Here is a 57025-nt window from a genome sequence, read left to right as displayed (position 1 = left end):
CCGTCATCACGGGTGATCTCAACGTCGGGCACACCGAACGCGACATCAAGAACTGGAAGGCCAATCAGAAGAAGGCCGGCTTCCTTCCCGAAGAGCGCGCATACTTCGACCGCTATTTCGGCGAGCTCGGCTGGGTCGACGTCCACCGTGCGCTCGCCGGCGACGTCGACGGCCCCTACACGTGGTGGTCGATGCGCGGGCAGGCCTTCGACACCGATACCGGATGGCGGATCGACTACCAGATGGCGACTCCTGAGCTCGCTGCAACAGCCAAGTCCGCTGTCGTCGACCGCGCGGTGAGCTGGGCCGAACGCTGGTCCGATCACGCGCCCCTGGTCATCGACTACGACCTCTGACGATGCCGGCTGCTCTCGATCGCCGACTGGGACTCGTTGGTTCCACCGCGGTCGGGATCAGCGCCATGGTGGGCGCCGGACTCTTTGTGGTCTTCGGACCGGCGGCTGCCGCTGCAGGCTCCGGGCTGTTCCTCGCGCTCGGCCTCGCCGCCGCGGTCGCGGCCTGCAATGCGGTCTCGTCGGCGCGCCTTGCCATGGTGCACGCGGTGGCCGGCGGCACCTATGTCTATGGTCGCGAGCGTCTCGGACCGTTCTGGGGCCATCTCGCAGGCTGGGCCTTCATCGTCGGCAAGACCGCGTCGTGCGCCGCGATGGCGCTCGCGCTCGGTGCCTATCTGTGGCCCGAGCAACATCGGCTCGTAGCGGTCCTGGTGATTGCCGCCGTCACCGGCGTGAACCTGCTCGGCGTCGAGAAGTCCGCTTTGATCAGCATCGCGATCGTGGCGGTGGTGCTGACCGTCACTGTCCTTGCCATCTTCACGATGGGCTCGGCCGACAGCGGGCCGACCAGGTCCACTTCGATCCGTGCCGACGGAGTGTTCCAAGCGGCCGGAATGCTGTTCTTCGCGTTCGCGGGCTACGCACGTCTCACGACGCTCGGTGAGGAGGTCCGCGAGCCGACCCGGACGATTCCGCGCGCTATCGCGGCGGCCATGGTCCTCGTGGCCGCCTTGTATGCCGCGGCAGCGCTGGCTCTCGTCCACGTCATGGGCACCGCGGCTCTCGCCGAATCGACCCGGCCGTTCGTCGACGGGCTCGACTCCGCAGGCGCCCATGCCTTGACACCGTGGTTGATCGGCACTGCCGCCCTGGCCGCAGGTGGTGCGGTCCTGTCGCTGACGCTCGGAGTCTCGCGCACCGTGCTGGCCATGGCACGCGACCGGCATCTGCCACATCGGCTCGCGGCGATCAGCCCCCGCCGCCGGGTCCCCCATCTGGCCGAGATCGCCGTCGGCGTGACGATCAGCGCGTTGGTGCTGGCCGGCAACCTGGCGACGTCGATCGCCTTCTCGTCGTTCTGTGTCCTGATCTACTACGCCATCGCCAATGCCTCGGCGTACGGATTACGTCCTTCCTGGACGCATCGGGCCATCCCGGTCGTGGGACTGCTCGGCTGCCTCCTGCTGGCCGTGACCTTGCCGGCCGCAACCGTGGTCACCGGCGCCGGCGTCCTCGTCCTCGGCATGTTGTCGTATGTCCTTCGCCGCCCAGGACGCGCCAAGGGGGCACACACCCCCTGATGTGTGCCCCCGCGCATGGGACGGCGCGCGCCCCCCAGACGCGCACCTCCCGATTCGGATGAAGGTCTAGTTGAACTTGACCTTCATACCGGTGCCCTTCTCCTGCAGGACCCGGATCTTGACACCCTTGGCCGGCAGCTTGACTCCGTGGTTGGGGAGCTCAGCGAACCAGTACTTCTTGGTGTCGTCGAACAACGGCTTGGCGCCCTGGCCACGGATGTAACTGGGCTTGCCGTTGGTGTGGAGTGTCATCGAATCGGCCTTGTGCAGCGAGAACGGAGCGTCATACATCTGGATCCGTGCTCGCCACGGTGCGCCCGTGACGATATTGGTGATCGGCGCCGGATTGGCATCGATGATCAGATTGCGTCCCGTGCCGGGGTGAACGTTGGTGTTGTTGTCGTTCACTGACGTGTCCCAGTACGAGATCAGCAGGCCGTGCCCGTACTTGTAGTGCTCGGCATAGTCCGGCTTGGTGTTGAGGAAGCCGAAGTTGTACGGGCCGGTCTTGAGGTACTTGTCGTACGAGACGTACGACCGGTGACCTGCGATGTAGTAGTTGTCGAACAGCTCGTCGGTGGTCGCGCCGACGATCGAGAATCCGTCGAACGTCCACGTCGGTCCACCGGCTTCGGCGCCGTCTGACAACACCGTCTCGCTACCGGCCTTGACCGTCACGTCATCGACGAACAGACCAGCTTCTGACACCCCGCCGTCGGTCTTGTAGAAGAAGCGCAGCTTGATCTTCTGACCGTCGTAGGCACCGAGCGGGACGTTGAGGTCTGCCCAGGTGGCCTGCTCACCGTCGATCGCCGGGTTACCGGACGGATCATCGGCGATCGGAGTGCCATTGATCGTGCCGTCGAGCGACTGCCACGTGGAGCCGCCGTCGGTCGAAGCCTGAACGTAGGCATAGTCGTAACCGGCCTCGATCGCATACCGGACCTTGGCCGCCAGGACGGATCCGGTCTTGCCGGTGAGATCGACATCGGTCGTCATCGAGTTGGACAGGTCATCGGCCGATCCGGAGAAGAACTGCTTGGTGCCCGACGCCGGAGCGCCGTTGTCCTTCGAGACCGGCTTCTTGGGCAGAACCACGACCGCGGCTTGCGGCTTCTTGGAGTTGTACTCCTGTGGGCCGAGCTGGAGCGTCTTCTTCTGCTTGGCCGTGACGACCTCATAGTCGAGCCAACCGAGCTGGAGCTTGTTCCAGGCACCGAGGTCACCCGGACGGGTGCCGAGTGCTTCACCCTTGGCATTGAGCCTGCTCTGGGCCATCAGCGTCCAGTACTCGCTGTTGTTGTCACCCAGGTTGCTGGTGTCGTAGTCATCGGGAAGGCCGAGATCGTGGCCGTACTCATGCACGAAGACCGACAGTCCGCCGTTCTCGGGCTGGATCGTGTAGTCGCCGACCCAGACGCCGGTGTCACCGATGGCTGTACCACCGAGCTTGTTCTGCGGCGGACCCGTGATTCCGGCATCCGTGTTGAACGCGTACCAGCGATGCGACCAGATGGCGTCCTCACCCTGCTGCGGATCGCCGTCGGCCTCGTCACCGCCGGCGTGGACGATCTGGAAGTGATCGATGTAGCCGTCCGGCTCGTTGAAATCGCCGTCGCCGTCGAAGTCGTAGCGGTCGTACTTGTCGTACGAGGCGATGGTGCTCTTGATCTGGGCGTCGGTCTTACCGGCCGCCTTCTGATCTGCGACCCAGGCGGTGAGTGCGTCCTGGATCAGGTTCCACACGGTGCGGTAGGACTCATCTCGTCCGTAGCGCGCCTCGTTGTAGGGCACCTTGACCCAGTCCTGCACCTGTCCGTCGACGGTGTACCGACCCGAGGACTGCGTCTCGTAGTAGGTCTTGACCGATTCCTTGCCCTTGCCACTGGCGAAGTACATGTCCTGATAGTGCTTGCGGTTGTAGTCCGCCTGCCAGATCGTCGAGTTGTCCTTAGAGCGGTCGGGCTCGGGGATCTGGTTGCGGAGGGGGCCCTCGAAGGTCGTCGGACCGGGGACTTCAGGGTCGGTGTCCTGATCGGGGAAGTCGGGATGGCGCTGATTGCCGAATTCGGCCAAGATCACGAAGACCTTGTCGGCGCGCTCCTGCGCGAGCTCGACGTACTGGTCCTTCTGCTTCTTGCCGCGGATCGCGTTGCGCTGCTTGGCAGTCGCCTTCCGGTTGGCCAGTGCCGCGGCGTCCGCCGGACTGTAGCCCTTGCCCACCTTGACCACGGTGCTGCCAGAACGTTCCTGAGCGGTCGCATCGCCGTTGATCACCGAGGTCACCGCGGCCTCGCGCAGCGCACGACGCTTGGATTCCAGCGGATTCGGCAGATCGTCCTTACCCGTCTTGGACGGGTGATCTGCCGCATTCGTCGGCGGTGCCGGCTCGGCACTGCCGGGTGACGCGTACGCCAGACCCAGCGCGGATACGAGTGTGAGGCCGATGAGCCCCGAGGACACACGTTTCACTGTTCCCCCTACTGATTGCTTCGGTTGACGGTGGGGTGATCACCTCACCGCGTCTTTCAATCCATCCCTCGTGGGGCGTAGATCACACAACGTTGCCAACTTAGGTAAATCTCAGTAAGAACAACAGTCTTGACTTTGGCCAGAAAGAACTATAGAGATCTAGTCACTTCGAACTAGGCGCCTAGACACATGACCTAGGTCCGGGACTATCATCTGTCTATGGTTTTTTTCCGGCAACGCTTCGCCCGGGCCTCGTTGGTCGCTGCCATCATGTGGTCCATGACGCTGGCTCCGGCCGCCGCCGTGTCGGAATCGACGTATGAGAAGCAGGTCGTCGACCGCACCAACACCCATCGCGTCAAGAACGACAAGGTCAAGGTCAAGGCCCACTCTTGCGTCGACCGGTGGGCCGAGGGCCAGGCCCGCTGGATGGCCAAGACCGGCAAGTTCAGGCACCAGAGCGGACGGCTCAAGAAGATCCTGAAGGACTGCAAGCTCACCGGCGTCTCGGAGAACATCGCCTACGGGTTCTCATCAGGCAACAAGACTGTCGACGCCTGGATGAAATCGTCTGGTCATCGCAAGAACATCCTGGCCGGCAAGATGCGCTACATCGGCGCCGGAGCGGTCAAGGATTCGGACGGCGTCTGGTGGTCGGCCCAGGTGTTCGGCACCAAGAAGTAGCCCAGCGACGCACGCAGGAGTTCATCCAGATTTAGCATTCCACGTGCTGTACACCTCCCCAAAATGCGTGGTTTTACCCTAGGGTTGCTTGCAGTTGCACGACGTTGGGCCGTACGAATGAATGAGTTTGCCTCTCGAGGTGTCTAGTTCTTCTCGAAGGTTGGATGTACGTCGCGACCGCCACTCGCGAAAGGCGTGGGTGGCATCTCGCCAATGAGGAGTAGGACATGGCAACAGGGACCGTCAAGTGGTTCAACGCTGACAAGGGCTTTGGATTCATCGCCCCTGACGACGGCAGCGAGGATGTGTTCGCGCACTTCTCCGCCATTCAGACGAGCGGCTACCGTTCGCTGAACGAGAACCAGAAGGTCGAGTTCGACGTTGAGCAGGGACAGAAGGGCCTCCAGGCCGCGAACATCCGTCCTGTCTGATCAAGCCCACTGCTTGAACTCACGAAAAGACCCTGGAGCCGATGCTCCAGGGTCTTTTTCATATCGTCACGCGAAGAATCCGATCATCGCCGTCCTTGATGTCGCCTCGACCGTCGGTATTGCTGGTCGCCACCCACAGTGCGCCATCTGGGGCCACCGCAACGCTGCGGATACGGCCGTACTCTCCGCCGAAGTGTGCCACCGGCTTGCCCGCACTCGCGGCGTCGAGTGGGACGGCGAACAGGCACTCGCCCTGCAACGCGCCGATGAAGGCCGTCGATCCGGCGATCGCGATTCCGGCCGGCGAGCACTCGTCGGTCGGCCATGTCACGAGCGGGTTGACGAAGTCACCGCCGCCTTTGCCCTCTACGGCCGGCCAGCCGTAGTTGCCGCCCCGCTTGATCAGGTTGAGCTCGTCGGCGGACCGGTCCCCGAACTCGGCAGCCCACAGACGACCGTCGGCATCGAACGCGAGACCTTCGATATTGCGGTGACCATATGACCAGGTGCGATTGCCGAACGGGTTGTCGGCCTTCGCCTTGCCATCGCGGTCGATACGCAAGACCTTGCCCGCGAGCGAATCGCGGTCCTGGGCGAGGTCGGCGTCGCCGGCATCGCCGGTAGAGACGTACAGCGCTCCGTCAGGGGCGAACAGCAGCCGGCCACCATGATGGCGTGACCCGACCGGAATGCCCGTCAGAATCGGCGTGGATTCGCCCAATGAACCGTCACCGAGGCTCATCCGTACGATGCGGTCGTCCTGGTCGGTCGTGACGTACGCGTACAGAGTGCTCGGGTCGTCGGGCGCCAGCGCGATCCCCAACAGACCTCCTTCGCCCCTTGGAGAACCGGTCGATCCCGAGACCGATCCCAGCTCGGTGATTCGACCGTCCGTCGCTATCTGGACGATGCTGCCGTCGTCCCGCTGTGAGATCAGAGCGCTCCCATCGGGCAGGAATGCGATACCCCAGGGAACGTTGAGCCCCGTCGCGATCGTGCCGGCCACTCGCGGTGTTCCGGCGCGTGCCGGGGGCGAGGACGACTGGTCGGTCGGCGTCGGCGCGTCCTTGGTCGGCGTCGGTGCGACCGGCGGCTCGTCACTGCCGGACCTGCAACCGAGCAGCGTCGCGGCACCGACTACGGCAAATCCCGTCAACAGCGTTCGACGTTCCATAGCTCGATCATGCCCGCTGAGGTCAACTTCTGCCCTGTCACGGCGGGGACCCTCGGCGTACGCCCGCCTCGTGCCGAGCGTGCGCCGAGGGGCGCCTTGGCACCCGCCGCGAGCCACCGAAGTGGCCAGGACTCCCTCCCTGCGATCGGGTGCGTCTCCAGTGTGACGCAGATCAGGCGAGTGCGCTGCGCATCTGGCTGAGCCGCAGCCGGTAGTCCGCGACGGGCAGGTCGTCGACATTGAGCGGCGGATTGATCTCAGCGATGACGAACTGTGCGAGGTCGCGAAGCTCGGTGACATCGTCGCTTGGCCAGACCGTCACGCTCAAATGCTCGGTCATCCACTCGGTGAGTCGGGGATCGTCCAATGACTTCATCTGCAGGTGTTGCTGCAAGATCGTCGCCAATGCCATGCGGAACGTCGATGCGCGTGCCCGGCCACGCAACTGCACCGTCTCGATCTGATCGCGAAGACTGCGGACCGGCTCGACACCGATACTCAGCCCAGAGGCACCAGCCTGACCGACAAACAACACGCCCGGACGTATCGGGAGACGCAGACAGCGATTCAACGTCCGTGCGCCGATCGGATCGACGCACCACCCATAGAGTCCAGCCGATTCCGGCGCCATATCGAGCTCGGAGAGCTGGAGCTGGTTTTCCGGGTCGGCCAGGTGTCGGGCAATCGCGACGGCCGGACGGATCGGCGTCACCTCTGCGATGTCGTGATGTGCTTGCGCCGACTCATGGCGGCGGACGACCGGAAGCTCCAGATTGCCGGACGACACCACTGCACCTGACTCTTGGAGATCGGCGAACAGCGGGCCGATGAACGCATCGGGCGCATCGACGCGAATCGACAGACCGTCCAGCGATCCGACCAGCGATTCCAGTCGAGCGACAACCCAGGTGGCCCACGCCACCCGGTACTCCGGCATCATGTCGGCGAGCGTGCGCACGTCGGGCGTGATCCACTCATTGGGTGCCACGAGCCCGTGTTCGGCCGACAGCACGAACCATTGGTTGCCGGTCTTCTCGGCATCGGCGCGACTCAGCTGGAACTCGAACTCGCGAAACACCTCCTTGGCCGGCGCTGGAACGCTGACCCGGTCACCGAGGCTCCCGAGCAAGATGACGTCGAAGACGTGCGGCTCGCGTTCGCTGCACATGCCAAGAGGGTTGTCGGGCTCGGCAATCGTGTCCGCCGATGAGGTGACGCTCTCCGCGTCGTCCCTCACCGGCTCACTGCCTTTTCCCGGGGCCTCCTCGGCGGGCCGGGTGACCGCCTTGCCGAACATCTTGAGGCGGCTCGACGACGCCTGCGGGCCGTCGGGGTCTTCACCGCGTTGGTCTTTGGCTATCGGTTCGTACTGGCCCCGTGTCACGCGCCGAAATACCGGCGCTCGATGGGCGAACTGCACATGTTTGGCCCGACCTCCCTCGGTCAGACCAATCAGATGTGCTCGTATCGTGGCTTCGTTCACGTCCGGATAGTTGGACAAGAACCAGTCTCGGACATCCTCGTAGCGGAACGTCTCGGGCATCGCATCAGCACACTCGTGCATGATTTTCCACACTGGTCGGTCGTACTTCACGTCTTTCTCCCTCCCCCACATCTCGCTGTCGCGTAGCCCAGCGACGTGGGCGTCTATAAGACAAGAGGGCGATGCCGTCCACTTATGACGACGTTCGGGTCATGAAATTACGAAGAAGTCGCACTATGGGGAATGGTCGGTTGCGGTCCGCCGTTAGCACCTGTGTAACGACTTCTTCACGAGAGGCAACCATGAGCACCGTGACCCTGACCAAAGAGACCATCGACGAGGCCCTCGGCGCCGAGGGAATCACACTGATCGACTGGTGGGCGTCCTGGTGCGGACCGTGCCGGCAGTTCGCGCCCGTCTTCGAAGCGGCCAGTGAGACCCACTCCGACATCGTCTTCGCCAAGATCGACACCGAGGATCAGCAAGAGCTCGCAGCCGGTGCCCAGATCACGTCGATCCCCACGCTGATGGCATTTCGCGATGGCGTGCTGGTGTTCTCCCAGCCGGGTGCTGTTCCTGCCGCCGGCCTGGAACAGATCATCACGGCCGTGCGCGATCTCGACATGGACGAAGTGCACCGCAAGGTCGCCGAAGCAGAGGCCGCCGACGCGAACTGAGTCGCGCTACCTCTTCTCGCAGGCGATGCCGTCCTTGTCGCGGTCGCGGCTCTTGTTCGTCTTGTAGAGCGCAGCGCTGCGCTTGAAGTTCGTGACCGGTTTGCCCGACGTCTTGTCGCGCGCCCCGGGCTTGCCGACACCGTGCGGATAGTCCTTGTTGAGCTTGGCGCAGTTCTTGTACTTCTTGGCCGGCGCGGCATCGGCCGATGTCGCGACGGCGGCCGGTCCGAGAGCCAGCGAGACGCCGGCGATGGTCATGATGAGCTTTCGCATCACGAGGGAGTTCCTTTCAGGAGTGAACGCTCAGCATGGAACATTTCAGCGCAGCGCACTGCCTGTTCAGAACAAGATGACTCGAAAGGACCAGTCCTCTCCGACCGGTCAGGCCGTGATGAACGACCGCATGCCGATCGCACCCATATCGATCGTGTCGTTGAAGAACCGAATGTCCTCACCGTCTTCGAGCAGGCTCAGCGCGGCGACCATAGGACGGTAGTGATCGTCGGTCGGCACCGCGATCCGCGCTTCGGACCATGAGCCGTAGGGATCAAGCAGTTTGCCGACTTCACGGTTGCGCAGCGCTGCTGCGGTATCGGCATCGAACTGCTGAGCCCAGTCCCAAGCACTCCCGCCGTCCCATTTGACCCGGCCCAGAGCATGCACGATATTGCCGCTGCCGATGAACACGACTCCACGGCGGCGCATCGCCCGCAGCCGCCCGTAGAGCTCGAACAGCTTCGGCAACGGCATCGAGTAGTCGATACTGATCTGCAGGACCGGTACGTCCGGCGCGGGAGCCAGGTGCTTGAGCACGCTCCACGTGCCGTGGTCGAGGCCCCATTGTTTGTCGAGTTCGGCTTCGTACTCGACCAGCTGCCTCGCCAGGATCTTGGCGACGTCCTCATCGCCGAACGACTCATAGGTGACCCGGTAGAGCTCGTCGGGGAAGCCGCCGAAGTCGTAGATGATCGGATTCTTCGGCGCGTCGGTGATATGGGTCTGGCCAGGAGTGAGCCAATGCGCGCTCACCACGACGATGGCCTGGGCGGCGGGAAGTTCGTGTCCGAGTGCCTGCCAGGTGCGGGTGTACACATTGTCGGAGATCGCATTCATCGGCGTTCCGTGGCCGACGAACATGGCCGGCATGAGCTCACTCGGCGTGAGCCTGTTGTCGAGGTCTGAGATCGAGTAGCTGGCCATGTCACGTCCTGGCATTAGTAGTTGATAGTTCAACTATACAGGATGATCCGGAATGTGTTCAGCGGCGGAGCGCAGCCAGCGTGCCCGCGGTGAACGAATCGAATGTCACCCGGTCCGGCGACGCCGGACGTCGGCCGAGTCGTACCGCGACCACTCCCTCGCTGGGCACCACCGCGATGTACTGGTTGCCATAGCCGAAAGCCCAGTACGCGTCGCCTGGAACGTTGGGGGCGATGCGACCCTCATAGGGTGCTTTGTCGGTGGCGAATCCGGCCTGCCGCAGAACCTCGACAACACGGCCTTTCGCATTCGTCCACCACAACAGTCCGAACGCCGAGTTCAATGTCGACGACGGTGCCGTGGCTTGACGGACGTAGTCGGCCGACAACAGTCGCTCCCCCTTCCACGAGCCCTTGCTGAGCATCAGGTGGCCGACCCGCGCGAGATCCTGGCACGTCGACTCGACCCCTGAGAAGGTCAGCGCATTGCCTGCGGCGTCCCGTCCCCAGGTCGTGTTCTGCATGCCCAGCGGTTCGAGCAGGTGGCGCTTCGCCAAGGCGACGACGTCTTGTGACTCGTCGAGGTCGTCGAGCACCGCCTCCAGCGCCTGGATCGCGGTGTTGTCGTAGATCCAGGACCGACCCGGTGCCCTGTCCTGTGCGACATCGACTGCGTACGCCGACTTGTCCGGCTCGGCTCGGATCATGCGGCGATCCATCGCCTCGTCCCAATGACGGCCCGACGTCATCGAGAGGAGCGAGCGCAGGGTGACGGTTTCAGGGCCGTCGAGGTCCAATGCTCCCCTGTCGACAGCCATGCCGATCAGCAGCGAAGTCATCGACTTGGTGATCGAGTAGACCTTCTGCGGCCGATCGGGCCCGCCGCCGTTCCAATACGCCTCATGCACCAGCACGCCGTCCTTGATCACCGCGAGGCAGGTCGAACCGTCCTGCGCCAATGTCGCGTCGAGATCTGACCAGTCGCCGGCTCGAGAACGCGACCACTCCGCGCCCGGAAACACGTGGGGCGGTGTCGGAATCGGCGTGGCGGTCGTCGTCCTCGGCGCCGGAGTGGGCGCTTGTCCCGCTTCCCGTTCGCCACTGCACGCCGTGATCGCGAGCAGCGACAACGAGAGGATGACTGCCCGCATGCGCATACGTCGAGCCTGCCACACCCCGTACCCGACCTCACCGCCCGAAGATTGGATCGATGCGCGACAATGGAGGGATGCCCACCGCCATGGATCTGCGCCTGTTGCTGCGCCATCCTGTCGAGTTCGTGGCCGGCGAGACACCAGAGGAATCACGCTTCGTGTTTCACACCCCCGAAGGCGATCAATCGGCGACCGCCAATGAGGCGATCGGGCCACTCAGCCTGGGCATCCGGGTCATGTCCGCCGACCGTTCCGTCCGGGCATGGGCGACGCCGGCGATCCTTGCGTTACGCATCATGGCCCGCGGTGCACTCGGCTCCCCCGACCCCGGCGAACTGGCGCAACTGCAGAATGCCGGAGCGGCGATAGGTCCCAATCCGGGCGCCGGACAAGCCGCCGTCAACGCGTTCATGAAGGCTCTGGCGGTCGACGCCCCGGCTGCCGCGTCCACACCGCAGCGCACGACCTACGTCTCGCCTCGGGCCGCGTCGCAGCGCTCGCGTGAGACGACGTTCTCGTGGTCGTTGATCGTGTCGTTCCTCGAACATCCCACTGCCGATCAGGCCGCCGTCGTGCGGCTGCGGGTGCATCCACGCTCGGGTTCGTTCGCCGCATTCGATGCGAACGATCTGTTCAACGGCTCGGCACACCCCATGGCGCAGGACGCCCGGGAGCCGACAGCAGCGATGCTGCAGCGGCTGGGGCACCTGTGGCCGGCGGCGGCGACCCTGCGCGATGAGCACTCGCGCGGCGCTGTCACGGTCGGACCCGACGAACTGGCTCGTCTGGGCGATCGCAGCCTCGCACCGACACTGATGGCCAACCGGATCGAAGTGCGTTGGCCGCCCGAGCTCGTGCGGGAGCTCTCTACCTCGGCAGTCGTCCGTCGCCGCGAGACGCCGGGCTCGGATCGGCCGTCGGCCTTCACGCACGGCCAGCTGTTCTCATTCGATTGGCAGATCGCGCTCGGCAACGACGTCCTGTCGGCCAGCGAGCTCGAGCAGCTCGCCCAGTCGCAAAGCGGGCTGCTCCGGTTGCGCGACAAATGGGTCTTCGTCGACAAGGCCCGCATCAGCCAGGCCCTGGAACAGCGCACCCGCGACATCTCGCCGCTGGAAGCTCTGCGAGCCGCCGTCACCGGCGAACTCGAGATCGACGGCCGCCGTACCGAGGTCGACACCGTCGGGTGGCTCGAGGACGTCCGCCGCCGACTCTCCGTGCAGGACCGCGATATCAGCCCCGCTGCACAGCCCGATGACCTCGACGGTCACTTGCGTGACTACCAGCTGCAGGGACTGCAGTGGATGACGCAGTTGGTCGATCTCGGTCTCGGCGGAGTTCTCGCCGACGACATGGGACTCGGCAAGACCGTCATGTTGATCGCCCTGCACTTGCAGCGTGCTGTCGAGTCGACGGCGCCGACGCTCGTGATCTGCCCGGCGTCGGTTCTCGGGAACTGGGAACGCGAGATCCAACGGTTCGCACCCGGCGTCAACGTGCAGCGCTATCACGGCGCACGCCGTAACCTCGATGATGTCAAAGACGGCTTCCTGGTCACGACGTACGCGACGATGCGGGCCGATGCGATGATCCTGGCCGAGCATGAGCCCGGGTGGGGTCTGGTCGTGGCCGACGAAGCACAGAACATCAAGAATCCCCACGCCCGCACAGCACAGGCGATCCGCGAGATCCCCGCCACGGCCCGTCTCGCGCTGACCGGTACGCCTGTGGAGAACAATCTCTCGGAGCTGTGGGCGATCCTCGACTGGACCACGCCCGGACTCCTCGGCACGTACGAGCAGTATCGACGCACCTGGTCGCGTGACATCGAATCGCGTCGAGACACCGAGAAGGCGGCCGGACTGTCACAGCTGATCCGGCCGTTCGTACTGCGCCGACGCAAGTCCGATCCGGGTATCGCGCCTGAGCTGCCGCCCAAGATCGAGACGGATCACCGCATCAATCTGAGCCGTGAACAGGTCGGCCTGTACGAGGCTGTCGTCCGCAGCACCATGGCGCAGATCGAACAGGCCCAAGGAATCCAACGGCGAGGACTTGTCGTCAAGCTGCTGACCCAGCTCAAGCAGATCTGCAATCACCCCGCACAGTTCCTGCGCGAACCGGACGGCCGTCTGAACGGCCGCTCGGGCAAGCTCGGCGTGTTCGACGAGCTGGTCGAGGAAATCGTCGCCGAAGACGGCGCGACGCTGGTGTTCACCCAGTACGCCCAGATGGGACGCTTGCTGACCCGCCATCTGAACGACAAGAAGATCGGCAATCAGTTCCTGCACGGCGGCACCACCGTGCGCGGGCGCGAGAAGATGGTGCACTCGTTCCAGAGCGGCCAGCTCCCGGTGTTCGTCCTGTCGCTCAAGGCAGCAGGTGTGGGACTCAACCTGACCCGCGCCGATCACGTCATCCATTTCGACCGCTGGTGGAACCCCGCCGTCGAGGACCAGGCCACCGATCGCGCCCACCGCATCGGCCAGACCAAGAACGTCCAGGTCCACCGGCTGATCAGCGAAGGCACGATCGAGGAGTCGATCGCCGAACTCATCCGCGCCAAACGATCGCTGGCCGATGCTGTCGTCAATGGCGGCGAAGGCGCCCTGACCGAATTGTCCGATGCGGCGCTGGCCGAGCTGGTGCGGTTGCGCAAGTAGTCAGCGCAGGCACCGCTTGAGCTGTGACACCCGATAGAAGTGCGTACCGGTCGCCGAAGGTTTGCATGCCGACGAGAGCTTCGCGGGTTGCTCGTTGTAGCGCATCGTGACGAGAATCTCGCCGTCGGCGTTGCGGTAGGCGGCCCATTCGATGCTGCCCGCGAGCCGGCCGGCCACATATCCGCGCCAGGGATTGCGACCGTACGAGTACGGCGCACTCTTGCTGGCTCGACGGGTGCTGCCCGGCGCTTTGATCAACGCCGCGAACGGCATCGTGACTTCTCCGTGGGCGTGCCGGAACACTGCGGCCGTCTTGCCTCCGGCGATGCGTTTGTCGAGCTGGGCGAAGAAGCTGTCGAGAATCGGCTTGGCTTGGCGGTAGGACTTGTTCTCCCCTGTGACTCCAGGACCGAAACGGTAGAAGTTTCGAGCGTCCATGACCTCGGCCATGACGCGTGCATATCTGACCGGCATGTAGTCGGCGAACGTCACCGATGCGTCACCGCGCATACCCGGTGCGGTGCTGTAGAGCCGATAGATGTCGAGCGCCTTGTCGACCTGGTGGTCGAGGGTTTTGACATATGAAGGGCGGTAGAGCCGCAGGAGGATTCTCCGGGCCGCGGCTTTGACGCTTGAGCGACGCTTGACGGTCTCGATCGCGGCCTTGCCCCGTTTGGATGAGCCTTCTTCGATGAGGAAATCGCGGTCGACCTTGTTCGGTGCGAACTTGAGACCTGGCGCGGCCGCGGTCAGACCCGATCGCATCGCGCTGGCACTCTGCTTGGTGCGGTGGACCGGTGAGGTCATCATCGCGATGGTGTCGCCGCCGGCTGCTGAACCAGTCAGGAAATCACGGTAGTTCTGGCCTGTGCGTCGACCGATGCCTTTCCACTCGGTCTTGCCCACCTTGCTGAGGCGCCCGTAACCGATTTTCCGCTCGGCCTTCTGGAACGCACGTAGATCGTTGTCGAACTTCTTGCCCCGCGTCGTGAGGGCGCCCCGGCGGGATGCGCCTTTCCACACCTTGAGCACGCGCCTCTCCGCCACGGTGTCGGTCATCGAGCGTGCCCCGTGACGCGCGACGGTCTCGACGAAGAACAGCTCGTAGCCCGCCGGCGGCTTGAGCACCGACGTGGTAGCCGGATCTCCGTAGGGCGTCTGATTGGCGTAGAAGCCGACGTTGCTCACCAGATCGGCCTGGGCCGTCGAGCCGACCAGCCCGAGTGAGACCACGGCCACTGTGAGACCGGCCCACGTCTTGGATCGTCGCATCTGTCCACTCTAAGGTCCGGCTGGGCGATTGACGATTCATGGTTCGGCGAGGCCACCACGGATCAACCTCAGGCGGGGCCTCGTCGGTTCGATCGACGTGACCTGGGCTCGCGCGTCGGGGTCGTGTAGAGCGAGCGGACGGGAGATATCGTCCTCATCGCAAATACGAAGTAGGTGTCGGCGCACTCGGCGGGATGGATGAGTCATACAAGTCACGCTAGGTGCAGACTCTTCCCCCGTCCGATGCTTGTAGCAGCCCCTGTGGACGCGCTGGCCTCACGACGTCGTCCTGTGGACGGCACGAGTGTCTGCCGCATGTGTCAGGGTGTTGCCATGTCCTCTCGTCGTGTCGCCTTCTGGACTGCCGTCGCCCTGCTCGCGCTCACCGTCGCTCAACTGGCTGTCGGCGCTTTCGGCGGCTTCGACCAATACGACGGCAAAGGTTTCGGCTATCGTCTCGCGGTCTACCCCGCACTGATGTTGCTGGTTCCGGCGATCTGGTGGTGGAAGCACCCCACAGACCCCCTCGACTCGCTCCCGTGGGGCGCCTTCGCCCTCATCATGGCCCCGTTCTTCATCGACATCACCGGCAATACCTTCAACCTCTACGACACGATCGATCCCTGGGACAACATCAACCATTTCGCCAACTGGTTGTTGCTGCTGTGGGGCTGCGGCCTGCTCATCGCCCGCGCCGACGTGCGTCCCCGGTGGTTGCTGGTGTTCGGCATCACGGGTCTCGGTGCGATTCTCGCCGTCGGCTGGGAGCTCGGCGAGTGGTACACGTTCATCCGTCGTGGCACCGAACTCGACGGTGCATACGAGGACACCTTGAGCGATGAGTTGCTCGGGACCCTGGGTGCCTTCGTTGCGGCGCTGATCGTCGAACGCACAACCAGGCTCAGCAGCCGTCGCGCATGAGTCCGGGCTCGGCGCCCTTCGTGACCTCGACGAAGGTGACGGGCGAATCGCCCTTGATCTTGTCGACGGTCGGGTTGAACAGGAAGCCCAGCCACCCGCCGTTGTCCCGGTCGAAGACTCGGAGCCCCGACTGACCGTAACCGGCCTCGACCAACTGCTCGTCGGGATAGGCGGCCTGCACTTCGTCGTAGGTACTGCCCTTCCCGATCCCCTCGGCAGTCGTGGTCCCGGCCGCGCGAATGCCGATCGAGGTGATCTCACCGTTGCCGAGCGTATAGACATCGAAAGAGTCTGCGAACTTGTCCTTCCAGACAAGCGGAATTCCTGGACAGCCCTCCACAGGCGGTGGAGCGTCCGCGATGAAATATCCGGTCGCGAGTGCTTCAGACTTCGACATACCGGCTTTGACCGGGCCCACGGCACCTGGCACCACAACGAACTGGTCGGGCGAACTGGGAGCGTCTGAAGTCGGTTTCGGTTTCGGTTTCGGTGTCGGTGTCGGTGTCGCGATCGGCGTCACTTTCGGGGACGGCTCCTTGTCGGAGGTCAGCGCATTCGCGAGCACTCCGGTGCCGGCTCCCCCGGCCACGCTGATCGCCAGTACGAGACCTGCAAGCTGCTTGTTCATCATGGCAATTCTCCTGTCGAAGTGGGGCGTTCACTCAGTCAGATGCGTCGACACGTCAAAAAGTTGTCGATTGATCCGCCAATCTTCTACGCAGGTAGTCCCTGGCTGTGTGGATCCTCGCCTTCACCGTTCCCACGGGCGCTCCGGTGAGCACGGCTATCTCCGCGTACGGCAGCGTGCCCAGGTCACGCAATACGAATGCTTCCACCGCAGCCGGATGGTCTCGCGCAAGCAGTTCGAGTGCGTCGAGCAGATCGAGCCGGGTGCCTGCGATGACGCTGGTCGTGCGGGGGTCGGGCGTTTCACCGATCGCATCGGTCGTGGTGTCGCCGAACCGCTTCTTCATCGACCGGTAGGTCTGCAGCGCCTGATTCGAGGCGATGACCGTGATCCACCCTTGGAACGATCCTTTGCCCGTGAAGTCGTCCAGCCGGGTCGCGATCGTCAACAACGTCTCCTGGGCCGCTTCTTCCGCGTCCTGCCGGTACGGCAGGAACTTGGCGCAGCGTCGCAGGACCAGCGGTCGCGCGGCGGCAAGCAGATCCTCCATCGCATGCGGTCGTTCGGCGCGCGCGAGCGCTACCAGTTCGTCCCAGTTGGTCGTGTCCATGCTTCATACTGTCTGCTCATGAGACAGATCGGTCGATACCGGCTCGACGCGGTGCACGGTTCGGGGGCATTCGCGACGGTCTGGCGTGGCTTCGACACCGAACTGGAGATACCTGTCGCGGTCAAAGTGCTGGCCGAGAACTGGTCGCATCACGCCGATGTGCGGGAACGGTTCCTGGCCGAGGCCCGCCTGTTGAGGCGGATCTCGAGCGATCGGGTCGTGCGTGTGCACGATGTCGGAACGCACGCGGATCAGCCATTCTTCGTGATGGACTTCATCGAGGGCGGAACCCTGGCCGAGCGCGCCGACGGTTCACTCGACCCCGTTCACGCACTCGAACTGGCCGAGGACGCCGCCCGTGCCGTCGGTGTGTTGCACTCCGAGGGAGTCATCCACCGCGACATCAAACCGAGCAATCTGCTCGTCGCAGTCGATCCTGATGGCACCGAGCGGGTCCTGGTCACCGACCTCGGCAGCGCGAAGCGTCTGGCCGAGGCAAGCGGTATCACCGTCACGACCGGCACGCCGTCGTACATGGCCCCCGAACAGGCACTGGGACGCGCAATCGATGAACGATGCGATGTGTACGCCCTCGGCGTCGTCACGTATGTCCTGCTGACCGGACGGCTGCCGTTCGATGTCAGCGATCCCATGACCCTGCTGACCAGGACGACCAGTGATCGGCCCACGCGGATCGCACCCACGCGTCCGCTGCCCGCATCACTCGACCAGACCTCGCTCGACGTCCTGCTCAGCGGAGCGATGGCGCTCGACCCGCAGAACCGTCCGGCATCGGCTGTCGACCTGGCCGATGCCTTGGCCCACGTCGCTGCCGGCGGGGTGACCGATCAGGCAGCGACGGGCATCCGGGCAAAGATCCTCGTCCCCCTGGCCGCAGCAGCGTTCGCCGCGAGCGCCGTGGCCACCTGGCTCTTCCTGCGCTGATCGGTCAGAGGGCGTAGGGATAGGCGACGAACAGCACCGCTGCCAGCATCGCCCCGGCGAGGTAGATCATCGCCATGAACATCGAGCCGAACCGCAGACGAACCCGCGTGACGCTGCGCAGCGCGAGAGCCAGCGCCGCCAGGGGCATCAGGACCCAGGCGGTCCCCCAACCTGTGCCGAACACATCGTCCGGCCACTGCAGACCGCCGACCTCGACAAGCGCAGACACCGAGGCGACGTAGGCCGGGAACAGGATCGGCACCGAACCACGGAGCGCGGCGCCGACCGCGGTACGCAGTCCCGAACGCATCGAGGCATCGATGCGTCCGGGCGGAAGCGGCTCTCCGACAGCAGGTCCAGACAGGGACGGCAGGAACGTTCGACGACGCAGCAGCAAGAAGACAACCGCGAAGCCGACCGCCAGCATCCACCACCCGCCGGCACCTGCATCGCGCATCGCAGGCGGATGGAAGTCATACGGAACCAAGTCCATCGACAGCCACACGAGTCCTGGCACCAAAGCCACGATGAAGGCACTCAGCGCCAGGCCGACCGAGAACGTCTGGAGCTTGGTCCAACGAGTGACCGAGGGTCCGTGGCCCTGCGGCACCACAACCGCTGCCGTCGCCGGGCCCGCTGATCTGGCCGGCTGGTTCAGATCAAGGCCATCACCGACCTCCGCGAGGGCAGCCAGCATCTCTTGGACCGATGGGAAACGTTCGGTCGGCTCGACCGCCATCGCCCGGTGCACGACCGCGACCAAGGATGCGCTGACCTGGGGCGTGATATCGCGGGGATCAGGCCGGGGTTCGTGGCGGTGCGCCATGAGCTGCGTCGCCATCGTGCCCTGGAACGGCGGCACACCGGTCAAGCACTCGTAGAGAAGACATCCCACCGAATAGATGTCGCTGCGCTCGTCGGCCCGGCCGTCGAATTGCTCGGGCGCCATGTAGTGCGGGGTACCGGCGACAGTCGCGGTGGCATCCGATGCGGCACGGGCGATGCCGAAGTCGACGATCTTGACTCCCCCATCGGACGTCACGAGGACATTGGCAGGCTTGATGTCGAGGTGCAGAATGCCGGCCTCGTGACACGCCACCAAGCCTTCCAGTACGCCGCGGACCACGATGACCGATCGGAGACTGGGCCCCTGACGGTTCAGCAGATCGCGTAGCGACGTGCCCTCGACCAGCTCCATGACCAAGTGCGGCGTGATCTCGCCGTCCCCGTCGGGCATGTGGACCAGATCGTGCACCGTGACGACGTTGCGATGTGACACCCGCGCCAGTGTCGCGACCTCACGGGTGATGCGACGCATCGCACGCGGATCGTCGGCCACGAAGTGCGAGAACCTCTTGATGGCGACTTCGCGCTGCAATTGGCTGTCGCGGGCCCGGAACACCACCCCGTGGTTGCCGGCGCCGATGCGGCCCAACATCTCGAAGCGCTGACCGACCGGGACCGTGGTCGGTGGGGCCGGACGGTTCGCGGTCGAGGCCACGGGCGTCGTCGACAGGGGATCTCGCATCAGGCTGATCCTCCCGCTTCTCATCGGCACCGCTCTCACCTCGAAGGTACGTCTTCAGGGTCCATTGAACCTAGTGAGTGGTGACGCCGCGCAGGTGGACCGTCCCAGCGGTGTCCGACGACGCAACCAACCGCACTCCCGCCAGGGCGAGCACCGATCCAGGGTGCACCGGTGTCCAGTCATCGATGCGGTGCCCGTCAACTGTCGTCCCATTCGTGCTGCCGAGGTCTTTGACCTCCCAGATCGCGCCCTGCCGACGGATCGCCGCGTGGCGGTAGGAGACTTCAGGATTCTCGAACGGGACGGCACTCTCCGGCAGACGCCCCAATACGGCACCGGCGTTGCCGACCGTGAACGTCCGACCATCACGCTCCAACCGCAAGCCGGCAGCCACGTTCATGGTCGGTGCCGAATCGGCCAGATCCGGCACGAGCGCCGGGAAGCCCATCGTCGCTTCAGGGTCTGGCACCTGCTGATCGCCGACGACGTCCCAGCCCACTGACAATCGCTTGGCCTCGCGTGGAGCAGCCTCTGCACGACCGCTTCCCCGCGCAGGCGGCACCCAGCCCGACCGCAGACCGGGATCGACTTCGACTTTCACCGTGACGACCGGCGGGACGGCCCAGCCTGCTCGTTCCGCATGCTCGGCGTACAGCTTCGCGCCGTCCTCGCCGAGGCGTTCGAGGTCACCTTCGGGATCGAGTCGGTCCAGGTCCTCGGGTGCCACCCGCACGACCAGTTCGGAGAACGCCAGACGCTCACCGCTCGGCATCACGACATGTTGGCCCGTCAAGGCGCGAACGAACCGACGTCGCAACACCGCGGACGATCCGGTGGGGTACGACACCAGCTTGGCCGCGACCTCGGTAGCCGCCGCACGCTTGGAGTTCGTCCCGAAGATGCTTTGCGCGATCCGCAGCGCCACGAACACGACGGCGACAAAGAGCACGACGATCAACAGGTTGAAGGTCAAGGTGGAGAGAGTTCCGGGCATGACATCATCGTCAGGGTCAGCCGTGGCAGAAGTCGAGCTGCGGCGGAACACATTCCACGAAGGAGAATTGGTGCTGCACGTCACCTGGTCGGCCGGTGAAGCGCACTCCGGTGAGGCGACGCTCGCGGCCGGAGCGGTGTTCATGCTCGCGCGGCGGATGAACCTGCCAGAACAACAGCCCGTCGTGGCTCAGCAGATCGATGGATCGACCTACGTCTTCGTGAGGCTGCCGTACGTCAGCGATCCCGCATTGGTCATCACCGCGACGGACTCGAGTCCCGTGGTCCACCGTGGCCAACGTGCCAACGGTGCGGTCGTCGAGATCACCACCCCCACTGGCACGTCGACGACGCCGGCTCCCGGCCAGAAGCTGTCGCTGCCCCGCAGCGGGAGCCGCATCGAGCTGCGATACCCCGACCTGACGTTCGGCGCCGTCGTCACGTTCGACGCGCCCCCGGCTGTGGTTCCCGACTCCGGGACAGTCCAACTCGGCGTCGATTCCCTGCAGCATGACGACGCGTGGCTGGTCGCGGCGATCGCGGTGGCGCTGTCCCCGGAGAACGGTGTTGTCGCCCATGGCGATCTCAAGAACGCGTTCGCGCGGTGGCGCGGCACCGAGGTCCACAGCGATGGCGCGTTCGATCGCAATATCCTGCGTCCGGCGCTGACCGCACGTGGGCTCGAGATGCCTGGTCCCCGCATGAACAAGATCGTCTATCTCGTGGATCGGTGTCGCCGGACCGCGGAATTCCCCCAGCGCGTCCTGGACGACATCCGCGTCCGACTGGATGCCCAGCCCGGTTGATCTGCGACACGAATCAGCTGGAATCACGGACACCTCACCAAATCCCGGGTAAAACTGACAGAATCAGCTCATGCACCTGGATGGAATCAGCGACGAACTCGACGAGATCAGCGGGGTCCCCGACCGCGAGTACCGCATCCGCGAGTACCGCCGCAAGATCGCGGAGTTCGGGACCGGCCATCCTGAACGGGCCGAATATCTGACCTATCTCGCCGACGATCTGACCGCCAGGGGCGACCTGAAAGAGGCTCGTCAGGCGTACGAGGATGCGATCGCCGATGGCGGGAAGACCATCTTGAATCCGCGGAGCGGGCTGCTGACTGTCGCACTCGCCTCCGGCGACGAAGGCCGGATCAATGAGATGCTCGAGCTGCTGATGCACATGAGCCGCGCTGATGTGCTGGTTGTCGGCGACTACGCATGGATCGCGGAATCACTCGAAGAAGCCGGGCGGCTTCGCGAGGCTCTGCGTTGGTTCACGATCCCGCTGCGCGATATGCAGCCCGGCGACGTCGACAAGCTGCCCGTGGTGTGTCTCAACGGGCGCTACCGGGTACGCCGCGAACTCGGTATGCCCGTCGACGCCTACGACGATGCGCACAATATGTGGGTTCGGCTCGACAGCAGCTTCAACTGACCCGGCAGATCAGCCCACTTCGATCACGATCTTGCCGCGAGTGTGGCCTTTCTGGCTCAGTTCCCAGGCCTGTTGCGTATCGGCCAAGGCGAATGTCTCGGCTATCTCGACGGAGACCCGACCCGTGTCGATCAGCTCGGCCAGCGCGTCGAGGTCGGCGACATCAGGATGCACGAAGACATAGTGCCCGCCGATCTGCTTGACCTGCGGGTCGATGACCGAGGCGATCCGCCCGAATGAGGTGTCGGACAAGAGGTCGGGGCTGACGTCGAGATCACCGCCATTGAGGTCGAGGACGGCATCGACGCCCTCAGGAAACTGCGCGCGGACCCGGTCGACCAGACCCTCGCCGTAAGTGAACGGGAAGGCATCGAGACCGCGCAGATAGTCGTGATTGGCTTCAGATGCGGTGCCGAGGACCCGGACGCCATGCGCGCGGGCGATCTGAACCGCGAAAGAGCCAACTCCCCCGGAGGCACCATGGATCAGCACGGTCTCGCCGGTCTCGATGCGCAAATGGTGGATGAGTGCCTGGTATGCCGTGAGTCCGGCGAGCGGGACTGCGGCGGCCTCCGCGAAGCTCAAGCCGGCAGGCTTCTTCGTGACGGTCCGAATCGGCGCCGACACCTTCTCGGCGTATGTTCCCCCGTGCACTGCGTCCTTGCGGACGTATCCGAAGACTTCGTCGCCCGGTACCAGCGACGTGACGGCAGCGCCGACCGACTCGACGACACCGGCGACATCCCATCCGGGAGTGGCCGGAAAGAACGTGTCGAGATAGGGGTCCAGCCCGCCGGCCGCAACCTTCCAGTCGACGGGATTGACCGACGTCGCCTTGACCGCGACCTTGACCCAGTCAGGACCGATCTTGGGCTCTTCGACCTCACTGATCTCCAGCGGTGCGCCATGCGCGGCGTACGTGATGGCCTTCATGAGTTGTCCCGGTGCTGGCCGATCAGCTGTTCGGCGTGGTCGACATCGGCGAGCTCATCGATCGTCTCCTCAATATCGGGGCCGGTGCTGTAGACGACCTCATCGTGGGTGTCGATGTGCTCGTCCTTCAGCAGCGGGTGCATGCCACGCGGCACAGGATCCTGCTTGATACCGGCCTCGCGCAACACATCTTCGGCGCGGGCCGCGGCGTCCTTGACCCGCGGATCTTCCTTGACCTGATCGACCACCTGCAGGATCTGCTCATATCGCGCCCGCCCTGCCTTGGCACCGAGCACATACCCGCCGGCGAAGGCCGCGGCGAGTGTCAGCTTCTTGATGGGATGGTTGAAGATACGCATAGGCCATGTGTACCCCGCAGGTGGTGAGACAAGCAGGCCGTTGGGTCAGGCGCCCAGCAGTCCACGGATATCGTCTTGGCTCAATGTTCCGGCCAGGGCTGCTCCATCGTCGATGACCGCGTCGAACAATGCCGATTTACGGGCCTTGAGTTCCATGACCTTGTGCTCGATCGTGTCGGTGGAGACGAGTCGATAGACCATGACCGGGCGGGTCTGACCGATGCGGTGAGCCCGGTCGACGGCTTGGGCCTCGGTGGCCGGGTTCCACCAGGGATCGAGGACGTAGCAGTAGTCGGCCTCAGTCAGGTTGAGGCCGAAACCGCCGGCCTTGAGACTGATGACGAAGACCGGCCGCTCCCCCGACGTGAACGACTCGATCGCGGCGGTTCGATCGTTGGTGCGACCATCGAGGTAGGCGTAACCGATGCCCGCGTCGTCGAGTCGTGCCCTGACCCGTTGGAGATATCTGGTGAACTGGCTGAAGACGAGGACGCGGTGTCCCTCCGCGGTCACCTCCTGCAGATGCTCCATCAAAACGTCGATCTTGGCCGATCCGACATCGTCGTACTCCTCGTCGACCAAACCCGGGTCGAGGCTCAGCAATCTGAGCTTGGTCAGCGAGCGCAGCACTTCGAAACGATGATCGGATGAGTCGTCGGCCAACAGCCCCATGACCTTCTGCCGCTCGCGCTGCAGATGCGTCTGGTAGATGCGGGCATGTTTGGGGCTCAACGCGACCTCCAGCACCTGTTCGGTCTTGGGCGGCAGATCTGACGCCACCTCTTCCTTGGTCCGGCGACGCATCAGAGGACGGACCCGGCGTTGCAGCAGAGCCAGTTTGTCCTTGCCGTGCCCGGCCTCGATGGGCCGCTGATAGCTCTCGGCGAACCGTTGCGGATCTGGATAGAGACCGGGCGCGACGATCGACAGCATCGCCCACAGGTCCATCAGTGAGTTCTCCAACGGCGTGCCGGTGATCGCGAGCTTGAACCGTGCGTCGAGACGACGAGCACACTGATACGTCTTGCCCTGATGGTTCTTGACGAACTGGGCCTCGTCGAGCAGGAGCCCTGCCCACGGCCGCTCGGCGTAGGCATCGTTTTCGAGGCGGAACAGGGCATACGAGGTGACGACGAGGTCGGCCCCTTCCACGACGTCGGCCAGCTCGGTACGCCGTCGAGCCTTGGTCTGTGAGATCGTCGCGACGTTGAGCCCGGGAGTGAACCTCTCGGCCTCACGTGCCCAGTTGCTGACCACACTGGTGGGAGCGACAACCAGGAACGGGCCACTGCCCTGCTCTACCTGTCGAGCGATCATCGCCAGCGCCTGGACGGTCTTGCCCAGGCCCATGTCGTCGGCAAGGATTCCACCGAGTCCATGGTCGGCAAGGAAGTTCAGCCAGGCATAGCCATCGCGCTGGTAGGGACGCAGTTCGGCCCGCAGTCCTGCTGGGAGATCGGGCACCGGAATCTCATCGATCGACGTGAGTGCGCCGATCGACTCCTTCCATGTGCTCGACTGACGCTCGACGACGCCGAGGGCCACGAGCTCCTCCCAGATGCCTGCGTGGAATCGATTGATCCGCAGTCGATCGCTGCGGCGATCGGTGAGCAGTCGCGCTTCGTGGATCAGCTCCCGAAGCTGGAGCAGTTCGGGGCGGTCGATCGACAGGTAGGTGCCGCTGAGCAGGACGAGATGGGTCTCGCCGGCTGCAAGTGCCGCGAACAGCGGCCCGAAGTGGACCTTCTCCCCCTCGATCGTGACAGTGACGGCAAGGTCGTACCAATCACTCTTCGGATCCTTGCCGTCTTCGAGCGAGATGTGGACAACCGGCGCGACATCGGCCAGACGGTAGCTGGGTCGTTCGCCGGTCACGATGACTTCGACACCGGCTGCTGTGAGCTGGGGAACGACATCCTCGCTGAACACCACAGCGGGATATCCCTCGAAGCGCGCGAACGGAGCCACCTGGACCGAACCCGCATCGCCCGTCGTGGTCGGCACCCCGGTCGGCGGAACGAAAGCGGTGACCAAGTCGAACTCGGCCATGGAATCACGGAAAGTGTCGCGACTCGGGCCCCATGGCGTATGGATCGTCTCACCGTCGATCTCGTACGCGAAGCCCCACTGCACCTCCAATGAGAGACCCACGTAGTTCACTGTGATCGACAAACGCGGAAGCGCGATCGTCGGCACTTCGACCCGCGGGTCGACACTCACCGAGCCGAGTGCCCGGTCAAGGCGGGGGTAGAACTCGCGCAGGAACTCCCCCGCGTCCGCCTCAGGCACCCGGACGCCATATCGGTGACGCACCAGCGCACTCAGGGACTGCTCGGGCGGCTCATCGAAGCGAGCCAGCCACACGTGTGTGGGGTGGTCGTCGTCCCAGCCGACGATCCCGTGGACAGGCTGCCCGATCAGCTTGATCCGATCGTGCGTCCGCGCCTCGGCGATCGCTTCGTCGGACAATTTCGCCGATACGAGAAGACCGCCATCGTCGTGGGGGCTGATGTCCAAGCCGACCACCACCGGGGAGCTGACGACGGTCACTTCGGCGCCGCTCGGGCCAAGCAGCGTCACACCGGCGTCGGCCAGCAGGGCGAAGACCCGCCATGCGTCGCGGGTGAGGCCACCGAGATCGATGGTGCCGTCGGAGCGTTTCGAGTGCGAATAGTGCGTGCGCACCGCGACCTCGAGCTCTGCCAGCGCATTGACCTGCGCAGACCCCCCGCCGAAGCCGCCCGCCGACGCTGCCACGTCGGACCAACTCGCGCCGGTCTTGATCCACCGCCCTTTGACCCCGCGTTTGAAGGGTCGGGCGGTGAGGAGCGCCTCATCGCGGTAATAGGCCGGCGTCAGGTCGATCTGAAGCGCCCACGCCGTCTGTTTCTGCACTCGGTTGCCGCCGACCAGCGGAGAGAGTGCCGAGCGCCAGGAAGGCTCGGACGGCTGCGCCTGCACGCGTTCCCATGACGGATGGGTCACGACATTCGACTCAGAAGTCTCATGGCGTCTGCGCATCGCAAAGATCAGCGCCACCGCATGTTTACAGTTGAAGCCGACTGGGCAGGTGCATGTGGCGACGATGTGCCAGCCTCCGGTGCGGGTCTCGATCAGCTGGACCGTCGTCGCGTAGGTCTGCTCGCCAGTACCCCGTACCGAGGCACTCGCGGCCGCCCGATCGGGGTCGTTACTGAGGACTGTGACTCGTCCGGCATTGGCGTATGCCTTGCCGCGGGTCATCGAGCCGGAGTCGAAGGCGCGACGCAGCTCCGCATCGGTGAGGGAACTGATTGATTGCGTCACCTTCGTGAGGTTAGTCGGCGGCTCGGACAAGCTTCGTTCAGGCGACTTCCGCCTGCTCGACGAACGCGATCTTCGGCGCCAGGGCGAGGGCGACCGCGGCCAGCAAGGCGGCACCCGCGCACACGCCCCACACCACGAGATAGCCCGACAAGGGGGCGTTGGTCGACTCCTCGCCGAGCTTGTCGATCGAACCGGTCGAGGCCAATGCGATCGCGAAGACCGACGACGCGATCGCGCCTCCGATGACCTTGGTTCCATTCGTCATCCCGGTCGCGATACCCGTGCGTTCCGGTGGCGCTGCCGCGGCGGCTGCCGCAGGTAGCGATGCCACAAGGGCTCCCGACCCGATACCGGCGATCGCCATGTTCACGACCGCCTGCAGAGTCGTGTCATGGAAAGGCAGCCAGAGGGCGTAGCCTCCGGCGACGAGCAGGCACGCCAGGATCAACGTTCGGCGGACACCCAGCAACCGGGTCGTCAAGGGCAGCGTGAACGCACCGATCGCAAGCGTGATGACATACACGCCGATCAGCGTCGAGACGAAACCGGAATCGGCACCGAGGCCGTACCCGCGCACGTCCGGATCTGCTTGCGCGAACGTCGACAGCGGGATCTGACCGCCGAGCACCGGGATGCCGAACAAGAACGCCGTCAGTTGGATCGGCCATTGGCGCGGGCTCGCGAGCAGGACCACGTCGACGATCGGATCGGCAACCGTCCTCTCGTAGCGGATGAACGGCACGAGGACCAGGACTCCGAGGAGCATCACGAGCCAGGCACGTACGCTGCCGGCGCCGTCGAGTCGCACCAGCACGAGACCGGCCATCACGAGACCGAGCGCCACGGTGATGAGCCCGAGGCCACCCCAGTCGATGCCGCCCGAGGACTCCCCCGGTGTGTCCTCGATCCCGAAACAGATCAGGACCAGCACGAGCGTCACGACAACTGCCGGAACCGCGAGCACGATCGTCATGTCGAGACCGTCGACGATCGCGCCGCTGGTCAGGGCTCCGGCGATGACTGCGAGCTCCAGGGCGCCCACCAACACCGCCGCACCACGACGGGTCAGCAGCGATTGGCGTCCCGAATCGCGGGTGCGCCGATGGATGATCGCGATCTCCAACGGCAACCAGATCACCGCCGCGCCCTGCAAGGCCCAGCCGATCAGAAATGTCGTGAACGAAGGGGCCACGACCGTGACCCACGAGCCGATCGCCGTGACAGCCGTGGCACCTACCAGCACCTTTTTGTGTCCGACCAGATCGCCGAGCCTGGCGAGCAACGGGATCGCGAGTGCTGAGACGATCAGCTGCGCTGCCTCGAACCAGTTGATATCCCCCTCGGAGATGTCGAGGTGTTCGGCGATCTGCGGGTAGATCGGCGTGTAGTAGCCCTGCAGGACCCCGCTGGCGATTTCCACCGCCACGAGAAATCCGACGATCGCCGCCAGGCTCTTGACCGCAGCCCCACCGGTTGAGCCTGTCGAAACCGTCATGCGGGCAGCCTCTCGATCAGCCGGCGGTACCAGCGGACGCCGTCGAGAAACGCGTCGACTCCCAGGTGCTCGTCGTAGGAATGGATCGACTCCCGCTGCGCCTTGGTCATCCGGAAGGGGGCGAATCGGTAGACGCGAGGACAGATCGCGGTGAAGAAGCGCGAATCCGTGGCGGCCATCATGACGTAGGGCGAGGGCACCGCGTCGGGGAAGATCTCGGTGATCGTGCTTTCGAGGAGTTCGAATGCCTCATCCATCGGCGAGATCGGACTGGGTTCGTTCTGCTCGACGACATCGATATGCACCTGATCGTCGTTGACCGCCTTGCGGACGTGTTCCAGAACCCCGGCAACGGTGTCGCCGACCATGATGCGGATGTTGACGCCGGCCTTGGCCGTCGAGGCGATGACGTTGAGCGCGGGTGAGCCCGACAGCGTAGTGATCGCGAACGTCGTGCGGGTCATGGCTGCTGGTTCTGGCCCCGCCGCGATCAACGCCCGGGTCAGCAGCGGCTTGACCCGATCGGCCTTGGCCATCAAGGGACGCAACGGCCGTGGGGCGTGCTTGCCCATGCGGCGCAGCAGCTCCATGGTCGGAGCCGGAATACTGGCCGACATCGGCGAACGGTCGATGCGGGTGATGGCCCGGGCGATACGGGCCGTAGGGCCCATTTTGGCCGGCGTCGAGGCGTGTCCGCCGCGTCCTTCGACCCGAAGTTCGATCGATGTCACGCCTTTCTCGGTCAGTCCGATCACGCCGATCGGAGCGGCCACGCCCGGGAAGGCTTCGCTCGCGATCGCGCCGCCCTCGTCGATCACGAACCACGGCTGGACGCTGCGGCGTCTGAGTTCCTCGACCGCCAAGGTCGCTGCGCTGCCTGAGACCTCCTCATTGCAGCCGAACGAGAGCCAGATGTCCTGGGCAGGGACGAAGCCGTCGTGGAGCAGCCTCTCGACCGCCGCACAGATGCCGACGAGGCTGCCCTTGTCGTCGAGCGTCCCGCGGCCCCACATGGTTCCGTCGACGATCTTGCCGCTGAACGGCGGGTACTGCCAGGTTCCCTCAACCGGTACGACGTCCAGATGCGCCATCAGCACGACTGGGCGCGCGGAACTTGTACCAACCCAATGGAACAGCAGTCCGTGGGTGTCGATCCGGGTCGATTCGAGGTGCTCGTGCAGCAGTGGGAAGCGTTTGTCCAATTCCTGGAGCGCTTGATCGAACACCGCGGTATCGATCTTGTCGGGGTCGCGATCGCTGACCGTCGGGATCCGTACCAGCGCCTGTAGGGCCTCGACAGCCGCATCGTCATCCATGCGCACGACATTACGTCCGCACGAGGTCAGAATGCGTTCACACCGCCACCGCCACACCGGGATATGCATCCAGGCCAGGCCGCCAACTTGGCGAATCGCCCCTCACGAATGATTTTTTCCCGCACACTGAGCGAATGCTGGCCGTCGGACGGCATGCACGCTCCCACTGACTCGAAGGAACCTTCGATGGCTGCCACGTCACTGCTCGGATTCGGATTCAATATCTTCGGACGCACCGATCTCGCCTCCGGAACGACACTGCCGATCGTCAAGACCAGCGTGAATCAAGATGACGACAACATCGTCACGAGTCCGGGCGACGAAGCCACGGCAATCACGAGCTCGACCTTCACCTCGCGCCAGCAGGTCACTGAGCACTTCGCTGCGGAAGCGTCCCTCTCGTATTCCGGGCTCGTCTTCTCCGGAGAGTTCTCTGCCAAGTACCAGTCCGAGAGCGCATCGGACGTACAGACGGCCTACGGAATGTACGAGGTTGTTCGCCCCACACAGATCACCAAGCTGGCCAACACTGACCGCAACGTGCTGTCGGAGTCATTCGGGTTGTCGACCGATGTGCTCAACCTGCCGACGAAGTTCGATCCGGCTGCTCCTGAGCAGTTCTTCCGCATCTTCCGCCGGTTCGGCACCCATATCGTCACCGAGGTCACGCTGGGCGGGAAACTCAATGCCTATACAACGGCTCAGCTTTCATCCACAATGACGTCGGTTTCGGCCGCGGCCGACATGAAAATGGAGTACGCCGGACTGTTCTCGGCCGAGGCGTCGGCCGCCTGGGGAAAGGTCACCGAGAACTGGGGATCGTCCCGCGAGATCACGTTCGAGGTTCTCGGTGGACAACCAGGTCCTCTTGCGGCCTTCGTGCCTGAGATCGGAGCCACCGCGAACACGCTCGTGTCGGACTGGATCGGGACGGTGGACGCCTCGCCGGCGATCGTCGGATATCAGCTTTCGCCACTGTCGGTCGTCTTCGACGGTGAAACTGCCGATGCGGTCGACCAAGCCATCGACGCTTATGTGATGTCGTTGCTGCTGTTGGAGGCTTGGGAGTACACGATGCCTCGCCCTGTGGGGCCGGCCGACCCGAACCTGCCCGGACAGTTCGCGTCCAGCATCGCGTTGCCGGGACAGGCCCCGCAGCGCCAGCCGCAGGCCGCCCAGTTCTGGGGCCAACCGACCACGCTCGACGCTCGAATGATGGGTTGGATGTGGCTGGTCATCCTGGACAGTGAGTCGCCGAACTTCTCGGCAACCGGCTCGCTGAGTAAGGGCTACTTCTTCTCCGATGGCTTCGCCGACCAAGTGGATGCCGACGTCGCTGCGGCTCGCGCGCTGTTCAGCAGTCCCCTCGTGATGCTGCTCGGAGAGTTCGGTCCGTACAACGTCTCCGGCGAAGTCACCACAGGAACGCTCATCCCGCAGGGCCTGCAGGACCTGCTTCTCGTTCTCGGATTTGACCTGCAGTCCGCCGTCGACGCTGCCGACGGCGATTGCATCATGGCGCTCGCGGCCACGTCGAGCAGTACACCTGTGGCGGTCATCAAGACGCTGTGGGACCTCGACGATCTGGCCATACCCACCCGCGCGGTCGCCCAGTACGTCGAGACGGATATGCAACTCGTCGACGCGTCGGGCACCATCGTGTCGCCGGTGACCGCGTGACGCTGCGCGTGATGTGCTGGAACAGCCAGGGTGACAAGGCCGATCAGCTGTGGAGCACATTGCTGAAGATGGGCAATCCGCAGTTGCGGCCCGCATCTCGGTGGCCCGGTTCGAGCATCCTGCCGGGCCTACCCGGCCCCACTGCGGACTTCCCTGGGAATGCGACGGCCAAGGACGATCTCTTGGTCTTCGTCTCGGAGGGCAGCACGCCACCCTGGATCAATCCGAAGGCCAAGGTGTCTCTCGGGCACGCCTATACGTTCCAGGCGGGCAGTGCCGGAGCAGGCACCGACTGGATCAACAAGACCCCCTCTCGGGGCGGCATCGCGCAAGCTCTGGCCGCGTGGGGCGGCAAAGGTCGCCGGGTGGCCGACGCGTTATGGGTGCCGTGGCAGACCGAACCGGGCAAACCGTCGTTGCGATGCTCAACTTCGTTGTACTGGTTCCCCGGCAGCGAATCCACGCTGACGCTGCAGCCCGGCGTACGTGCTCTGGTGGAGGACAGCCGACCTCTACTCACCGCGACGCTGCTGATCGGCGGCAACCTGCAGGCAACGATTCTCTTCGCGCATCTGCCTGCCAATCACTACAAGGCCGGTGTGGTGCTGCCTGAACTGGCGAAGCAGGCCGGCCAGGTCGTCATGCAGTCCGTACCGCTGATGGTCGCCGGAGACCTCAACTTCAACTTGCAGATCAAAAATGCGCTCAATGCCGTACCTGCCGGCTGGGGCGTTCTGCGGACCAATGCGCCGACGCAGAACAGCGGCGGAGAGCTCGACTGGGCGATGGTCAAGGGGATCAGCACCATGAACCCGACGAGGGTGTGGTCTCAGACGATTCCCACCGACGTCCCACCCAAGATGGGGTTCTCCGATCACGCGGCGTTGTTGTACGAGCTGTAGGTGCTAGCGCGATCCGCTGACGTACCCCAAGTGGACTGTCGCCCGCTTACAGGCGTCCTGGTTGCGGGAGGTGTTCTTCAGACCGATCGATGCGCCCGAGAACCGGACGGACGATAGTTCGGGCAGAGGACGGTTCACCGGCATTCGGGCGTCCAGAAGGACATAGTCGGAGGCAGTGCACTGTCCCGCACGTCGTCGCACATCTTGGGTGACCGAGGTGACACGGACCGTCACGTCGGTGACGTACGTCGAGTCGTGCGACGGGTTGATCACGACCCCTGTGATGGCGGCCGGAGCCACCGACGGCGCCAAACCGGTGATGACCGACGTCTGTTCGATCACCAAGGTGCAGTCCTCGGCTGCCTGGCCCGGCGACGGCTGAGCCACGAGGCAGGCAGCCGCGACGACGACCAGAACGACGCTGCTCAGACTGTGTCGCCGGGCAGTGCCACCTCGCCGTACCAACAACCACCCGCCGACCACGCACGCCAGACCCATGATGAGCCAGACCGCGGCCGGCCCGCCGGTGTCCGGAAGAGATACGCAGTTCATGCCAATCAGCTGGCGACGAAGTACAACGGGACGATCGCGCTCTTGCAACCGTCCTGGTCTGTCGCTGAGTTGACCATGCTCAGGGTCACTGTGCCCTCAGCAGTCGTCCCGGCGGCCATGTCGGCATACGTGATGGCCGCTGTGCCCACGGTGTAGTCAGCGGCAGAACATCCGACGACGCTCGTCCACGGAGTGCCGTCGGCGTTCGCGACCGTGACCGTGACGTTCGTCAGAGTCTGTGCGCTGTCGGACGGATTCGCCACCTCGAAGTCGATCGTCTGCTCCCCCACGCCCGGCTTGAGGGCAGGAGTTGTCTCCGGTGTGCTGGTGACGACGAAGACGGAACTCGTGCCGGTTGCTCCTGATCCGGAGCCCTCGCCCTCCGACGTCCAATAGGCGAAGGCAACAGCGCCCACAGCGACGATCGCAGCCGTCGTCAGCGCGATGAGCATGGTGCGATTCTTGCGTGCAGTGATCGTGAACATGAGACTCCCCATAGGTGTCTGCATCGACCTGCAGGTCCAAGGAAGATCCCCGGGAGCCGCCCTCGAGTGAGGTGGCAAATAACAGCTTCTTGCCCACAGTACGTCTAAAAGCTCGCAATTGTTGCAGCTTGTTCAATCTGCAATTGCACGGAAAAATCCAATGTGGGTCAAAAGTATCAATTTGTCCGGAACAGGCGTACGGTGGCGCCAACAGCACTCCGATTCGTCTCGGCTCGGAGGGTCAGGAGCCATGCCATGTTCGGCAGATCGGGCTCCGTATTGCCTCGTTCACGCTGGTGGTTGGCCTGTGTCCTGGCGGTCGTGGTTGCTTTCTCCGTGGAGGCAGCAGATGCGTTCTGGACAAGCACCGGGCGCGCGTCCGGGTCCGGGTCGACCGGCACGACATCGGTCCTCACGTTGAGCCCTGGGACCCCTTCGAAGATGCTTCGTCCCGGTGGCACGGCCGATGTCGCGCTGACGATCTCGAATCCGAATCCTGAACCTGTCCATCTGGCCTCGCTTGCGCTCGACTCGAGCCCAGGCAGCTCGGGTCTGACCGTGGATCCTGCCCACTCCGGGTGTGACACGAGCGCGCTGAGCTTCGTCACCCAGACTTCGGGATGGAGCGTGCCGGCCCGGACCAGCTCCGTCGACGGCAGCTTGGACGTCGCGCTGGCCGACGCGATCTCGATGGGATCCCACGCGGCCGATGCGTGCCAGGGCGCACAGTTCAGCGTCCAGCTCCGGGCAAGCTCATGATCGTGCGGCGGTCACTCGTCATCGTGCTCGCGATACTGCTCAGCGGTGGTGCCGCCTGGTCGTATTGGAACCTGGACGCTGATGGAACGGGCGCTGCAGCTGCGGCCTCCGTGAATCGCGGGGTCCAGCCGGCAGGCTTCGCGCTCGACGGCACAGTGACCATCAGTTGGGCCGCATCGACGTTGTCGGATGGCGATCCGGTCGACGGATACGTCGTCACCCGGTATGACTCGACAACTCTTGCACCCCAAGCCGTGCTCTCGTCGTGTGCAGGGCCAATTGTTGCCACGACGTGCACCGAGACCGGCGTGCCGAGCGGCAGTTGGGTGTATGCCGTGACTCCGCTGGTCGGCCAGCATTGGCGCGGCGAAGAGAGTGCGCGCAGCGATCCGATCGCCGTGGGGGCTTCAGTCATTCCTTTGGGAAGTGCCGGACCGTTCTCAGTGCTGGGCGCGATCGGCGTGACAAGTACGGGAACGACGTTGGTCAGCGGAGATCTAGGGGTCAGCCCGAGCAATTCGGTCGTCGGCTTCCCGCCAGGCGTCGTGGGCGGCGACATCCACGCGGCAGACCCTGTAGCGGCGCAGGCGCAGGCCGACCTGTTGACGGCGTACGAAGCGGCAGAGGATCTGCCGACTACGGGTCCCGACTTCGCCGGTGATCTGAACGGGCGAACCTTCCATCCCGGCGTCCGGCACTCCGCCGCCGCAATGGCGTTGACCGGAACCCTGACACTCGATGGTGACGGCGATCCCAACGCTGTGTTCGTCTTCCAGGTCGGCGCCGCACTCAATACCGCGGCCGCGAGCCATGTCGTACTCATCAACGGCGCGAAAGCGTCCAATGTCTACTGGCAGGTGCTGGGCGCTGCGGGTACCGGCGCGAATTCGACATTCGCCGGCACGATTCTGGCGCAGGGAGCCATCACACTGGGTGCCGACAGCGAGCTGATCGGACGCGCATTGTCGAGGGCGGCTGTCACGTTGGCCAGCAATACGGTGCGATTCACCGATGCGCTGGCGCCGACAGTTGCATTTGCCGGCGGCGCCACCCACCTGTCGAAGGATCCGACACCCACGATTTCCGGTACGACCAGCGCCTCTCCCGGACGGACCGTCACTGTCACGATCGACGGCCAGACACTGACGACGTCCGTGCTCGCCGACGGAACGTGGTCAGTCACGGCTGCGACCGTCGCTGCAGGGGTGTACACCGTCCTTGCGAAGGTGCGAGATGTTGCCGGAAATGCGGGCTTCGCCAGCCAACAGTTGACCGCGGAAATCAATCCCGCACCCGTCAACCTGGGCAGCGCTGCTCAGTACTCGGTGCTCGGCGGGACCGGCGTCGTGAGTACCGGCTCGACCGTGCTGAGCGGCAATCTGGGCGTAAGCCCGAGCCCCGTGATCACCGGATTCCCGCCTGGCATCGTGCACGGGACGGTTCACGCCGGCGACAGTGCAGCGGCCCAAGCGCAGCTCGACGCGGCCGCCGCCTACGCCGACACCTCCGGTCGGGCCGCCAGCCGCAGTTTCGCGGGCGACCAGAATGGTCAGGTCTTCAGACCCGGGGTACACCGGACGACCGCGGCTTTCGCCTTGACCGGCACGATGACCTTCGACGCTGACGGAGACCCCGATGCGGTCTTCATCGTCCAAGTCGGTGCGGCCCTCAACACCGCCGCCGCCAGCCAGATCGTGCTCGTCAACGGCGCGAAGGCGTCGAACATCCACTGGCAGGTGCTCGGTGCCGCTGGCCTCGGCGCAACATCTCACTTCGCCGGGACGATCCTCGCGCAGGGCGGCATCACGATCGGTGCCGGTGCGCAGGTCTCGGGACGCGCGTTGTCGGTGGGGACGGTGACGCTGGCGGGGAATAGCGTGAGTACGCCGTGACTGGCTCCGCCAGTAGTCACTCCCAGTCCCCGACCGGTAGCGGATCGGGGTGTTGTGTGTAGGTGTGCCCGGTAATTGTGGTCCATTCGAACGTGCCGGGCGAGGGTTGTCGAAGCTTGATCAGTCCCTCAGTCTTGAGGTTGTGGGCTCGCCGGTTGAGGGGGCCGGTGTTGGCGGCGCAAGTGTCGGCGGGCCACGGATCGCTGTGGTCGTGATCGCACATGCGAGCCGGGACGCTGCTGGTCGGGAAGACGGAGGTTCCGTCGCGGAACTCGAGTACTTGTTTGAGCCGAGTGGGAGCGAAGCGTCCGAGCCAGGTCACGGTCAGCAGATTGCCGATGTCGTCGGTGACCAGCCGGTAGAGCAAGCTGTGCTCATCCGCCATCGCCGCCCGAACGATATGGGCGGGGATCGTAGCGCTGCGGTCGGTCAATTCACCGGGGGCATCGCTGAAACCCATGAGCGATGACAGCGGGACGGTGATTCCAATGACGGCGCGGTAGCCCAGACCACCGTCGCGGCGTTCGAGGAGTCCATCGGCAAGGAGATCGGCACGGGCCTGGTCGATCGTGCGAGGGTCCTCGGCAGGCAGCTGGTGGGCTGCACCGGTGAGACGAGCCATGATCGCGGCCGCATCGACTGAATTGATGACCGCGGTAATGCGGCTCATGCCGTCACCAGCTGGTCGCAGTGCGACGTTGCGATCGGCGTTGGCGAGCTCATGACGCGCGGCCTGGGCTTCGGTGCGCTCCACCCAGCGGTCGAGCCAACGGACCGCCTGACCTGGAGTCAGGTTGCCTACGCGATCAACGGCAATGTCGTCGAGATGGGCCACCGATGCCGGTTCTTGAAGACGGCGGGCCGCCCGGTCAATCGACTCAACCGCGGCGGTGCTGATGCGTCCGTCGTGCCAGGCCTGCCACACCGTCGGCAACATGTTGCGAAGACGGTGAGCGCGGGCGACCCGACGTTCGACAGTGGGGACCGGGAGCCGCAACGCGAGCGATAGTTCATGCATCGCCGCATCAACCCGACGCCGACCCTGAGCCTGACCACCACGCGACTCGCCGACCACCCGAGCGCGATCGACATAGTCAAGCAGGTCAGCTGCTTCGGCCGCCTCAATCGAGGCAAGGGCCTGCCGGCGCACGACGATCTGATCGATCGTCTGATTGTCGTCCAGCATGAAAACCCCTCATATTGCAGCGTTTCCACCACACTATGACAAGGCTCAGACACCCGTTTCAGACCAATCGAAGTTGTCCACACCCATCCCAATTGCCCTGATAGGTTACGTTCGAGCAGCACCGTAGGGAACGGATCCGGAAGATGGCTGCTACGACCACGCACGCCGAGCTGACGACAGTCAGCTGGTCGCGTCGCTATTGGCCGTTCCTCGCTTTGTCCTGCGGCTCCAGCCTGTCCGCAGTCGCCATTGTGCTGGGGCAATACGTGAACGGACGCATCGTGCTGATCGGGCCGCTCGACGCCGCGAAAATCGTCGCGCTGCTGGGCTCCGCAGCGGTGTGGTGTCTCGCTGCCGCTGCCATCGGCGGCATCGCGAAAGTCGCTCGTGGCTGGGTCCTTGAGGCGCTAGCCGGTCTCGTGGCGGGGGCCATCGTCTTGGGGGCCTTTGGGTTGTCAGTGATCATCGGAATCGTCACTGCGATCGGGCTCTCAGTGGACCCACGCTACGAACTCGACGTGCCGGGATCGTCATCGGAGTACATCGTCTCGACGTTCACGTTCGGTGAAACTCGCGTCAGTCTGTACCGAGGCAATGGCACCGTCTACAAGCCAATCGATGTCGATATGCCGACCGCGGCTGACCATATCTCGTTCCAGGACGCCCACCGCGTGGAGACAGACGCCAGGGGAAACTCATTCCTCGTGTACCCGCAAGAGACAGGCGGAGACGCTCGAGTCCTTCTTCCATGAGGACGGATATATACCGCGCAAACTGACCCGGCCCGAACCCTCCACAAGGAGAGCTCGGGCCGGTATCAGTAGTTTGTCAATATCAAATGATCAGCTGCAGCCGCTGGTGCTGCCGCATCCTTCGCACACGTGGCAGGAGCCAGCAGGACGCATCTTGGTTCCGCAGGTCATGCACAGCGGGGAGTCGACCGCGGAGCCGGTGATGACTTCGAGGAGCTCGGCGCTGGTGTGGGCCTGCGTGGGGGCGGGCTTGGATGCTGCAGCCTCATGGCTGTCGCTTGAGACCGACGTGGTGCCGGAGGTTTCGAGACGGGTTCGTCCCTCGCCCTCCTCAACCACCGGGGCCGGAGGCGTCTCGATCAGCTCAGCGGCCGTCGAGCCACTCGAGATCGGCTGGTGAGAGCCGGTGTCGAGATAGCGCTGACGCTCGTCGGACGAGTAGATGCCGAGTGCCGAACGGGTGTCGAAGTCGAGGTAGTCCAGGGCCAGACGGCGGAACGTGTAGTCCATGATCGACTGGCTCATGCGGACGTCCGGGTCGTCGGTCAGACCGGCCGGCTCGAACTTCATGTTCGTGAACTTGCTGACGAACGTCTCCAGCGGCACGCCGTACTGCAGCGAGATGCTGATCGCGATCGAGAAGGCGTCCATCATGCCGGCCAGGGTCGAACCCTGCTTGCCGAGCTTGAGGAAGATCTCGCCGAGCGAACCGTCCTCGTGAGCACCCGAGGTCATGTAACCCTCGGCGCCGCCCACGGAGAACGAGGTTGTGATCGCCTGACGCGACTTCGGGAGCCGACGACGGATCGGCTTCTCGACGATGACTTCCTTGATCTCGACCTTGGTCGAACCCGAATCCTTGGCTTCCTTGCCGTCCGAGAGCGGCTGGCCGACCTTGCAGTTGTCGCGGTAGACCGCGAGCGCCTTCAGGCCGAGCTTCCACCCCTGGAAGTAGACGTCTTCGATCTCTTCGACCGAAGCAGACTCCGGCAGGTTGACCGTCTTGGAGATGGCACCCGACAGGAACGGCTGGCAGGCGGCCATCATATGCACGTGGCCCATGGGCTTGATCGAACGCTGGCCCATCGCGGTGTCGAAGATCTCGTAGTGCTCGGTCTTGAGACCGGGCGCGTCGACGACGTGACCATTCTCGGAGATGTATTCGACGATGGCCTCGATGGTCTCGCCGGTGTAGCCGAGCTTCTTGAGCGCGAACGGGATCGTCTGGTTGACGATCTGCATCGAACCGCCACCGACGAGCTTCTTGAACTTGACCAGCGAGAAGTCCGGCTCGATGCCGGTCGTGTCGCAGTCCATCATGAAGCCGATCGTGCCGGTCGGCGCGAGGACGGAGGCCTGGCTGTTTCGCCAGCCGTTCTTCTTGCCGATCACGAGGTTCTCGGCCCACTCCTTGGCCGCAGCGCGGTGCACCGCAATGTCCATGCCGTGCACGGTGCGGATCTCATCGTTGGCGGCCTGGTGCTTGCGCATGACGCGCTCGTGCGCCGAAGCGTTCTGGGCGAATCCGTCGTATGGGCCGACAACACCGGCGAGCTCGGCGGAGCGGCGGTACGACGCACCCGTCATGAGCGAGGTGATCGAGCCGGCGAGGGCCCGTCCACCGTCGGAGTCATACGCCAGACCCGACGCCATGAGCAGCGCGCCGAGGTTGGCGAAGCCGATACCGAGCTGGCGGTAGGCACGCGTCGTGTCACCGATGGCCTCGGTCGGGAAGTCGGCGAAGCAGATCGAGATGTCCATCGCGGTGATGATGAACTCGACGGCCTTGGTGAACGTCGCGGTGTCGAACGAGCCGTCGTCCTTGAGGAACTTCAGCAGGTTGAGCGAAGCGAGGTTGCAGCTCGAGTTGTCGAGGTGCATGTATTCCGAGCACGGGTTCGACGCCGTGATGCGGCCGGCCTCCGGCGAGGTGTGCCAGTCGTTGATCGTGCCGTCGTACTGGATGCCGGGATCGGCGCACGCCCAGGCGGCCTGTGCGATGTCTTCCCACAGCTTCTTGGCGTCGACGGTCTCGATGATCTCGCCGTTGGTACGGGCGCGCAGGCCGAACTCGCCACCGGACTCGACAGCGCGCATGAACTCGTCGTTGACGCGGATCGAGTTGTTGGCGTTCTGGTACTGCACCGACGTGATGTCGGCGCCGCCGAGGTCCATGTCGTAACCGGCGTCGCGCAGGACGCGGATCTTGTCTTCTTCCTTGGCCTTCGTGGCGACGAACTCGGCGATGTCAGGGTGGTCGACGTCGAGGACGACCATCTTGGCCGCACGACGGGTCGCGCCACCGGACTTGATCGTGCCGGCAGAGGCATCGGCGCCGCGCATGAAGGACACCGGGCCGGAAGCCGTGCCACCCGAGGAGCGGAGCAGCTCCTTGCTCGAACGGATACGGCTCAGGTTCAGACCAGCACCCGATCCGCCCTTGAAGATCAGGCCCTCTTCCTTGTACCAGTTGAGGATCGAGTCCATGGAGTCATCCACCGCAAGGATGAAGCAGGCGCTGACCTGCTGGGGGCTGGACGTACCGACGTTGAACCACACCGGGCTGTTGAAGCTGAAGACCTGGTGCAGGAGCATGTGGGTCAGCTCGTGCTCGAAGATCGTCGCATCGTCTTCGGAGGCGAAGTAGCCGTGCTCCTTGCCGGCCGCAGTGTAGGTCAGGACGACCCGATCGAGCAGCTGGCGCAAGCTCTGCTCGCGGTCAGGCGCACCGACGGCACCGCGGAAGTACTTGGTCGTGACGATCGTGGAGGCATTGACGCTCCAGAAATCGGGGAATTCGACACCGCGCTGCTCGAAGACGTTCTCGCCGGTCTTCCAGTTGGTCTGGACGACATCGCGACGTTCCCACGTGACGGCGTCGTACGGGTGCACGCCCTCGGTCGTGTAGACGCGCTCGATCTTGAGCTTGGCGCCGTTCTTAGCGGCGGCCTTGCCCGTGGCCTTACGCGGTGAGCCCGTGGGCCCGTTGACCGTCTCCGTCATGTACTGCTCCTTGTGGTGTACGTCGTGCGCGGTGAATGTAGATGCGTTACGAATACCCGGATTCCCCTGGGAATCGGGTACGGGAGTTTAAGAACTCTTGTGGTGCTGCTGACTGGCCTGCTGCTCGGCCAGCTCTCCGTCGGCACCAGCAGCCATCAGGCTGGCGATCTCGGCGGCAAAATCATCTGCCGAATCGAACGCCTTATAGACGCTCGCGAACCGCAGATAAGCAACTTCGTCAAGCAATTTCAACGGCTCCAGGATTGCGAGACCGACCTCATTGGCCGGCACCTCTGCACACCCGGATTCGCGGAGCGTGTCTTCGACCTGCTGGCCGAGACGCGCCAGATCATCGTCGGAGACCGGTCGACCCTTACAGGCCTTACGGACACCGGAGATGGCCTTGTCGCGCAAGAAAGGCTCCGTCGCGCCAGACCGCTTGACCACAGTGAGCTGCATCTGCTCGATCGTGGTGAAGCGCTTCTCGCACGCCAAACAGGAGCGACGCCGGCGGATTGCTCCGCCTTCATCGGCGAGACGACTGTCGAGCACCTTGGTGTCGGTGTTCTTGCAGAACGGGCAGTACATCGCGCAACTCCTTTCGAAGCCTTCGTGAAAATGAAAAATGTGGATGAAGCTGTGGAAACCATGTGGATCAGTCGCTATTTCGGTGCGTAACCCCGGTCAAGCTGTGCAACTAGATGTGGAGAACTACAGCGATGTAACTACTAGATCTAGTGTCACTGTACGCCGGTCAAACGCCTCGTGCAACATCCTGACGGGTCGTGGTGACACTTTTTTGCAGCGCGGGTATTTGCGCAGGTCAGAGCGTATTTTGACCTGCAATGACGGCGTGTCGCACACCGCTCAAGCGGCTCCGGAACGGTCCCGTGGCGAGCTAGCGTCCCTGCGCCCACAGCAAGAAATGAGCAGCGTGATGCTGGTCATGAAAATCGTCGCCGAGCAGCTCGACCAACAGGTCGTTGGTCCATACTGCGAGGCGTCCCACGGTCCAAGCACCCACGTCGGCAGAGGGCAGATCCAGGCCATACACACCGTGGGCAAGTTCACGCTTCTGGGCGTACGTCAGGATCGGCAGGAAGCGGTCCGACTCGGCCACCGAGAGCGTCTTGGTGAGCAGTTCTTCACCAAACCCGGGCATCGACATCGAGTACGTGCCATCGACAAGCTCGGTCAGCCGGTCCTCGATGGGACCGTTTCCGCGCAGCAGGTACTCGACGCTGGCGCGAATGCGCCGTGCGCCCTCGAACTCCCCCATGACGCTCCACGCCTTGTCGAACACCGCAGTGCTGCCCTGATCGGCCCCGATGGGGTCGTGGACGAACTGTTCGAGGTCGAAGATCACCGCCTTGTCGAGTCCGGCCGGCGAGAATGCCCACGCGAACTTCCGCCAGTGGCTCTCGACACCTGGATGCGGTGTGTAGGCCACGCTCGACAGGAACTCCTGCTTGAGCGCGAAGACGTGCTCCAGCCTGTCCGCTGAGACTTGCACTGAAGTCTGGAACTGTTTCAGCGCGAATTGGATCGAGGGCACCGATGCTTTCGCGGGAGACTTCGGACGCGCCACAGAGGCCTTGGCTTTGGCCTTCGGGCGGGGTTTCGGCGCTGACCTCGATGGTTCTTCGGCGGCTTTGCCGTACGTGAACACGAAGTCGCAGTCGTCACACCTGGCTTCCTTCCTGCCGTCCGGTAGCGCACGGATCAAGAAGACGTCATCTTCACGGACGCACAAGGGGCAGACGATCAAAGCCATGGCTCAAACTTATGCCCCGGACCCCACGAGAAAAACAGCCTCCCCACGACACTTCGCGACATGCCTTGCTGTAGTCCCTCCCCCGAGATCCACGATTGAGCGCGAGCAGAGGGGGTACGAAAAGAACATGGCTAACTCAACCCCGAAATTCACGATTCCTGGCCTCACCAACGCCGACGGCGAGAAGCTCGCCGGCCTCCTGCAGGACAGGCTCAACGCCCTCAACGATCTGCACCTGACTCTCAAGCACGTGCACTGGAACGTCGTCGGCCCGCACTTCATCGCGGTCCACGAAATGATCGACCCGCACGTCGACGAAGTCATCGCGATGGTCGACGAGACCGCCGAACGTATCGCGACGCTCGGCGTCTCCCCCAAGGGAACCCCAGGCGCAATCGTCGCCGGACGTACCTGGGAGGACTACTCTCTCGGTCGGGCCACGACCAATGAGCACCTCGGGGCGCTCGATGAGGTGTACGTCGGCCTCCTGGAGGACCACCGCAAGGCGCAGGCGGCCGTCTCAGAGCTGGATCCGGTCACCGAAGACATGATCATCGGTCAGCAGAGGCAGCTTGAGCTGTTCCACTGGTTCATCCGGGCTCACTTGGAGAGCACCGGTGGACGCCTGTCTACCGCCGACGCCACGTCGGAGAAGCAGGCAGCTGCGGACGCACATGCCGCAGCAGACGTCACCGACTAACGCTTGCGGGGCGGCTTCTTGGCGGGGGCCGTGGTACCTCGGGTCACGACCCTCGCCATGAGAAGCTGCTGATCGCCGTGCTCGGCGTCACGGACGAACTGGTGAGCGGTCGGACCTCGTAGCACCGCTCCCACGACTCCGTGGTGGGTGATCACGACCTCCTTGCCGCGCACGCTCCACTCGTAGCCGCTGGGCCGCCCTTTCATGCGACGCCCAGGTAGGTCAGTGCCGCGTCGGTCAACGCGGTGGCGCGGATACGCGACTGGATCGCGTTCTGATGCGCCTGCCGGATCAACGCCGCGGTGTCGACGCCGAGGTCACCGAAGTAACCCTCATGCACCCAGCGTTCATATGTGTCGGGCTTGACCTCGGGATGGAACTGCCACGCGATCGCGCGAGTGCCCATCGAGTCGTCGATGATGCACTGCGGCCCACGCCACGACGTGCCGAGGATCCGCGATGTCGGACCCGGCGCGAACACATCGCTGTGTATCTGCCCCCAGGGGCCTTCGGGACATAACACCGGATCGATCGTGTCGACTCGTCCCCAGCCCAATTCGGCTTGGTCCGAGCGCCACGATGTGCCGCCCAGCGCTCTGGCGAGGAGCTGCGCTCCATAACAGATGCCCATGATCGGCGTGCCCGTCTGCAGCGCGGATCGGATCAGACGTGTCTCAGCCGTGACAGCCGACTTCCATTGGGGATCATGAGCCGACTTGTCCGATCCGAGCAACAAGATCAGATCGGATCGGCCGAGTTGGTCATACGTCGTGAGGTCGTCGCGGTCGAGCTCGATGATCTCGCCGCCGCGTTCGATGAGCCGGTCGACGACGTAACCGCCGTCCTTGTCAGTCGCATCGGCGACCACGTGAATCCGCATGGACTCATTGTGGCTCACAGGGGTCATGACGAAGCCCGCCGAGGTCACCTTCCCTTGTGACCCCGACGGGCTGCGTCGTCGTGCGCGGTGACTACTTGGAGTAGACCGGCACCGCAATCTCCGAGCCGACCTGCAGGGCAGATGCATTCGGCATGGAGTTGAGCTTGATGATCTCGTCGACGGTCTTGCGGATGTCGCCGTTGGGGTTGGCCTTGACGGCGATATCCCACAGTGTGGTGCCGGGCATGATGCGCACCGCGCTGGTCTCGGACGGTGTGCCCGCCTGGTCTGTCGCAGTCGACGACGGGCCGAACATGACGGCGAGGACCGCGATCGCGGCGATCGCGGACGCCAGCACGACACTCTTGCCGCGGCGGGTCAACCGGACCGGGGCCGTCTCGCGCTGCACCGGGACGACGCGCACGTCGCGGAATGAACGGGTATCGAACTGATTGATGGTCATGGTGCTCATGCGTGCCTCCGTGGGGGAAGTGAGACGGTTTGGAACTCGGTTGCCAGAGATGTGGTGCGTTCGACCGAGCGGCGGTTCTCGATGTCATTCGATGATGCGAACAGGCGTTCGATCGAACACATGTACGACAATAGGGGCCACCTCCGACAAAAGGAAGTCTTAATCGAACAGAAATTCGAGTGGCGTCATTCAACCACTGCAATTGCAGTGCCAAATTGCGCAGAATTTGTTCGAACAGTCTCCCCGCCCGCCGCCAAAACAGGCGAGAGCAGCCGTCGCGCACTACCGTCGAGACATGGCTGTAGCTCACATCGTTCGAACGTCCTGGAAGCAGGCATCGGCGCAACAAGCACCGTTACTCGCGGCCGGCGTGGCGTTCTACGCGTTCTTGTCGCTCTTCCCGGCACTCATCGCCGGGGTGCTGACGTACGGCCTGGTCGCCTCCCCCGAAACCGTCCAACGACAGTCCGAGGAACTTACTGATGCGCTGCCGGCTGACGCCGCCTCATTGGTCACTGGGCAACTTGAGAACCTGACGTCGACGTCGAGCGGTTCCCTCGGCGTGGGACTGGTCCTGGCGGTCTCGCTGGCGCTCTACAGCGCCTCAGGCGGCGTCGGGAATCTGGTGACCGCGATCAACGTCATGTTCGGCATCAAGGACTCGCGCGGTTTCGTCCAGCGCAAACTCCTGGCACTGGGCCTGACGTTGGGCGCGATCGTCTTCGTGCTCGTGGTGATCACTCTCGTGGCAGCGGCACCGGCGATCTTCGACGCCTTCGAGATCGTGCCCGGCGTCCGTGTCCTGCTCGAACTCGCACGCTGGGCGATTCTGCTCGGAGCACTCGTGATCGCGATCGGCGTGTTGTTCCGGGTGGCGCCGGACCGTCCGAAGTCGCCCAAGCTCGTGACCAAGGGAGTGCTGGTCGCCAGCGCACTTTGGGTCATCGTGTCGGTCGGCTTCTCGGTCTATGTCGACAACTTCGGCAGCTACGGCAAGACGTACGGCGCACTGGCCGGCGTCGTCATCTTGCTGCTGTGGCTCTGGATCGGCCTGTACGCGATCTTGTTCGGGGCCACGATCGAGGCCGTCAACGAAGACATCGTCACGACCGAGACCATCGAAGAGGACGCCCCCCGCGAGCTCTAGGACGCTGCCCGTTGTCTGCGCAGCCGCCGTGCACCCACACGTTTGATCAACGGATCGACCCGGGCCGCCGCGCCCGGCGCCAACGTGGCGCTCCTGCCGAGCACCCCACGCCACATCGGCACAGTCCTGACCGACCGCCGGGTGCCGAACATCTCGACCAGTGCATGAGCTGTCTGCTGCGGTGTCAACAGGACTCCTGCCGCCAAGATCGCCCTCGCCCCGCCATCTGGCGCCATCGAACCGACCATCGCAGTGTCGACCCCGTCAGGGCACAGGGCGTGGACGCGGATCTTGTCCTTGCGCAACTCGGCCACCAGCGATGTCGCGAGCGAGAGCACCGCAGCCTTCGACGCGGCGTAGACGCTGAGACCCGCTACGGGGGCATGTGCGCTCAAAGAGGCCAGGATGCCGATCTCTCCCCCGGTCACCCCGGTGCTGACCTGCTCGCGGAATGCATCGGCAGCCGCACGTACTCCCCACACGACGCCCAAGACATTGACCTCGACCGTCGTGCGGATCTGCTGCTCGGTCAGGGCCGTCGTGTCGCCTTCGAACAAGACACCCGCATTGCAGACCCAGGCGCCCAAAGGCGCGATCTCACGGGCGCGCACCGCGACGATGCGGTTCGCGCCTCGGGATCGGTGACATCGAGGCCGTAGCCCGCCGACGCGCCGATCTCGCTCGCGGTCCGTATCGCCGCCGGCTCGTCGATATCGGTCACGATCACGCTGTATCCGCGCCGGATCAGCTCGACCGCCACGGCACGTCCGATACCTTGGCCGGCGCCGGTGACGACAGCGGTTCTCGGTTGACCGGGCTTCACGAGTGTCTTGGGCATCGCCCCAACTTAGAGTTACAGGGCACGACACGCCATCGAACATATGTTTGAATCTGGGCCTCGATCCGGGTTAGTGTTCACACATGAGCGACGAACGCAAAGCCGACGTCACCGAGCTCCCCGACGGGCCGGCGGACTCCACTGGATTGACCGTCCGCCAGCGCAAGGTGCTGGAGTTCTTGCGCGATGAGATCGAGAAGCGCGGCTACCCACCGAGCATGCGCGAGATCGGTGCTGCCGTCGGCCTGACCAGTACGTCCTCGGTCGCTCACCAGCTGCGCACTCTCGAGGGTCTCGGCTACGTCAAGCGCGATCCCAACCGTCCTCGCGCGCTCGAGATCTTCTTGCCGGACGTGCTCGCGGCGAGGCGCTCGATGGCCACTGTGCCGCACGACGAGGCGCCCTTCGACGAGACCGGCATCAACGACGCGGCGCCCACCGCGACCAATATCCCGCTGGTGGGGCGCATCGCGGCCGGCGGACCGATCCTGGCCGAGGAGCGCGTCGAGGAGATCTTCCCGATGCCCAAATCCCTGGTCGGCGACGGGACGTTGTTCATGCTCGAAGTCTCCGGCGATTCGATGATTGACGCCGCGATCTGCAATGGCGACTATGTCGTGATCCGCCAGCAGCCCAATGCCGAGAACGGCGAGATCGTCGCTGCGATGCTCGACGGCGAAGCGACCGTCAAGACCTTCCAGCGCAAAGACGGCCAGGTCTGGCTACTGCCGCACAATCGGGACTACTCCCCCATCGACGGCACCCATGCCACGATCCTCGGCAAGGTCACCGCGGTCCTTCGGCGGGTGTGAGACGACGGGCCGCCCAGGCGCTTTCGACCATCTGGGCGACCGAATACCGCATCGTCCAGTCAAGATCTCGCGCGGCCAGCTCGCCCGAGGCGACGATCCGTGCCGGGTCGCCCGGACGCCGGTCGGTGATCTCGGGATCGAAGTCGATCCCGGTCGCTTGTGCCACGGCGGTCATGATTTCGCGCACCGAGACGCCATCGCCGCTACCGAGGTTGTAGACGGACTCCAACGAGACACCGGCCAGCAGCTTCCGGGCGGCGACCACATGCGCGTCCGCCAGATCGGCGACGTGGATGTAGTCCCGCACACATGTACCGTCCGGCGTCGGGTAGTCCGCGCCGTTGATCCGTGGCGTACGCCCCTCGAGCAGCGCCTCGATCACGAGCGGGAACAGATTGTGCGGGCTCGTGTCGTACAGCTGAGGCACGGCCGAGCCGACGACATTGAAGTAGCGCAGCGACGTGTGGTGCAGGGCGTGCGCCCTCGCGGTGTCACGCAGCAGCCACTCGCCGATCAGCTTGCTCTCACCGTACGGTGACTCCGGCGCCGTCTCGGTTGTCTCGGTGACCAGGTCCACGTCAGGCGTTCCGTAGACCGCAGCGCTCGACGAGAACACGATCTTGTCGACTCCGGCCTCGTTCATGGCCCGCAGCAGGCTGACAGTCCCCTGCACGTTCTGTTCGTACGTGTGCAGGGGACGGTGTACCGAGACCCCGGCGTACTTGAACCCTGCCAGGTGAACGACGGCCTCCACCTCGTGCTCGACCATCGCCTTGGCGACGATCGTCGTGTCGAGGATCGTGGCGTCGATCAGTTCGACGTCATCGGGCACGAAGCCGCGGTGCCCACTGGAGAAGTCGTCGACCACGACGCAGTCGAGTCCTGCGAGGCGGAAAGCCCTGACAATGTGAGAGCCGATGTAGCCGGCACCGCCGGTGACGAGAACAGTCATGACTCCACCTTCTCAGGTGGGACCATTACCCGTTGAAGCGCAGCGTGCCGACGTTGTAGCCCCGGCCCGCCTTGACCTTGACCGACTTCTTGCCGCTGAACTTTCGTCCGATACCGCGCCAGGAGTCGGAGTTGACCGAAATGGTCCAATAGCCCGAGGCCAGGCCCGCGATGTAGAACGTGCCCTTGCTGTCGGTGATGTCGGTGCGAATGACCCGAGTTCCCGCCGAGGACGACAGGCGCACCATGATCTCCTTGTTGGTGCGCTTCTTCGTGCGGGTGACCCGCCCCTTGACGACAGCACCCTGCCTGTTGGTGCTCGTGGTTTTGGTGATTCGCTGGCCGGTGTTCGAGATATTCAAGGTGTTGATGGTTCCCGCGCCATGAGCCTTGCAGTAGCCGCGGTACATCCAGCCGGCGTAGCCACGCTTGATGCTGTTCTGCGCGTTCGTGGCCGGATTGGGATCCGCCCGACGCGCCTTGGCTTCGAGGCCACTGTTCTTGTTTCCGGAGAGGCTCTTCAGCCGTTTGAACGACTTCCACGCCTCGTTTCCACGATCCGCGCCCTTGAAATAGGCACGGTTATTGGTGAACTTACTGGGATACCAGTCAGAACAACCAGTACGTCGCCCGACTTCGACCCAGTAGCTTCCCGGCCGCATATTGTTGAATACCCGGGTTCCCGAGCTGCTGGCGATGCCTTCGGCCACGACCGGGGCGTCGAGCACCTTCGCTCCTGGCACCTTTTCGCGGATCCGGATCCAACGGTCACCCTGACTCGTCGGCTTATAGGCTCGTGAGTAGCGGGCCTTGACCGTCACGCGGTTATTGCTTGAGCTGGCGTTGAGTGACTTGACCAGTGGGCTGGTCAGAGTGATGAGGTTGGTCTTCTTGTAGCTGTAGTTCGTGATGTCGTAGCAGCTGCCGTATCGGGTGCTCGTCCGCCCGTACCACGCCTGCACCGAGCCACGCTTGACTCCCACCATGTAGCGGTTTGACGACGAGCTTGTCAGCGGCAGGAAGCCCACCCGATACGCGCCAGAGCTATTCGCAATGGTCTGGCCGAAGACGTTGGCGCAGCGCATGATGTCGAGCTCACGCAGTTTCGACGATCCCCCGCTGTACGAAGGCGGCGGCGACGCCACCGTGATCTCGGTACCCGCTGAAGTTGTTCCGGAGATGTTTCCGTAGGTGAAGTTGGCGATGAAATCGCTGATACGGGTAGCTCGAATGACACTGCCGTCACTCAGGTGCGCACCCCCGCCGGCCGGCTTGTTGCTGGTGCCGCGCCAATACCACGACCGGGTGACGTCGTTTTGATCCTTGCCTCTGATCCGCAGGCGATAGGGAGTACTCGAGGCATTGTTGGCACCCAAGCTCACGCTGAGGCGGAATCGTCCGCCATTCACGGTGATGTCCTGACCCTTGACGACCTGGACGTTTCCGCCCTTGATCGTACGAACTAGATCGACCCGGATGTCACGGGCCAACGACCCACCGACGCCAGACACCACGCCAGTGATGTCTTGACGGGTCAGACGTGTCTCAGTGGTCATCGAGTTGTAGTGGTGAGTAACCCGCTTGGGTGAGGTCTCTGCGACCGTCAGGCGTACGTTCTTGACTGTCTTGATGTCGCGACCGGCAACTGCCGGAGCGCGGTGCGGATTGTCTGGAGCGCCCGTGTTGATCGCCACCGACACGTAGGCCGTCTTGCGGGCCTTGACGGAGTAGCTTCGCGATCGCGGCTTACCGATGTCGTCGCGGAACCAGATCTTGCCCTTGCAAGTCTTCGACTTGCGTGAGCAGCGAACCGGGATCTTCCCGGTGCCGTCCGAGCTCAAAGCGACGCGAGTCGTCTTGACAGATGAGTAGTAGCTGGCCGCTTCAGCGGGCAACGCCGACAACAGCGAGACCACCAACGCCATCAGCGCAAGAGCAATGGCAGGCGTACGCAGTCTCATGAACATCCCCCGAGAACTTCGATGACAGGCAGCGGCCAACATAACAAATCTTGGCGACTCCTGCCCAACCTCACCCGTTGAACCTCAGAGTTCCGACCGAATAGCTCCTACCGGCGTTGACCCGGATGCTGTGCCGACCCTTGAACGCCCGGCCGATTCCACGCCACGAGTCGCTGTTGACCGCAACCGACCAGTTGCCGCTCGGCAGGCCCGAAACCGTGAACCGTCCGGAACCATCGGTCATGGCGGTGCGAAGCACACGGACACCGTCGGTCGACGACAGCCGCACCATGATCTCCTTGTTGGTACGGCCCTTGCTACGGACGACGCGACCGCTGACCGACGCACCCTTCGCAGCCCTCACCGAGACGCTCTTGGTGTAGGACGAGCCGGTGTCGCGAACGCTGACGGCGACGTACTTGCCAGCGCCAACAGCCCGGCAGTGCGATCGGTACATCCAGCCGCGCGATCCGGCCTTGACCTTGTTCTGCGCATCTGTTGCGGGATTGGGACGCACGCTGCGTGCCTTGGCACGCAGGCCGCTGTTCAGATCAGAGAGCTTGCGGAACGCCTTCCAGCGCTCGGCGCCCCGGTCCTGCCCCTTGAAGTATGCGGCGTTGTTCGGGAAACGGCTGGGGTACCAGTCCGAGCAGCCTGTACGTCGACCCAGCTCGACCCAATAGTTGCCCGGCGGCACATCGCTGAACCGGACGTTTCCGCTGGCATTGCCCAATCGTTCGGCGACCACGGGAGCGTCGAGAATCGGCGCGCCTGGTACCCGCTCGCGCAACCGGATCCAGCGATCACCCTGGGTGGTCGGACTGAACCCCGAGAATGAACCGTTGACCGCGATGTCGATTCCGCTGGCCGACACGTCGACATTCCGGGTCACGGGCGTCGTGCCGTCGAGGTCGATCAGATTGGCTGTCGAGTACGCGTATCTGCCCACGTCGAAACAGCTACCGAACCGCTCGGCGGACCGCCCGTACCACGCGTCGACCGAGCCCCTGCGTGCAGAAACCATGTACCTGCGCTCGCCTGCACGGTAGGGCAGGAAGTCGATTCGGTAGGTGCCGTTGGATGCGGCCCGGGTCTCGCCGAAAGCATTTCCGCAGCCCACGAAATCGAGTTCGCGGGTGACGGTGCTTCCGCCCTTATATGACCTCGGCGGCGCGACTACAGTCACTGTGGTTCCCGCAGGCGCTGTCCCACGGATCGAGGAGTAGCGGAAGTCCGCGTTGAAATCGCTGGTCTTCGTCGCCTGGATGACGCTGGCTTCGTTCAAGTACCGGCCGCCGCCGGTCGGAACACTATTTCTGCCTCGCCAGTACCAAGTGCGGCTGATACCGTCCTGATCTTTGGCGCTGATCCGCAACCGGAAGGCACCCGACGGCGAGTTGTTCGCACCCAGCGGAACACTGAGCGTGTAACGGTCGCCGGCGCTCAGATCGTTGACGAAACGGACAACGCTGGTGTTGCCCCCGCGGACCAGACGTAGGAGCTCTACTCGAACACCACTGACGTCGCTACCGTTGACGGCCGCGATGACTCCGGTGATCTGTTGCCGCCACACCGGGGTCTCTGTGGTCACGGCGTAGGTCGTGGTCGCCTTCTTGGGCGAGGTCTCGACGATTCGGAGCTTCTGGCCGGTCTTGTAGAAGTACTGCCCGTTCCTGGACGTGCCGCCACGGTGGGGGTTGGCCGAGTCGCCAGATCGCAGCGCGACGGCACGATAGACGGTCTTCTTGGCCGGAACGCTGTACTTGGTGGTCTTGGTCGACCCGACGAATCGGAGCGTGCCCTTGCACGTGCTCGACGACTTGCAGGCAATCGCGACCTTGCCCTTGCCCGTCGAAGAGATCGCGATGCTCTTGGACTTCAGGTACGACTTGTGACTCGCCGCTTCCGCGGGAGAGGCCACCAGCAATCCGGCGACGACTGCCCCCAAGGTGGGCAGCAACAGGAGACCGCGGTACTTCATGAATTCCCCAAACGTGGTGGCGGACAGCCGCCTCACGATATCAGTCGGAAGAGCCTGTCGCGGCCATTGCTGCCGAGTCGAGCCGCCGCAGCGCCCCCAGCGCGATCTCGCGATCCGTGGTGCGCCACATATCTGGCAATGACGCCGCCAGGAAAGAGCCGTAGCGTGCGGTGGCGATCCGCGGATCGAGAATCGCGACAACGCCTTTGTCGCTTGAACGACGGATCAGACGTCCGGTTCCTTGCGCCAGCAGCAGCGCCGCATGATTGGCTGCCACCGCCATGAACCCGTTGCCGCCCCGCTTCTCGACGAGGCGCTGTCGGGCGCTCATGAGCGGATCATCAGGGCGCGGGAACGGGATGCGGTCGATGATGACCAGCTGGCACGTCTCACCCGGCAGATCGACACCTTGCCACAGGCTCAAGGTGCCGAACAGGCATGTGGTCGGCGTCTCGGCGAACCGTCGGGCCAGCTCGGGTAGTTGCGCATCGCCCTGACACCAGATATCGATGTCGGGCAGCCGAGCACGTACCTCCTCAGCCGCCTTCTCGGCGCCGCGGCGTGATGAGAACAGCCCGAGCGTCCGTCCGCCGGCCGCCTCGATCAACGCCGTGATCTCGGCGAGCTGCGCTTCCTCGAGGCCATCGCGGCCCGGCGCCGGCAGGTCTCGGGCAACATAGAGCATGCCCTGCTTCTTGTAGTCGAATGGCGAGCCGACGTCGAGCGAACTCCACGGCGGGTCATCGTCCCACAGGCCCAAGGAGCGGGCGACGGGGTCGAATCCGCCACCCAGTTTGAGTGTCGCGCTGGTCAGTACCACGGTCTTACTGCCGAAGAGTTTGTCGCGCAACGCCGCCGACACATCGATCGGCGCAATGTGCAGTTGCTTATTGCCTCGCAGATCGCTCAGCCAGAGCACTTCTGTCTCGGCCTTGGCAGCCATTCGTTCGGCGACCTTGCGCACCTCGTCGACCATGCCCTTGGCCTGCAGCTTGGCAGCGTCGGGCTCGCCCTTGTCCTTCTCCTTCGGAAAGGCCGAGAGACAGTTGCGTGCGGTATCGCGGACGAAGGCCAGCACTTCCTGCAATGGCTGGGACGGCTCGTCGATACGTCCCTCCTGCGTCCGCGCGAGGACGTCGGCGAGATTGTCGGATGCGTCGGACAGATCATCGGCCTCCTTGCCCTCCACGTGCGCCCTCGCACGTCTGGCTGCGCGTTCGACGATGACCGGATCGAGCTCGTCGGTCGAGGCCTGAGTCACTCTGGCGGCGAGCTCATGTGCCTCATCGACGATCACGGCGTCGTACTCGGGCAGCATCGGCACGCCGTCGATCGCGTCGATGGCCAGCAGGGCGTGATTGGTCACGACGACCTGTGCGGTCTGGGCGTCCTCACGGGCCAGTTCGGCGAAGCACTCCAGGGCATGGGCACAGCGCGACGCTCCGAGGCATTCACGGTGGTTGACGCTGACCTGCCGCCAGGCACGGTCGTTGTGCGACGGCGCGGAGTCACGGTCGCCGGTGTGGCCGCCAGCTGCCTGTTCCTCGGCCCACTCGCGCAGTTCGACGACCTCGGCGCCCAATGACCCTTCGGGGATCTCGATCAACGTGCCCTGGTCATCGGGGGCACCTTCTCGGACCCGGTGCAAACACGCGTAATTGCCGCGGCCTTTGACGACGGCGTGATGCGGCACCTTGTCGAGAGTCGCCTTGGCGGCTGCCTTCAGCGCCGGGATGTCACGCTCGACCAGCTGATGCTGCAGGTTGAGCGTCGCGGTGGCTACCACGACTCGTTTGCCGTGCAGCAGACTCGGCACGAGATAGCCCAGCGACTTTCCCGTTCCGGTGCCTGCCTGCACCAGCAGGTGCTCGCCGGTGTCGAGTGCGCGCTTGACGGCCTCGGCCATCTCGATCTGACCCGGGCGGTCCGTGCCGCCGACAGCTTCGACCGCGGCATGGAGGACGTCGCGGATATCGGGCACATCCTGAAGGTTATCTGGACCCGCTCACGCCCATGCGATGCCGTCCACAGGTCACTGGCCGGCGAGCCCCAGCAACTCCCGTACTGGCCCGGACGGCGGGATATCGCTGCCTGCCCACACGGCACGGAACGTGCGTCGCAGGTCGAGCCCACTGGTAGTGACGACGACCAGGTGCCCGGCCGCGACGTCATGCTCGACCACCAGCGAGCTGAGGAATGCCGGCGCTCCTCCGGCCCTGACCGATGCGCGTACCGCAGTGGAGGTCGTCAGCTCCACAGCAGGCGTGGCCATCGTGAGATCGTGCGCTGCGAGTGCCCGTTCGAGAACCTCCCGAGTGCCCGAACCGACCTCACGGCATGTCAGCGACAACTCGGCCACCTGCCTTGGCGTCAGCGCCTTCCGCGTGCCCGACAGCGGCCCGCCTGCAGCCACGACAAGCAGAAGTTCATCCGATCCCACGGCCTGCGTGCCCAGCTCGTCGGGGACGTCGGTGCCCTCGACGAATCCGAGATCAGCCGTGCCGTCCTGAACCGCCGCGAGGACCTGACGGCTGTTGGCGGCCTGGAGACTGACAGCGGTCGGCTCCACGCCTTCGCGAGTCTGCCGCTCGCGCAACTGGACCATCCATCGCGGGACGAGGTGCTCGGCGACCGTCATGCTGGCAGCGATGTGCAATTCACGGCGACGATCGGTGCGAAAAGACGCGATCGCACCGTCGACCTCTTCGGCGAGGTCAAGCAGTTGCGCGGCCCAGCCGACCAAAACAGTGCCCGACGTCGTCAGGGTCGAGCCGCGGGCACTGCGATGCAAGACCGTGAAGCCCACCTGTGACTCCAGGACCCGCAACCGCTCGGAGGCAGCCTGTTGAGTCATGCCCTGGACCCTCGCAGCGGCGCCGATACTGCCGAATCTGGCGACGTCGACGAGCAGTGACATCGCGGTCAGGTCAGGTAGGCGGGGGCTGAGGGGCACCTCGACAGCCTACTCCGGTCACAGGGGTTGCCTGTGGACCCACAGGCAACTGACCGCTACTCGATGAGTCACGAACCGCCCACGCTGGAACTATGACCACGATGACCCGCTCCCCCGCAGTCAGGGCCAGACGAGCAGCACTCGGACCCAATTGGTTCGCCGCTGTCATGGGCACCGGGATCGTGGCCACCGCAGCTGTCGGCCTGCCCGTTCACCACGCCGCCATCGACGTGTTCGCGCGCTTCATATGGCTGCTGGCAGCCAGCCTGCTCCTGATTCTGATCACCGTGAACGTCCGCCAATGGATCCGGCGTCCATCCACTGCCCGCGCTCACTTGAACGATCCGGTGCTATCGCACTTCTACGGTGCCCCGGCCATGGCGCTCATGACCGTCGGAGCCGGCGCCCTGCTGGTAGGTCGAGATCTGATCGGCACACCCGCGGCCACGGCGGTAAGCATGACGCTGTGGATTGCCGGGACAGCCCTGGGGCTGTGGACGACCGTCGCGGTGCCCCGCCGGATGCACCACACCTATCGGGGTCCGGCATTCGGCGGCTGGCTCATGCCGGTCGTCCCCCCGATGGTGAGCGCCGCGGCAGGAGGGGTCCTCGTGCCCTATCTTCCGGCTTCGCTGCACACGCCCGTGCGCCTCACCTGCTGGGCGCTGTTCGCGATCGCCCTGGCGGCGAGCCTTCCGCTCATCGCGCAGATCGTCCGGAATGTCGCAACCGGCCGGCTCGGTACGGCCGCCACGATCCCGACGCTGTTCATCGTTGTCGGACCTTTGGGCCAGTCGGCGACCGCCGCGCACACGCTGGCTCCGCACGGAACGTTCGCGGTGGCCTACGGCGTGCCGGTTCTGACGGCGGCAGCGGTGTGGCTCATCGTCGCCGCGACGTTGACGGCCAGGACGGCGCGTCAGGGTATGCCGTTCGCGTTGACGTGGTGGTCGTTCACTTTCCCGGTGGGCACCGTCGTCACGGGAACCTCCGGGCTCGCCGCCGCGACCGGCAGCCCTGTGCTCGAGGTCGCGGCGGTCGCGCTGTTCCTGATCTTGCTGACCGCTTGGGTCGTCGTGGCCATACGGACCGTGAGCGGCCTGCGATCGGGCCGTCTGCTCCCGCTGGATCAGCTCGCGTAACGTTCCAGCTCGGCCGCCAGCGCACCATGCACCCGGGCGACCACGTGGGTTCCTTCGGCTTCATGGTCGAGGGACTCGATCTCGCCTTGGGTGTGGATCAGATTGAGCAGATCGCCGCGCGAGTACGGGAGCACGACATCGACTCGACTGGCCGGTTGCGGCAGATCGGCCTCGATCGCACTCAGCAGTTCATCGATGCCCTCCCCGGTCAGCGCACTGACGACGATCGCGTGCGGCTCTCGGGACAGCAACTGCTGCAACACGATCGGGTCGGCGGCATCGGCCTTGTTGATCACGATGATCTCGGGCACTTCGGTCGCGTTGACATCGGCGAAGACCTCGCGCACCGCAGCGATCTGTCCCTCGGGATCGGGGTGGGAGCCGTCGACGACGTGCAGGATCAGATCGGACTCGGCGACCTCCTCCAGCGTCGAACGGAACGCTTCGACCAGCTGGTGCGGCAGATTGCGGACAAAGCCGACGGTGTCAGACATCGTGTAGACGCGGCCGTCGGCGGTCTGGGTGCGCCGGGTCGTCGGATCGAGGGTCGCGAACAGTGCGTTCTCGACCAGCACACCGGCATCGGTCAGTCGGTTGAGCAGACTCGATTTGCCTGAGTTGGTGTAGCCCGCGATCGCGACGGAGGCGATGTCATGACGTTTGCGGTTGGCCTTCTTCGTCTCACGGGCCTTGCCGAGGTCGATCAGTTCGCGTCGCAGTTTGGTCATCTTCATCTCGATGCGGCGGCGATCGGTCTCCAGCTTGGTCTCACCGGGGCCACGACCACCGATGCCCTCACCGCCCGCGGCCTGTCCACCGGCCTGGCGCGACAGATTGCCACCCCAACCGCGCAGTCGCTGCTTCTGATACTTCAACTGGGCCAGCTCGACCTGGGCCTTACCCTCTTTGGACTTGGCGTG

50 protein-coding genes and 1 pseudogene (2 of these 51 running past the window's edge) are annotated in these 57025 nt (G+C 64.4%); 19 read left to right on the top strand and 32 right to left on the bottom strand.

Annotated features, from left to right (window positions below; translation table 11 throughout):
* On the top strand, positions 1 to 356 hold the end of the coding sequence (locus tag ACXJKC_RS14485; protein WP_456697440.1) for an exodeoxyribonuclease III. Its footprint begins 460 nt before the window's first position; 356 of the gene's 816 nt are visible here — the last part of the coding sequence; its start codon lies beyond the left edge, outside the window; the stop codon is at positions 354 to 356.
* Positions 357 to 358: 2 nt separating this feature from the next.
* Positions 359 to 1597 carry an APC family permease gene (locus ACXJKC_RS14480; protein WP_456697439.1) on the top strand — a complete coding sequence of 413 codons (1239 nt, stop codon included), beginning with the start codon at positions 359 to 361 and terminating at the stop codon, positions 1595 to 1597.
* A 66-nt stretch (positions 1598 to 1663) separates the two neighbouring features.
* Here ACXJKC_RS14480 and ACXJKC_RS14475 read toward each other — a convergent pair whose 3' ends face one another.
* Positions 1664 to 4069: an immune inhibitor A domain-containing protein gene (locus ACXJKC_RS14475; protein WP_456697438.1), complete on the bottom strand. Its 2406-nt coding sequence runs from the start codon at positions 4067 to 4069 to the stop codon at positions 1664 to 1666.
* Positions 4070 to 4288: 219 nt separating this feature from the next.
* Between ACXJKC_RS14475 and ACXJKC_RS14470 the strand changes: the two genes are divergently transcribed.
* Both ACXJKC_RS14470 and cspE read left to right on the top strand, forming a co-directional pair.
* A complete protein-coding gene (locus tag ACXJKC_RS14470) occupies positions 4289 to 4753 on the top strand; it encodes a CAP domain-containing protein (protein ID WP_456697437.1) in 465 nt (154 codons plus the stop codon).
* A gap of 227 nt (positions 4754 to 4980) precedes the next feature.
* Entirely contained in the window at positions 4981 to 5184 is a 204-nt protein-coding gene (gene cspE / locus ACXJKC_RS14465; protein WP_232399831.1) for a transcription antiterminator/RNA stability regulator CspE, read from the top strand.
* A gap of 58 nt (positions 5185 to 5242) precedes the next feature.
* On the opposite strand, the gene ACXJKC_RS14460 is transcribed toward cspE, so the two are convergent.
* Together ACXJKC_RS14460 and ACXJKC_RS14455 are read right to left on the bottom strand one after the other, a co-directional pair.
* On the bottom strand, positions 5243 to 6358 hold the full coding sequence (locus ACXJKC_RS14460; RefSeq protein WP_456697436.1) for a PQQ-dependent sugar dehydrogenase: 1116 nt from the start codon (positions 6356 to 6358) through the stop codon (positions 5243 to 5245).
* A gap of 172 nt (positions 6359 to 6530) precedes the next feature.
* Positions 6531 to 7952 (bottom strand): DUF7669 domain-containing protein, encoded by a 1422-nt coding sequence (locus ACXJKC_RS14455; protein WP_456697435.1) that lies wholly within the window; start codon positions 7950 to 7952, stop codon positions 6531 to 6533.
* 191 nt (positions 7953 to 8143) lie between these two features.
* Between ACXJKC_RS14455 and ACXJKC_RS14450 the strand changes: the two genes are divergently transcribed.
* Complete coding sequence (locus tag ACXJKC_RS14450) at positions 8144 to 8518, top strand: thioredoxin family protein (protein ID WP_456697434.1); 375 nt, start codon at positions 8144 to 8146, stop codon at positions 8516 to 8518.
* Between the two features lie 6 nt (positions 8519 to 8524).
* On the opposite strand, the gene ACXJKC_RS14445 is transcribed toward ACXJKC_RS14450, so the two are convergent.
* The 3 genes from ACXJKC_RS14445 to ACXJKC_RS14435 form a co-directional block, all read right to left on the bottom strand.
* Complete coding sequence (locus ACXJKC_RS14445; RefSeq protein WP_456697501.1) at positions 8525 to 8791, bottom strand: excalibur calcium-binding domain-containing protein; 267 nt, start codon at positions 8789 to 8791, stop codon at positions 8525 to 8527.
* 108 nt (positions 8792 to 8899) lie between these two features.
* On the bottom strand, positions 8900 to 9718 hold the full coding sequence (locus tag ACXJKC_RS14440) for a dioxygenase family protein (protein WP_456697433.1): 819 nt from the start codon (positions 9716 to 9718) through the stop codon (positions 8900 to 8902).
* A gap of 58 nt (positions 9719 to 9776) precedes the next feature.
* A complete protein-coding gene (locus ACXJKC_RS14435; protein ID WP_456697432.1) occupies positions 9777 to 10874 on the bottom strand; it encodes a serine hydrolase domain-containing protein in 1098 nt (365 codons plus the stop codon).
* A gap of 71 nt (positions 10875 to 10945) precedes the next feature.
* On the opposite strand from ACXJKC_RS14435, the gene ACXJKC_RS14430 reads away from it, so the two are divergent.
* Positions 10946 to 13534 (top strand): DEAD/DEAH box helicase, encoded by a 2589-nt coding sequence (locus ACXJKC_RS14430; RefSeq protein ID WP_456697431.1) that lies wholly within the window; start codon positions 10946 to 10948, stop codon positions 13532 to 13534.
* On the opposite strand, the gene ACXJKC_RS14425 is transcribed toward ACXJKC_RS14430, so the two are convergent.
* Complete coding sequence (locus tag ACXJKC_RS14425) at positions 13535 to 14806, bottom strand: histidine-type phosphatase (protein WP_456697430.1); 1272 nt, start codon at positions 14804 to 14806, stop codon at positions 13535 to 13537. It abuts the gene before it with no gap.
* Positions 14807 to 15139: 333 nt separating this feature from the next.
* Here ACXJKC_RS14425 and ACXJKC_RS14420 point away from each other — a divergent pair, with 333 nt between their 5' ends.
* Positions 15140 to 15727, top strand: a complete 588-nt coding sequence (locus ACXJKC_RS14420; protein ID WP_456697429.1) for a hypothetical protein — start codon at positions 15140 to 15142, stop codon at positions 15725 to 15727.
* Here the strand turns inward: ACXJKC_RS14420 and ACXJKC_RS14415 are convergent.
* Together ACXJKC_RS14415 and ACXJKC_RS14410 are read right to left on the bottom strand one after the other, a co-directional pair.
* Positions 15708 to 16358: a hypothetical protein gene (locus tag ACXJKC_RS14415; protein ID WP_456697428.1), complete on the bottom strand. Its 651-nt coding sequence runs from the start codon at positions 16356 to 16358 to the stop codon at positions 15708 to 15710. The two genes, ACXJKC_RS14420 and ACXJKC_RS14415, sit on opposite strands and share 20 nt — an antisense overlap.
* A 52-nt stretch (positions 16359 to 16410) precedes the next feature.
* On the bottom strand, positions 16411 to 16965 hold the full coding sequence (locus tag ACXJKC_RS14410; RefSeq protein ID WP_456697427.1) for an RNA polymerase sigma factor: 555 nt from the start codon (positions 16963 to 16965) through the stop codon (positions 16411 to 16413).
* A gap of 18 nt (positions 16966 to 16983) precedes the next feature.
* On the opposite strand from ACXJKC_RS14410, the gene ACXJKC_RS14405 reads away from it, so the two are divergent.
* Entirely contained in the window at positions 16984 to 17910 is a 927-nt protein-coding gene (locus ACXJKC_RS14405; RefSeq protein ID WP_456697426.1) for a serine/threonine-protein kinase, read from the top strand.
* 4 nt (positions 17911 to 17914) lie between these two features.
* Here the strand turns inward: ACXJKC_RS14405 and ACXJKC_RS14400 are convergent, their stop codons facing one another.
* Together ACXJKC_RS14400 and ACXJKC_RS14395 are read right to left on the bottom strand one after the other, a co-directional pair.
* A complete protein-coding gene (locus ACXJKC_RS14400) occupies positions 17915 to 19438 on the bottom strand; it encodes a serine/threonine-protein kinase (RefSeq protein WP_456697425.1) in 1524 nt (507 codons plus the stop codon).
* Positions 19439 to 19508: 70 nt separating this feature from the next.
* Complete coding sequence (locus tag ACXJKC_RS14395) at positions 19509 to 20432, bottom strand: FhaA domain-containing protein (RefSeq protein ID WP_456697424.1); 924 nt, start codon at positions 20430 to 20432, stop codon at positions 19509 to 19511.
* On the opposite strand from ACXJKC_RS14395, the gene ACXJKC_RS14390 reads away from it, so the two are divergent.
* Both ACXJKC_RS14390 and ACXJKC_RS14385 read left to right on the top strand, forming a co-directional pair.
* The gene (locus ACXJKC_RS14390; protein ID WP_456697423.1) at positions 20431 to 21237 is read left to right on the top strand and encodes a hypothetical protein; all 807 of its coding nucleotides are present in this window, start codon (positions 20431 to 20433) and stop codon (positions 21235 to 21237) included. The genes ACXJKC_RS14395 and ACXJKC_RS14390 overlap by 2 nt on opposite strands.
* Before the next feature lie 70 nt (positions 21238 to 21307).
* The gene (locus ACXJKC_RS14385; protein ID WP_456697422.1) at positions 21308 to 21874 is read left to right on the top strand and encodes a hypothetical protein; all 567 of its coding nucleotides are present in this window, start codon (positions 21308 to 21310) and stop codon (positions 21872 to 21874) included.
* A gap of 9 nt (positions 21875 to 21883) precedes the next feature.
* Here ACXJKC_RS14385 and ACXJKC_RS14380 read toward each other — a convergent pair whose 3' ends face one another.
* Genes ACXJKC_RS14380 through ACXJKC_RS14360 form a run of 5 tightly spaced genes read right to left on the bottom strand, consistent with a single transcriptional unit; the run spans position 21884 to position 29283 of the window.
* Entirely contained in the window at positions 21884 to 22807 is a 924-nt protein-coding gene (locus ACXJKC_RS14380; RefSeq protein ID WP_456697421.1) for an NADP-dependent oxidoreductase, read from the bottom strand.
* Entirely contained in the window at positions 22804 to 23166 is a 363-nt protein-coding gene (locus ACXJKC_RS14375) for a hypothetical protein (RefSeq protein WP_456697420.1), read from the bottom strand. Before ACXJKC_RS14375 ends, ACXJKC_RS14380 begins: the two co-directional genes overlap by 4 nt.
* Positions 23167 to 23211: 45 nt before the next feature.
* Positions 23212 to 26472, bottom strand: coding sequence for a DEAD/DEAH box helicase (locus tag ACXJKC_RS14370; RefSeq protein ID WP_456697419.1), 3261 nt, complete (start codon positions 26470 to 26472; stop codon positions 23212 to 23214).
* A 37-nt stretch (positions 26473 to 26509) separates the two neighbouring features.
* The gene (locus ACXJKC_RS14365; RefSeq protein WP_456697418.1) at positions 26510 to 27967 is read right to left on the bottom strand and encodes an MFS transporter; all 1458 of its coding nucleotides are present in this window, start codon (positions 27965 to 27967) and stop codon (positions 26510 to 26512) included.
* Positions 27964 to 29283, bottom strand: coding sequence for a M20/M25/M40 family metallo-hydrolase (locus ACXJKC_RS14360; RefSeq protein ID WP_456697417.1), 1320 nt, complete (start codon positions 29281 to 29283; stop codon positions 27964 to 27966). The genes ACXJKC_RS14365 and ACXJKC_RS14360 overlap by 4 nt, the downstream gene beginning before the upstream one ends.
* A 186-nt stretch (positions 29284 to 29469) precedes the next feature.
* On the opposite strand from ACXJKC_RS14360, the gene ACXJKC_RS14355 reads away from it, so the two are divergent.
* Positions 29470 to 30963 (top strand): MAC/perforin domain-containing protein, encoded by a 1494-nt coding sequence (locus ACXJKC_RS14355; protein WP_456697416.1) that lies wholly within the window; start codon positions 29470 to 29472, stop codon positions 30961 to 30963.
* Positions 30960 to 31865: a hypothetical protein gene (locus ACXJKC_RS14350; RefSeq protein ID WP_456697415.1), complete on the top strand. Its 906-nt coding sequence runs from the start codon at positions 30960 to 30962 to the stop codon at positions 31863 to 31865. Before ACXJKC_RS14355 ends, ACXJKC_RS14350 begins: the two co-directional genes overlap by 4 nt.
* Positions 31866 to 31868: 3 nt before the next feature.
* Here ACXJKC_RS14350 and ACXJKC_RS14345 read toward each other — a convergent pair whose 3' ends face one another.
* Positions 31869 to 32417 carry a hypothetical protein gene (locus tag ACXJKC_RS14345; RefSeq protein ID WP_456697414.1) on the bottom strand — a complete coding sequence of 183 codons (549 nt, stop codon included), beginning with the start codon at positions 32415 to 32417 and terminating at the stop codon, positions 31869 to 31871.
* 5 nt (positions 32418 to 32422) lie between these two features.
* Positions 32423 to 32902: a hypothetical protein gene (locus ACXJKC_RS14340; protein WP_456697413.1), complete on the bottom strand. Its 480-nt coding sequence runs from the start codon at positions 32900 to 32902 to the stop codon at positions 32423 to 32425.
* A 255-nt stretch (positions 32903 to 33157) separates the two neighbouring features.
* On the opposite strand from ACXJKC_RS14340, the gene ACXJKC_RS14335 reads away from it, so the two are divergent.
* On the top strand, positions 33158 to 33661 hold the full coding sequence (locus ACXJKC_RS14335; protein ID WP_456697412.1) for a hypothetical protein: 504 nt from the start codon (positions 33158 to 33160) through the stop codon (positions 33659 to 33661).
* Between the two features lie 2 nt (positions 33662 to 33663).
* On the top strand, positions 33664 to 35553 hold the full coding sequence (locus ACXJKC_RS14330; protein ID WP_456697411.1) for an ice-binding family protein: 1890 nt from the start codon (positions 33664 to 33666) through the stop codon (positions 35551 to 35553).
* Between the two features lie 16 nt (positions 35554 to 35569).
* On the opposite strand, the gene ACXJKC_RS14325 is transcribed toward ACXJKC_RS14330, so the two are convergent.
* Entirely contained in the window at positions 35570 to 36739 is a 1170-nt protein-coding gene (locus tag ACXJKC_RS14325; RefSeq protein ID WP_456697410.1) for a DUF222 domain-containing protein, read from the bottom strand.
* Positions 36740 to 36882: 143 nt separating this feature from the next.
* Between ACXJKC_RS14325 and ACXJKC_RS14320 the strand changes: the two genes are divergently transcribed.
* Positions 36883 to 37491 (top strand): hypothetical protein, encoded by a 609-nt coding sequence (locus ACXJKC_RS14320; protein ID WP_456697409.1) that lies wholly within the window; start codon positions 36883 to 36885, stop codon positions 37489 to 37491.
* Positions 37492 to 37581: 90 nt separating this feature from the next.
* Here ACXJKC_RS14320 and ACXJKC_RS14315 read toward each other — a convergent pair whose 3' ends face one another.
* From ACXJKC_RS14315 to ACXJKC_RS14305, 3 genes are all read right to left on the bottom strand, one after another.
* On the bottom strand, positions 37582 to 40494 hold the full coding sequence (locus ACXJKC_RS14315; protein ID WP_456697408.1) for a vitamin B12-dependent ribonucleotide reductase: 2913 nt from the start codon (positions 40492 to 40494) through the stop codon (positions 37582 to 37584).
* A gap of 87 nt (positions 40495 to 40581) precedes the next feature.
* On the bottom strand, positions 40582 to 41082 hold the full coding sequence (nrdR, locus tag ACXJKC_RS14310) for a transcriptional regulator NrdR (protein WP_456697407.1): 501 nt from the start codon (positions 41080 to 41082) through the stop codon (positions 40582 to 40584).
* Positions 41083 to 41392: 310 nt separating this feature from the next.
* Positions 41393 to 42268, bottom strand: a complete 876-nt coding sequence (locus tag ACXJKC_RS14305) for a hypothetical protein (RefSeq protein ID WP_456697406.1) — start codon at positions 42266 to 42268, stop codon at positions 41393 to 41395.
* A 127-nt stretch (positions 42269 to 42395) separates the two neighbouring features.
* Between ACXJKC_RS14305 and ACXJKC_RS14300 the strand changes: the two genes are divergently transcribed.
* Positions 42396 to 42968, top strand: coding sequence for a Dps family protein (locus ACXJKC_RS14300; protein WP_456697405.1), 573 nt, complete (start codon positions 42396 to 42398; stop codon positions 42966 to 42968).
* On the opposite strand, the gene ACXJKC_RS14295 is transcribed toward ACXJKC_RS14300, so the two are convergent.
* The 3 genes from ACXJKC_RS14295 to ACXJKC_RS14285 form a co-directional block, all read right to left on the bottom strand.
* Positions 42965 to 43174, bottom strand: coding sequence for a hypothetical protein (locus ACXJKC_RS14295; RefSeq protein WP_456697404.1), 210 nt, complete (start codon positions 43172 to 43174; stop codon positions 42965 to 42967). The two genes, ACXJKC_RS14300 and ACXJKC_RS14295, sit on opposite strands and share 4 nt — an antisense overlap.
* Complete coding sequence (locus tag ACXJKC_RS14290) at positions 43171 to 43848, bottom strand: type 1 glutamine amidotransferase (protein WP_456697403.1); 678 nt, start codon at positions 43846 to 43848, stop codon at positions 43171 to 43173. The genes ACXJKC_RS14295 and ACXJKC_RS14290 overlap by 4 nt, the downstream gene beginning before the upstream one ends.
* A gap of 91 nt (positions 43849 to 43939) precedes the next feature.
* Positions 43940 to 44320, bottom strand: a complete 381-nt coding sequence (locus ACXJKC_RS14285) for a LysM peptidoglycan-binding domain-containing protein (protein WP_456697402.1) — start codon at positions 44318 to 44320, stop codon at positions 43940 to 43942.
* Between the two features lie 295 nt (positions 44321 to 44615).
* Between ACXJKC_RS14285 and ACXJKC_RS14280 the strand changes: the two genes are divergently transcribed.
* Positions 44616 to 45467, top strand: a complete 852-nt coding sequence (locus ACXJKC_RS14280) for a YihY/virulence factor BrkB family protein (protein ID WP_456697401.1) — start codon at positions 44616 to 44618, stop codon at positions 45465 to 45467.
* On the opposite strand, the pseudogene ACXJKC_RS14275 reads toward ACXJKC_RS14280, so the two are convergent.
* Positions 45464 to 46305, bottom strand: a pseudogene (locus ACXJKC_RS14275) (SDR family NAD(P)-dependent oxidoreductase). The gene ACXJKC_RS14280 and the pseudogene ACXJKC_RS14275 sit on opposite strands and share 4 nt — an antisense overlap.
* Before the next feature lie 83 nt (positions 46306 to 46388).
* On the opposite strand from ACXJKC_RS14275, the gene lexA reads away from it, so the two are divergent.
* Positions 46389 to 47117 (top strand): transcriptional repressor LexA, encoded by a 729-nt coding sequence (gene lexA / locus ACXJKC_RS14270; RefSeq protein ID WP_456697400.1) that lies wholly within the window; start codon positions 46389 to 46391, stop codon positions 47115 to 47117.
* Here the strand turns inward: lexA and galE are convergent.
* The 5 genes from galE to ACXJKC_RS14245 all read right to left on the bottom strand — a co-directional run bounded on the left by galE (position 47092) and on the right by ACXJKC_RS14245 (position 54963).
* Complete coding sequence (gene galE, locus ACXJKC_RS14265) at positions 47092 to 48069, bottom strand: UDP-glucose 4-epimerase GalE (protein ID WP_456697399.1); 978 nt, start codon at positions 48067 to 48069, stop codon at positions 47092 to 47094. The genes lexA and galE overlap by 26 nt on opposite strands.
* 25 nt (positions 48070 to 48094) lie before the next feature.
* The gene (locus tag ACXJKC_RS14260; protein WP_456697398.1) at positions 48095 to 50029 is read right to left on the bottom strand and encodes a hypothetical protein; all 1935 of its coding nucleotides are present in this window, start codon (positions 50027 to 50029) and stop codon (positions 48095 to 48097) included.
* A gap of 70 nt (positions 50030 to 50099) precedes the next feature.
* On the bottom strand, positions 50100 to 52010 hold the full coding sequence (locus ACXJKC_RS14255; protein ID WP_456697397.1) for a carboxypeptidase-like regulatory domain-containing protein: 1911 nt from the start codon (positions 52008 to 52010) through the stop codon (positions 50100 to 50102).
* A 40-nt stretch (positions 52011 to 52050) separates the two neighbouring features.
* On the bottom strand, positions 52051 to 53916 hold the full coding sequence (locus ACXJKC_RS14250) for an ATP-dependent DNA helicase (protein WP_456697500.1): 1866 nt from the start codon (positions 53914 to 53916) through the stop codon (positions 52051 to 52053).
* Between the two features lie 126 nt (positions 53917 to 54042).
* A complete protein-coding gene (locus ACXJKC_RS14245) occupies positions 54043 to 54963 on the bottom strand; it encodes a LysR family transcriptional regulator (RefSeq protein WP_456697396.1) in 921 nt (306 codons plus the stop codon).
* Positions 54964 to 55055: 92 nt separating this feature from the next.
* Between ACXJKC_RS14245 and ACXJKC_RS14240 the strand changes: the two genes are divergently transcribed.
* Positions 55056 to 56105 carry a TDT family transporter gene (locus ACXJKC_RS14240; protein ID WP_456697395.1) on the top strand — a complete coding sequence of 350 codons (1050 nt, stop codon included), beginning with the start codon at positions 55056 to 55058 and terminating at the stop codon, positions 56103 to 56105.
* Here the strand turns inward: ACXJKC_RS14240 and hflX are convergent.
* Positions 56093 to 57025, bottom strand: the 3' portion of a protein-coding gene (gene hflX, locus ACXJKC_RS14235) for a GTPase HflX (protein ID WP_456697394.1). 465 nt of this gene lie beyond the right edge of the window; the window shows 933 of its 1398 coding nt (coding positions 466-1398); its start codon lies beyond the right edge, outside the window — the gene reads right to left on this strand; it ends in the stop codon at positions 56093 to 56095. The two genes, ACXJKC_RS14240 and hflX, sit on opposite strands and share 13 nt — an antisense overlap.

The sequence above is a fragment of the Aeromicrobium sp. P5_D10 genome, from assembly GCF_054049535.1.
The sequence above is the reverse complement of the archived record's forward strand: the minus strand, read 5'-3'. Positions and strand labels throughout refer to the sequence as shown.

Excerpts from the sequence above, each read along its gene's own strand:
- ACXJKC_RS14480 (WP_456697439.1), top strand. The coding sequence starts at position 359 with ATGCCGGCTGCTCTCGATCGCCGACTGGGACTCGTTGGTTCCACCGCG.
- ACXJKC_RS14470 (WP_456697437.1), top strand. The coding sequence starts at position 4,289 with ATGGTTTTTTTCCGGCAACGCTTCGCCCGGGCCTCGTTGGTCGCTGCC.
- cspE (WP_232399831.1), top strand. The coding sequence starts at position 4,981 with ATGGCAACAGGGACCGTCAAGTGGTTCAACGCTGACAAGGGCTTTGGA.
- ACXJKC_RS14460 (WP_456697436.1), bottom strand. The coding sequence starts at position 6,358 with ATGGAACGTCGAACGCTGTTGACGGGATTTGCCGTAGTCGGTGCCGCG.
- ACXJKC_RS14450 (WP_456697434.1), top strand. The coding sequence starts at position 8,144 with ATGAGCACCGTGACCCTGACCAAAGAGACCATCGACGAGGCCCTCGGC.
- ACXJKC_RS14445 (WP_456697501.1), bottom strand. The coding sequence starts at position 8,791 with ATGCGAAAGCTCATCATGACCATCGCCGGCGTCTCGCTGGCTCTCGGA.
- ACXJKC_RS14440 (WP_456697433.1), bottom strand. The coding sequence starts at position 9,718 with ATGGCCAGCTACTCGATCTCAGACCTCGACAACAGGCTCACGCCGAGT.
- ACXJKC_RS14435 (WP_456697432.1), bottom strand. The coding sequence starts at position 10,874 with ATGCGCATGCGGGCAGTCATCCTCTCGTTGTCGCTGCTCGCGATCACG.
- ACXJKC_RS14430 (WP_456697431.1), top strand. The coding sequence starts at position 10,946 with ATGCCCACCGCCATGGATCTGCGCCTGTTGCTGCGCCATCCTGTCGAG.
- ACXJKC_RS14425 (WP_456697430.1), bottom strand. The coding sequence starts at position 14,806 with ATGCGACGATCCAAGACGTGGGCCGGTCTCACAGTGGCCGTGGTCTCA.
- ACXJKC_RS14420 (WP_456697429.1), top strand. The coding sequence starts at position 15,140 with ATGTCCTCTCGTCGTGTCGCCTTCTGGACTGCCGTCGCCCTGCTCGCG.
- ACXJKC_RS14415 (WP_456697428.1), bottom strand. The coding sequence starts at position 16,358 with ATGATGAACAAGCAGCTTGCAGGTCTCGTACTGGCGATCAGCGTGGCC.
- ACXJKC_RS14410 (WP_456697427.1), bottom strand. The coding sequence starts at position 16,965 with ATGGACACGACCAACTGGGACGAACTGGTAGCGCTCGCGCGCGCCGAA.
- ACXJKC_RS14405 (WP_456697426.1), top strand. The coding sequence starts at position 16,984 with ATGAGACAGATCGGTCGATACCGGCTCGACGCGGTGCACGGTTCGGGG.
- ACXJKC_RS14400 (WP_456697425.1), bottom strand. The coding sequence starts at position 19,438 with ATGCGAGATCCCCTGTCGACGACGCCCGTGGCCTCGACCGCGAACCGT.
- ACXJKC_RS14390 (WP_456697423.1), top strand. The coding sequence starts at position 20,431 with ATGACATCATCGTCAGGGTCAGCCGTGGCAGAAGTCGAGCTGCGGCGG.
- ACXJKC_RS14395 (WP_456697424.1), bottom strand. The coding sequence starts at position 20,432 with ATGCCCGGAACTCTCTCCACCTTGACCTTCAACCTGTTGATCGTCGTG.
- ACXJKC_RS14385 (WP_456697422.1), top strand. The coding sequence starts at position 21,308 with ATGCACCTGGATGGAATCAGCGACGAACTCGACGAGATCAGCGGGGTC.
- ACXJKC_RS14380 (WP_456697421.1), bottom strand. The coding sequence starts at position 22,807 with ATGAAGGCCATCACGTACGCCGCGCATGGCGCACCGCTGGAGATCAGT.
- ACXJKC_RS14375 (WP_456697420.1), bottom strand. The coding sequence starts at position 23,166 with ATGCGTATCTTCAACCATCCCATCAAGAAGCTGACACTCGCCGCGGCC.
- ACXJKC_RS14365 (WP_456697418.1), bottom strand. The coding sequence starts at position 27,967 with ATGACGGTTTCGACAGGCTCAACCGGTGGGGCTGCGGTCAAGAGCCTG.
- ACXJKC_RS14360 (WP_456697417.1), bottom strand. The coding sequence starts at position 29,283 with ATGGATGACGATGCGGCTGTCGAGGCCCTACAGGCGCTGGTACGGATC.
- ACXJKC_RS14355 (WP_456697416.1), top strand. The coding sequence starts at position 29,470 with ATGGCTGCCACGTCACTGCTCGGATTCGGATTCAATATCTTCGGACGC.
- ACXJKC_RS14345 (WP_456697414.1), bottom strand. The coding sequence starts at position 32,417 with ATGAACTGCGTATCTCTTCCGGACACCGGCGGGCCGGCCGCGGTCTGG.
- ACXJKC_RS14340 (WP_456697413.1), bottom strand. The coding sequence starts at position 32,902 with ATGTTCACGATCACTGCACGCAAGAATCGCACCATGCTCATCGCGCTG.
- ACXJKC_RS14335 (WP_456697412.1), top strand. The coding sequence starts at position 33,158 with ATGTTCGGCAGATCGGGCTCCGTATTGCCTCGTTCACGCTGGTGGTTG.
- ACXJKC_RS14325 (WP_456697410.1), bottom strand. The coding sequence starts at position 36,739 with ATGCTGGACGACAATCAGACGATCGATCAGATCGTCGTGCGCCGGCAG.
- ACXJKC_RS14320 (WP_456697409.1), top strand. The coding sequence starts at position 36,883 with ATGGCTGCTACGACCACGCACGCCGAGCTGACGACAGTCAGCTGGTCG.
- ACXJKC_RS14315 (WP_456697408.1), bottom strand. The coding sequence starts at position 40,494 with ATGACGGAGACGGTCAACGGGCCCACGGGCTCACCGCGTAAGGCCACG.
- nrdR (WP_456697407.1), bottom strand. The coding sequence starts at position 41,082 with ATGTACTGCCCGTTCTGCAAGAACACCGACACCAAGGTGCTCGACAGT.
- ACXJKC_RS14305 (WP_456697406.1), bottom strand. The coding sequence starts at position 42,268 with ATGGCTTTGATCGTCTGCCCCTTGTGCGTCCGTGAAGATGACGTCTTC.
- ACXJKC_RS14300 (WP_456697405.1), top strand. The coding sequence starts at position 42,396 with ATGGCTAACTCAACCCCGAAATTCACGATTCCTGGCCTCACCAACGCC.
- ACXJKC_RS14295 (WP_456697404.1), bottom strand. The coding sequence starts at position 43,174 with ATGAAAGGGCGGCCCAGCGGCTACGAGTGGAGCGTGCGCGGCAAGGAG.
- ACXJKC_RS14290 (WP_456697403.1), bottom strand. The coding sequence starts at position 43,848 with ATGCGGATTCACGTGGTCGCCGATGCGACTGACAAGGACGGCGGTTAC.
- ACXJKC_RS14285 (WP_456697402.1), bottom strand. The coding sequence starts at position 44,320 with ATGAGCACCATGACCATCAATCAGTTCGATACCCGTTCATTCCGCGAC.
- ACXJKC_RS14280 (WP_456697401.1), top strand. The coding sequence starts at position 44,616 with ATGGCTGTAGCTCACATCGTTCGAACGTCCTGGAAGCAGGCATCGGCG.
- lexA (WP_456697400.1), top strand. The coding sequence starts at position 46,389 with ATGAGCGACGAACGCAAAGCCGACGTCACCGAGCTCCCCGACGGGCCG.
- galE (WP_456697399.1), bottom strand. The coding sequence starts at position 48,069 with ATGACTGTTCTCGTCACCGGCGGTGCCGGCTACATCGGCTCTCACATT.
- ACXJKC_RS14260 (WP_456697398.1), bottom strand. The coding sequence starts at position 50,029 with ATGAGACTGCGTACGCCTGCCATTGCTCTTGCGCTGATGGCGTTGGTG.
- ACXJKC_RS14255 (WP_456697397.1), bottom strand. The coding sequence starts at position 52,010 with ATGAAGTACCGCGGTCTCCTGTTGCTGCCCACCTTGGGGGCAGTCGTC.
- ACXJKC_RS14250 (WP_456697500.1), bottom strand. The coding sequence starts at position 53,916 with ATGGCCGAGGCCGTCAAGCGCGCACTCGACACCGGCGAGCACCTGCTG.
- ACXJKC_RS14240 (WP_456697395.1), top strand. The coding sequence starts at position 55,056 with ATGACCACGATGACCCGCTCCCCCGCAGTCAGGGCCAGACGAGCAGCA.